The organism is Roseiarcus fermentans (assembly GCF_003315135.1).
Taxonomy (GTDB): Bacteria; Pseudomonadota; Alphaproteobacteria; order Rhizobiales; family Beijerinckiaceae; genus Roseiarcus; species Roseiarcus fermentans.
Map to the genome: position 1 here is coordinate 114154 of NZ_QNRK01000014.1, position 44796 is coordinate 158949.

The 44796-nt window shown below is 69.4% G+C and carries 52 protein-coding genes and 1 pseudogene (1 of these 53 only partly in view); 32 read left to right on the forward strand and 21 right to left on the reverse strand.

What is annotated here, in order from left to right; all coding sequences use genetic code 11:
- Together DFR50_RS14060 and DFR50_RS14065 are read left to right on the forward strand one after the other, a co-directional pair.
- On the forward strand, positions 1–507 hold the 3' portion of the coding sequence (locus tag DFR50_RS14060) for a UbiD family decarboxylase (RefSeq protein ID WP_113889905.1). Its footprint begins 1002 nt before the window's first position; only the last 507 of its 1509 coding nucleotides appear in the window; the start codon falls outside the window, past its left edge; its stop codon occupies positions 505–507.
- 176 nt (positions 508–683) lie between these two features.
- Positions 684–1217, forward strand: coding sequence for an isochorismatase family protein (locus DFR50_RS14065; RefSeq protein ID WP_113889906.1), 534 nt, complete (start codon positions 684–686; stop codon positions 1215–1217).
- On the opposite strand, the gene DFR50_RS14070 is transcribed toward DFR50_RS14065, so the two are convergent.
- The 4 genes from DFR50_RS14070 to DFR50_RS14085 all read right to left on the reverse strand — a co-directional run bounded on the left by DFR50_RS14070 (position 1210) and on the right by DFR50_RS14085 (position 4812).
- On the reverse strand, positions 1210–2244 hold the full coding sequence (locus DFR50_RS14070) for a collagen-binding domain-containing protein (RefSeq protein WP_113889907.1): 1035 nt from the start codon (positions 2242–2244) through the stop codon (positions 1210–1212). The two genes, DFR50_RS14065 and DFR50_RS14070, sit on opposite strands and share 8 nt — an antisense overlap.
- A 179-nt stretch (positions 2245–2423) precedes the next feature.
- Positions 2424–2747, reverse strand: coding sequence for a hypothetical protein (locus DFR50_RS14075; RefSeq protein ID WP_245427762.1), 324 nt, complete (start codon positions 2745–2747; stop codon positions 2424–2426).
- A gap of 104 nt (positions 2748–2851) precedes the next feature.
- Positions 2852–4174 carry an alpha-amylase family protein gene (locus DFR50_RS14080; RefSeq protein ID WP_113889908.1) on the reverse strand — a complete coding sequence of 441 codons (1323 nt, stop codon included), beginning with the start codon at positions 4172–4174 and terminating at the stop codon, positions 2852–2854.
- The gene (locus tag DFR50_RS14085) at positions 4171–4812 is read right to left on the reverse strand and encodes a TetR/AcrR family transcriptional regulator (protein ID WP_113889909.1); all 642 of its coding nucleotides are present in this window, start codon (positions 4810–4812) and stop codon (positions 4171–4173) included. The genes DFR50_RS14080 and DFR50_RS14085 overlap by 4 nt, the downstream gene beginning before the upstream one ends.
- Positions 4813–5003: 191 nt before the next feature.
- Between DFR50_RS14085 and DFR50_RS14090 the strand changes: the two genes are divergently transcribed.
- A complete protein-coding gene (locus DFR50_RS14090) occupies positions 5004–5735 on the forward strand; it encodes an SAM hydrolase/SAM-dependent halogenase family protein (RefSeq protein WP_113889910.1) in 732 nt (243 codons plus the stop codon).
- Here the strand turns inward: DFR50_RS14090 and DFR50_RS14095 are convergent.
- Entirely contained in the window at positions 5732–6247 is a 516-nt protein-coding gene (locus DFR50_RS14095; RefSeq protein WP_245427764.1) for a GNAT family N-acetyltransferase, read from the reverse strand. The genes DFR50_RS14090 and DFR50_RS14095 overlap by 4 nt on opposite strands.
- Positions 6248–6389: 142 nt before the next feature.
- Between DFR50_RS14095 and DFR50_RS14100 the strand changes: the two genes are divergently transcribed.
- From DFR50_RS14100 to ybaK, 3 genes are all read left to right on the forward strand, one after another.
- On the forward strand, positions 6390–7646 hold the full coding sequence (locus DFR50_RS14100) for an aminopeptidase (protein WP_342634565.1): 1257 nt from the start codon (positions 6390–6392) through the stop codon (positions 7644–7646).
- 63 nt (positions 7647–7709) lie between these two features.
- Complete coding sequence (locus DFR50_RS14105; protein WP_113889913.1) at positions 7710–8009, forward strand: putative quinol monooxygenase; 300 nt, start codon at positions 7710–7712, stop codon at positions 8007–8009.
- Between the two features lie 10 nt (positions 8010–8019).
- Entirely contained in the window at positions 8020–8493 is a 474-nt protein-coding gene (gene ybaK / locus DFR50_RS14110; RefSeq protein ID WP_113889914.1) for a Cys-tRNA(Pro) deacylase, read from the forward strand.
- Between the two features lie 57 nt (positions 8494–8550).
- Here the strand turns inward: ybaK and DFR50_RS14115 are convergent, their stop codons facing one another.
- Positions 8551–9549, reverse strand: a complete 999-nt coding sequence (locus DFR50_RS14115; RefSeq protein ID WP_113889915.1) for a TY-Chap domain-containing protein — start codon at positions 9547–9549, stop codon at positions 8551–8553.
- Between the two features lie 293 nt (positions 9550–9842).
- Positions 9843–10406 (reverse strand): methylated-DNA--[protein]-cysteine S-methyltransferase, encoded by a 564-nt coding sequence (locus DFR50_RS14120; protein WP_113889916.1) that lies wholly within the window; start codon positions 10404–10406, stop codon positions 9843–9845.
- Positions 10407–10758: 352 nt separating this feature from the next.
- Here DFR50_RS14120 and DFR50_RS14125 point away from each other — a divergent pair, with 352 nt between their 5' ends.
- A complete protein-coding gene (locus DFR50_RS14125) occupies positions 10759–10953 on the forward strand; it encodes a hypothetical protein (RefSeq protein ID WP_113889917.1) in 195 nt (64 codons plus the stop codon).
- Positions 10954–11058: 105 nt separating this feature from the next.
- Here the strand turns inward: DFR50_RS14125 and DFR50_RS14130 are convergent, their stop codons facing one another.
- Together DFR50_RS14130 and DFR50_RS14135 are read right to left on the reverse strand one after the other, a co-directional pair.
- Entirely contained in the window at positions 11059–11862 is an 804-nt protein-coding gene (locus DFR50_RS14130; RefSeq protein ID WP_113889918.1) for a DUF72 domain-containing protein, read from the reverse strand.
- A gap of 27 nt (positions 11863–11889) precedes the next feature.
- Positions 11890–12360: a YbaK/EbsC family protein gene (locus DFR50_RS14135; RefSeq protein ID WP_113889919.1), complete on the reverse strand. Its 471-nt coding sequence runs from the start codon at positions 12358–12360 to the stop codon at positions 11890–11892.
- A gap of 247 nt (positions 12361–12607) precedes the next feature.
- Between DFR50_RS14135 and DFR50_RS14140 the strand changes: the two are divergent.
- The 3 genes and pseudogenes from DFR50_RS14140 to DFR50_RS14150 form a co-directional block, all read left to right on the forward strand.
- Positions 12608–12868 (forward strand): annotated as a pseudogene (locus tag DFR50_RS14140) (patatin-like phospholipase family protein); the annotation flags it as partial.
- Between the two features lie 325 nt (positions 12869–13193).
- On the forward strand, positions 13194–14141 hold the full coding sequence (gene ppk2, locus DFR50_RS14145; protein ID WP_113889920.1) for a polyphosphate kinase 2: 948 nt from the start codon (positions 13194–13196) through the stop codon (positions 14139–14141).
- Positions 14142–14297: 156 nt separating this feature from the next.
- The gene (locus tag DFR50_RS14150) at positions 14298–14984 is read left to right on the forward strand and encodes a spermidine synthase family protein (protein WP_113889957.1); all 687 of its coding nucleotides are present in this window, start codon (positions 14298–14300) and stop codon (positions 14982–14984) included.
- A gap of 19 nt (positions 14985–15003) precedes the next feature.
- On the opposite strand, the gene DFR50_RS31395 is transcribed toward DFR50_RS14150, so the two are convergent.
- From DFR50_RS31395 to DFR50_RS14170, 5 genes are all read right to left on the reverse strand, one after another.
- The gene (locus tag DFR50_RS31395) at positions 15004–15441 is read right to left on the reverse strand and encodes a hypothetical protein (protein WP_147262768.1); all 438 of its coding nucleotides are present in this window, start codon (positions 15439–15441) and stop codon (positions 15004–15006) included.
- Positions 15442–15762: 321 nt separating this feature from the next.
- Complete coding sequence (locus DFR50_RS31400) at positions 15763–15972, reverse strand: hypothetical protein (protein WP_147262769.1); 210 nt, start codon at positions 15970–15972, stop codon at positions 15763–15765.
- A gap of 17 nt (positions 15973–15989) precedes the next feature.
- The gene (locus tag DFR50_RS14160; RefSeq protein ID WP_113889922.1) at positions 15990–16490 is read right to left on the reverse strand and encodes a GNAT family N-acetyltransferase; all 501 of its coding nucleotides are present in this window, start codon (positions 16488–16490) and stop codon (positions 15990–15992) included.
- A 12-nt stretch (positions 16491–16502) separates the two neighbouring features.
- Positions 16503–16841, reverse strand: a complete 339-nt coding sequence (locus tag DFR50_RS14165; protein ID WP_113889923.1) for a type II toxin-antitoxin system TacA family antitoxin — start codon at positions 16839–16841, stop codon at positions 16503–16505.
- Positions 16842–17295: 454 nt separating this feature from the next.
- Positions 17296–17541 carry a hypothetical protein gene (locus DFR50_RS14170; RefSeq protein WP_113889924.1) on the reverse strand — a complete coding sequence of 82 codons (246 nt, stop codon included), beginning with the start codon at positions 17539–17541 and terminating at the stop codon, positions 17296–17298.
- Positions 17542–17716: 175 nt separating this feature from the next.
- Between DFR50_RS14170 and DFR50_RS14175 the strand changes: the two genes are divergently transcribed.
- Together DFR50_RS14175 and DFR50_RS14180 are read left to right on the forward strand one after the other, a co-directional pair.
- Entirely contained in the window at positions 17717–18256 is a 540-nt protein-coding gene (locus tag DFR50_RS14175) for a GNAT family N-acetyltransferase (protein WP_113889925.1), read from the forward strand.
- A gap of 33 nt (positions 18257–18289) precedes the next feature.
- Entirely contained in the window at positions 18290–20113 is a 1824-nt protein-coding gene (locus tag DFR50_RS14180) for a hypothetical protein (protein ID WP_113889926.1), read from the forward strand.
- An 851-nt stretch (positions 20114–20964) separates the two neighbouring features.
- Here DFR50_RS14180 and DFR50_RS14185 read toward each other — a convergent pair.
- Complete coding sequence (locus DFR50_RS14185) at positions 20965–21675, reverse strand: SDR family NAD(P)-dependent oxidoreductase (RefSeq protein ID WP_113889927.1); 711 nt, start codon at positions 21673–21675, stop codon at positions 20965–20967.
- 167 nt (positions 21676–21842) lie between these two features.
- On the opposite strand from DFR50_RS14185, the gene DFR50_RS14190 reads away from it, so the two are divergent.
- The 5 genes from DFR50_RS14190 (at position 21843) to thiM (ending at position 26337) form a co-directional block, all read left to right on the forward strand.
- On the forward strand, positions 21843–23558 hold the full coding sequence (locus DFR50_RS14190) for a long-chain-fatty-acid--CoA ligase (RefSeq protein WP_113889928.1): 1716 nt from the start codon (positions 21843–21845) through the stop codon (positions 23556–23558).
- A 7-nt stretch (positions 23559–23565) separates the two neighbouring features.
- On the forward strand, positions 23566–23883 hold the full coding sequence (locus DFR50_RS14195; RefSeq protein WP_245427765.1) for a BrnT family toxin: 318 nt from the start codon (positions 23566–23568) through the stop codon (positions 23881–23883).
- Positions 23867–24202: a helix-turn-helix domain-containing protein gene (locus DFR50_RS14200; protein ID WP_113889930.1), complete on the forward strand. Its 336-nt coding sequence runs from the start codon at positions 23867–23869 to the stop codon at positions 24200–24202. The genes DFR50_RS14195 and DFR50_RS14200 overlap by 17 nt, the downstream gene beginning before the upstream one ends.
- A gap of 473 nt (positions 24203–24675) precedes the next feature.
- Positions 24676–25380 (forward strand): class I SAM-dependent methyltransferase, encoded by a 705-nt coding sequence (locus tag DFR50_RS14210; RefSeq protein WP_113889931.1) that lies wholly within the window; start codon positions 24676–24678, stop codon positions 25378–25380.
- Between the two features lie 111 nt (positions 25381–25491).
- Positions 25492–26337: a hydroxyethylthiazole kinase gene (gene thiM / locus DFR50_RS14215; protein ID WP_113889932.1), complete on the forward strand. Its 846-nt coding sequence runs from the start codon at positions 25492–25494 to the stop codon at positions 26335–26337.
- Position 26338: 1 nt separating this feature from the next.
- Here thiM and DFR50_RS14220 read toward each other — a convergent pair whose 3' ends face one another.
- The gene (locus DFR50_RS14220) at positions 26339–27157 is read right to left on the reverse strand and encodes an MBL fold metallo-hydrolase (protein ID WP_113889933.1); all 819 of its coding nucleotides are present in this window, start codon (positions 27155–27157) and stop codon (positions 26339–26341) included.
- Between the two features lie 182 nt (positions 27158–27339).
- Between DFR50_RS14220 and DFR50_RS14225 the strand changes: the two genes are divergently transcribed.
- The 4 genes from DFR50_RS14225 to DFR50_RS14245 all read left to right on the forward strand — a co-directional run bounded on the left by DFR50_RS14225 (position 27340) and on the right by DFR50_RS14245 (position 30305).
- A complete protein-coding gene (locus DFR50_RS14225; protein ID WP_210208895.1) occupies positions 27340–27978 on the forward strand; it encodes a 3'-5' exonuclease in 639 nt (212 codons plus the stop codon).
- A gap of 328 nt (positions 27979–28306) precedes the next feature.
- Positions 28307–28996, forward strand: a complete 690-nt coding sequence (locus DFR50_RS14230; RefSeq protein WP_245427767.1) for a carbonic anhydrase — start codon at positions 28307–28309, stop codon at positions 28994–28996.
- 339 nt (positions 28997–29335) lie between these two features.
- Entirely contained in the window at positions 29336–29707 is a 372-nt protein-coding gene (locus DFR50_RS14240) for a DUF2019 domain-containing protein (protein ID WP_113889936.1), read from the forward strand.
- A gap of 226 nt (positions 29708–29933) precedes the next feature.
- Positions 29934–30305: a DUF2019 domain-containing protein gene (locus DFR50_RS14245; RefSeq protein WP_170153214.1), complete on the forward strand. Its 372-nt coding sequence runs from the start codon at positions 29934–29936 to the stop codon at positions 30303–30305.
- 279 nt (positions 30306–30584) lie between these two features.
- Here the strand turns inward: DFR50_RS14245 and DFR50_RS14250 are convergent, their stop codons facing one another.
- Genes DFR50_RS14250 through DFR50_RS14265 form a run of 4 tightly spaced genes read right to left on the reverse strand, consistent with a single transcriptional unit; the run spans position 30585 to position 34130 of the window.
- Positions 30585–31475: an SDR family oxidoreductase gene (locus DFR50_RS14250; protein WP_113889938.1), complete on the reverse strand. Its 891-nt coding sequence runs from the start codon at positions 31473–31475 to the stop codon at positions 30585–30587.
- A gap of 40 nt (positions 31476–31515) precedes the next feature.
- The gene (locus DFR50_RS14255; protein ID WP_113889939.1) at positions 31516–32409 is read right to left on the reverse strand and encodes an SDR family oxidoreductase; all 894 of its coding nucleotides are present in this window, start codon (positions 32407–32409) and stop codon (positions 31516–31518) included.
- Between the two features lie 50 nt (positions 32410–32459).
- Entirely contained in the window at positions 32460–33350 is an 891-nt protein-coding gene (locus DFR50_RS14260; RefSeq protein WP_113889940.1) for an SDR family oxidoreductase, read from the reverse strand.
- Between the two features lie 36 nt (positions 33351–33386).
- Positions 33387–34130 (reverse strand): SDR family oxidoreductase, encoded by a 744-nt coding sequence (locus DFR50_RS14265; protein ID WP_113889941.1) that lies wholly within the window; start codon positions 34128–34130, stop codon positions 33387–33389.
- Between the two features lie 130 nt (positions 34131–34260).
- Between DFR50_RS14265 and DFR50_RS14270 the strand changes: the two genes are divergently transcribed.
- Together DFR50_RS14270 and DFR50_RS14275 are read left to right on the forward strand one after the other, a co-directional pair.
- Complete coding sequence (locus tag DFR50_RS14270; RefSeq protein WP_113889958.1) at positions 34261–35112, forward strand: helix-turn-helix transcriptional regulator; 852 nt, start codon at positions 34261–34263, stop codon at positions 35110–35112.
- A 124-nt stretch (positions 35113–35236) separates the two neighbouring features.
- Entirely contained in the window at positions 35237–35485 is a 249-nt protein-coding gene (locus tag DFR50_RS14275) for a hypothetical protein (RefSeq protein WP_113889942.1), read from the forward strand.
- 79 nt (positions 35486–35564) lie between these two features.
- Here DFR50_RS14275 and DFR50_RS14280 read toward each other — a convergent pair whose 3' ends face one another.
- On the reverse strand, positions 35565–35792 hold the full coding sequence (locus DFR50_RS14280; protein WP_113889943.1) for a hypothetical protein: 228 nt from the start codon (positions 35790–35792) through the stop codon (positions 35565–35567).
- A 109-nt stretch (positions 35793–35901) separates the two neighbouring features.
- Here DFR50_RS14280 and DFR50_RS14285 point away from each other — a divergent pair, with 109 nt between their 5' ends.
- The 9 genes from DFR50_RS14285 (at position 35902) to DFR50_RS14325 (ending at position 44616) form a co-directional block, all read left to right on the forward strand.
- Positions 35902–36192 carry a nucleotidyltransferase family protein gene (locus tag DFR50_RS14285; protein WP_113889944.1) on the forward strand — a complete coding sequence of 97 codons (291 nt, stop codon included), beginning with the start codon at positions 35902–35904 and terminating at the stop codon, positions 36190–36192.
- Complete coding sequence (locus DFR50_RS14290; protein WP_113889945.1) at positions 36189–36545, forward strand: HepT-like ribonuclease domain-containing protein; 357 nt, start codon at positions 36189–36191, stop codon at positions 36543–36545. The genes DFR50_RS14285 and DFR50_RS14290 overlap by 4 nt, the downstream gene beginning before the upstream one ends.
- 96 nt (positions 36546–36641) lie before the next feature.
- Positions 36642–37592, forward strand: a complete 951-nt coding sequence (locus tag DFR50_RS14295) for a hypothetical protein (protein ID WP_210208896.1) — start codon at positions 36642–36644, stop codon at positions 37590–37592.
- The gene (locus DFR50_RS14300) at positions 37516–39108 is read left to right on the forward strand and encodes a Y-family DNA polymerase (RefSeq protein WP_245427770.1); all 1593 of its coding nucleotides are present in this window, start codon (positions 37516–37518) and stop codon (positions 39106–39108) included. Before DFR50_RS14295 ends, DFR50_RS14300 begins: the two co-directional genes overlap by 77 nt.
- 84 nt (positions 39109–39192) lie before the next feature.
- Positions 39193–39546, forward strand: coding sequence for an endonuclease domain-containing protein (locus DFR50_RS14305; RefSeq protein WP_210208897.1), 354 nt, complete (start codon positions 39193–39195; stop codon positions 39544–39546).
- Between the two features lie 159 nt (positions 39547–39705).
- Positions 39706–39885 (forward strand): DUF3309 family protein, encoded by a 180-nt coding sequence (locus tag DFR50_RS14310; RefSeq protein WP_113889947.1) that lies wholly within the window; start codon positions 39706–39708, stop codon positions 39883–39885.
- Between the two features lie 149 nt (positions 39886–40034).
- The gene (locus tag DFR50_RS14315) at positions 40035–43652 is read left to right on the forward strand and encodes an error-prone DNA polymerase (RefSeq protein ID WP_113889948.1); all 3618 of its coding nucleotides are present in this window, start codon (positions 40035–40037) and stop codon (positions 43650–43652) included.
- A 116-nt stretch (positions 43653–43768) separates the two neighbouring features.
- A complete protein-coding gene (locus DFR50_RS14320) occupies positions 43769–44062 on the forward strand; it encodes a hypothetical protein (protein ID WP_147262770.1) in 294 nt (97 codons plus the stop codon).
- On the forward strand, positions 44062–44616 hold the full coding sequence (locus DFR50_RS14325; protein ID WP_113889950.1) for a hypothetical protein: 555 nt from the start codon (positions 44062–44064) through the stop codon (positions 44614–44616). The genes DFR50_RS14320 and DFR50_RS14325 overlap by 1 nt, the downstream gene beginning before the upstream one ends.
- The last annotated feature ends 180 nt before the right edge of the window (positions 44617–44796 follow it).

Consider the following 44796-nt stretch of genomic DNA (forward strand, 5'->3'; position numbering starts at 1 on the left):
TCGGTGATCGGCGCGGTCCTCAACGATCTCGCGCTGCCGACCATGCGCCGGCAGATGCCGGAGATCGTCGATTGCTGGCTGCCGCCCGAGGCCTGCTCCTACCGCATGGCGATCATCTCGATCCGGAAATCCTATCCGGGGCAGGCGCGCCGGGTGATGATGGGCCTCTGGGGCATGCTGCCGCAGTTCAACTACACCAAGACGATCATCGTCGTCGACGACGACATCGACGTGCGCAGCTGGACCGACGTCGCGTGGGCGCTCGCGACCCGCATGGACGCTTCCCGCGACACCGTCGTCGTCTCGAACACGCCGATCGACTACCTCGATTTCGCGTCCCCCGACTCCGGGCTCGGCGGCAAGCTCGGCCTCGACGCGACGAAGAAGATCGGGACCGAGACCACGCGCGAATGGGGCCGCACGCTCGCCATGTCGCCGGAGGTCGGAAAGCGCGTCGACGCGATGTGGCCGAAGCTCTTGCGCACGATCGGCGGCGGGCCGGGGTGACGCCGCGGACCCTCACCCTGCCGCGTCGCGGCTGTCCCTCTCCACCTTCCCCCTCGAGGGGGAAGGTGGCGCAAAGCGCCGGATGAGGGTGCGCCGCCGCGACGATTGAAGGCGCGCACGCGGCGGCCGGGGTGGTAAACTGCGGCGCGATCCTCGGAAGGGAAGGGAAGGCGCCGATGGCGATCATCACCGCTCAGGACACGACGCTTCTGATCGTCGATTTCCAGGTCCGGCTCATGCCGGCGATCGACGAAGGGGCCGCCGCGATCGCCAACGCCCGGCGCCTCGTCGACGCGGCGACCCTGTTCCGCGTGTCGACCCTGTTCACCGAGCAGAACCCGAAAGGTCTGGGGCCGACCGTGCCGGAGCTCGCGCCCGACGAATCGCGCGTCTTTCGCAAGACGACGTTCGACGCGGGACGGACGCCGGGTTTCGAGCACAGGCTCGGCGAAGACAACGCCGTGGTGATCGCCGGATGCGAGGCGCACGTCTGCGTGCTCCAGACCGCGCTCGGACTGGCCGAGAAGGGCCGGCGCGTGTTCGTCGTCCGCGACGCGGTCGGCTCGCGCCGGCCGGAGAGCAAGGAGGCGGGCCTTCTGCGGATGGCGCGCAACGGCGTCGAGATCGTCACCACCGAGATGGTGGTGTTCGAATGGCTCGGCGACGCCGCCAACCCGCGCTTCAAGGACGCGGTCGCCTTGATCAAGTGAGGCGGAGGGTCCCCGGCAAGGCGTTCGGGCGGACGCGGTCCGGGTCACGGGGCCGGCGCCGACCGACGAAGACCGCGCCGGCGAGGCCCGCGATCAGCATCGCCCAGGTGGAAGGCTCCGGAACGCCTGTCGGGGGGAGGACTCCGGCGAACGGCCAGTCGTGCAGTTCGCCGCTTCCGTTGAAGCTGTAGGCGTAGAGGAAACCGTCGATGGAGACCGAGTTCGACACTGCGGCTCGACCGGCGAGAAATGCGCCGGACCAGTCTCTGTCCATGGACAGCGATCCAGCGTCCTCGAAGTTCCAGATGACGTGTTGGGCGACGGTCTTCTGCGACGAGACGGACCCTCCGTAGGTGAAATTCGCCTGGGGGGTGAAGCCGAAGCCGGACGACCCCGTGACGTTGATGACGACGGTGCTTGCCGACCCGACGTCGACACCGATCGTCGCGGCGGTCTGGAGGGTCGAGGCCGAGACGCTGAACACGGCGATTCCGTCGTTGTAAACGTGATTGGCGTCGAAATAGTACTGGTTCGTGTCGGTCGGGTTGACGTTGTTCGCAGCAAGACCAGACAGGGTGGACTCCAGCGCGTTCAGCGGGACCGTGAAATCGGACATGACGAAAGCCGGCTCGTTCTGCTTCGCCGACCCGCCCCCGTTGAAAATGAAGCTTGCCGCGTTCGTGCCGGTGGTGTTGAGGCTGCCGCCATTGTTGATCTTGCATCCGTTGCACCCGGCGGTCGTATCGACGGCGTTGACGGCCTGGAAATCCGAACCGGGCGGCGCGTCGCCGCCGTAGCCTTGCGTATAGAACTGGGCGCCGCCGGTGATCGTGCCGGCGACCGAGCGGCCCTGGACGTCGTGCCCGCTGGTGAACGTCGTGGTGAAGACGTCGTTGAACTGCTCGAGAATGTCCTGAGCCGTCAGCGTTTCTGCGGAGGCCGGAACGGCGGCGGCGCTCGCCGCCGAGGCGAGCGCCAAGGTCGGCGCAACCCGCAGGAAGCGCGCGAAACGCCGGTTGGCTTTCATCAAAATCCCCTGGTTATTGTTCGGCTTCCGATAAACGAGGGGATGGTGGCAAAATTAACCAAACGGCAGTCAACGGCTGCGCCAAAAAAAGACGCGTCGAGCGGGCGCGCCCTGCGGCGGCGTGGGGTCGCCGCGCGCCAGTCGTCCTGTGCGGACCGCGTCCGGCCGACTGCCGGGGCTTATTTGGCTGAAAACAGTGTCATCAGCACCTTGCCCTTGTCGCCGATCAGGCACACGAGGGTGCGCGGCTTTTCCTTGGCGCCCTGCTCCACGTAGGCGTCGCCGACCACGACGGTGCGGACCGGGACGCCCTCGATGGCGGTGTCGGCGTCGATGATCTTGGCGCTGTCGAGGTCGATCGTGACGTCCTTCACGTTGGGAATCTTCTGTTTGAGCGCCAGCAGCCCGCTCGCCTTGCAGGCGTCGGCTTCCGGCGACACGGACGCGGCAGGGGCGGGACCGGCGGCGAGCGCCGCCGCGAGAGCGAGGAGGGGGAGCTTCAAGGGCGCGATCTCCATGGTTCCGGGGTCGGGAGCGCGATCCATGCGCCCCGCCGCACAAACGATGGATTTCGCCCGCTGTTCCCGAGGAACGCGGTCGCGCGCCGCTACAGCGGCTCGGCCGGCGACAGGATCGCCCACGCCCCTTCGCCCAGGGCCACCCGCGCCTCGCCCGCGCCCGTCTTCAGGCGCGCGTCGCGTCCCGCGAGGACCGAGCGCATGCCCGGCGCCGGCAGGTCTGTCCCTTCCCCGAGATTGAGGGCGATCATGAGCCGGTTCTCGCCCTCGAACGCCTCGTAGACGAAGCGCTGGTAGGCGAGGTGGACGACGCGGGTCTTCGCCCGGTGCAGCCACGGGTGACGGCGGCGGAGCCCGATCAGCTCCTGGTGGCGGCGGAAGACGGGCAGGCCGAGCGCGGAGAGCGCCTCCGGCCGGTCCGGGAAAGCGGGGCGGACGGCGTCGTCGCCGCCGAGCCGGTCCTCCTTGACGCCTCGAAACGCCTGTTCGTCGCCGGCGTAGATCGAAGGCGTTCCGCCGCACGTCATCAGGATGGCGAGCGCGCATTCGATGCCGCGCGGGTCGCTGAGCCGGCTCGCGAGCCGGGTCACGTCGTGGTTGCCGACGAAGGTCTGGGGGACGAATGCGTCGAGCAGGCCGTTGTGGCGGTCGAGCGCCCAGGCGAGCTCGTGGACGTTGCGGTCGTTGAGCGCGCTCCAGATCGCCTTCCACAATTCGTATTGCGTCACCGAATCGACGCCGCTCGCCGTCACGAAGCCGGCATAGTCGCCGTGGATGACCTCGGCGAACAGGTAGGCGTCGGGATGCCTTGCCCGCACCCGCGGCAGGACGCGCGCCCAGAAGCGCGCCGGAACGGCGTAGGCTGCGTCCAGCCGCCAGCCGCCGATGCCGCGATCGAGCCAGTGAATCATGACCGCGGCGACCAGGTCTTCGACCTCGGGCCTGTCGTGATCGAGGACGACCAGCTCGGAATGGCCCTCGAAGGTCGCGGCTTCCGGCTCCCCGGAGGCCCACGAGAGGCGGAACAGCGCGGCGCCCGGGGCCGACGGTCCTCGCGCCAGCGCCTCCTGAAAGGCCGGATGGCGGCGCGAAACGTGGTTGAACACGCCGTCGAGCGCGACCTTCAGGCCGCGGCTCCCGGCGGCCCGGATCAGCGCGTCGAAATCGGCCTCGTCGCCGAGGCGCGGATCGATGCGGAAATGATCGATCGTATCGTAGCCGTGGCTCGCGGACGCGAAGATCGGTCCGAGCAGCAGCGCCGAAGCGCCGAGTTCGACGGCGTAGTCGAGCCAGTCGATCAGCCGCGGCAGCCGATGCGCCAGCGGCGCCGGGCGCTCGGGCCTGATGTCCGCGCCGACAAATCCGAGCGGATAGACCTGCCAGACAATCGCGTGCTCGACCCAGCTCGTCATGATCCTGCCTCTTCTATACCGATTGGTAAGGTCATCTGGCGCTTGCCTTGCGCTGGCCGCGCCAGGACGCCGTAGAGAAAGCCGTCGGCGGTCTGGCGCGCGTGCTTGGGCGTGAGCGCGGCGACATTGTTCAGCGCGAGACCGATGTGGTTGTTGATCAGGCCGAGGAAGGCTGCGGCCAGCGCGCGCTCCCGCCCGGCCAGCGCCGGGTCGCACTCGGCGGCGTCGCGGAAGACCCTTTCGACCGCGGCGAAATGGCGCTCGTGGAAGCCGCGCGCGATCTCGTAGGCCTCGCTGCGGATCGGCGCGAACCAGAGCGTGAGGTAAAGCCGGTAGAAGCTGCGCTCTCCGTCGGCGTAGGCGAAGGTGGCCTCGGCGATCGCCGCCAGGGCCGCGCCGAGGTCCCGGCGCAGCGCGCCCGCGTCGGCGAGCGCATCCGCGAGGGCGGCGAGGCGCGTCTCCATCAGCGTCCGGAGCAGGCCGCGCTTGGCGCCGAAATGATGGTACAGCGTCGGCTTGGTGACGCCAGCCGCGACGCAGATCTGCTGCACGCCGACGCCGTCGTAGCCGTAGGCGGTGAACAGGTCGAGCGCGCGGTCGAGAAGCGCCGCGCGCGTGTCGTCCGGGGGGGCGGGCATGTCTATGGGTTATACCGATCGGTATATTCGGTCAAGCCGTCTCCGTCCCGAGAGGCTTCCCGCCGGCGACAGGGCGATCGCTTCAACGTCCGCCCCGCGCCCCCGTCGCCGGAGAAGGCGCTTCAAGCGTTTGCCCTGGCGCAGCTCCCGGCGCCCTTGACCCGGCGCCGTCGCACGGCGACTCTCGGCGCATGATCGCGCTCTTCACCGATTTCGGGCTCGAGGGCCCGTACACAGGCCAGATGAAGGCCGTGCTGTGCCGCATGGCGCCGGGCGTTCCGGTCGTCGACCTCGTCGCCGACGCGCCTGCCGGAGACCCGAAGCGGTCGGCCTATCTGCTCGCCGCCTGCGCGGCGTGGTTTCCCATCGGCACGGTCTTCCTGTGCGTGGTCGATCCCGGCGTCGGCGGCGCGCGGCCGGCGGTGATCGTCGAGGCGGACGGACGGGCGTTCGTCGGACCGGGCGCCGGCCTGTTCGAACTCGTGCAGCGCAGGGCGCAGGCGGCCCGATGTCTCGAGATCGGGTGGCGGCCGGTCGCGCTGTCGGCGAGCTTCCACGGCCGCGACCTGTTCGCGCCGGTCGCCGCCATGATCGCGCGCGGCGACGCGCCGCCGGGACGGCCGATCGACGATCGTCTCGTTGGCCGCCCCGACTGGCCCGACGACCTCGCCGAGGTCGTCTACATCGACCATTACGGCAACGCCATGACCGGGATGCGAGCCGCCGGGCTCGCCGGGGACGCGAAACTGGTCGTGGGCGGGCGCGCGCTGGACCGGGCGCGCACCTTCGGCGACCGGCCCGCGGGCGAGGCCTTCTGGTACGAGAACTCCAGCGGCCTCGCCGAGATCGCCGTCAACCTCGGCCGCGCCGACCGCGCTCTGGGGCTGACGATCGGCGCGCCGGTCCGGATCGCGGCGTCCTAATCCCGCGCCTCGCCGAGCGCCCGCTCGTGGTAGCGGACGGCCTTGCCGTTCGTCAGCCGCGCCGAACCGACCACGACAAAACCCATGGCGGCGTGGAAGGCGTCGGAGGCGGGGTTGGGCGGGTCGGCGTTGACCTCGGCGACGATCCTTTCGTGGCCGGCGGCGCGCGCGCGGCGGAACAGGGCCTGATAGAGCGTACGGGCCAATCCGCGGCCGCGCGCGTGCGGCGCCACCGCCACGCGATCGACGTAGACGAAGCGCTCGAAACGCGCCCGGAACCAGAGGAAGTTCGGGCTGTCGTAGCCGGCGTCCTGGTCGAGCGCGATCAGGAAGGCGTCGCAATCGCCCGCGCGAAGGGTCAGGAACGCGCTCGCCATCAGGCCGGTCAGCGCGTCCGCCGACAGCCGGCTCAGCGCTTCCGCGTGGGCGTTGTTGAGGGCGAGCAACGCCGAGCTCGCGCGCGACGCGTCGCGCCTGTCGACCTCGCGCACGTCCGTGTCGTCCCCGTTCACTGGAAACCCCCTTGGGTCGCGCGTTCCCATGGGCGCCGGACGCCGGGTTCGTCAACCCGGCGTCCGGGACGAGGGGTTTCGCTCCGCCGGACCGGCCCTATATCCGGGGACCCGCGCTGCCGCGCCCCGCCCGGAGATTGATTTGACCACGGACCTGCCTGAACGCTTCCCGATCGACGCGGACAAGCTCGACCGGTTGGCCGAGATCGCCGTCAAGGTGGGCCTGCGCCTCGAGCCGGGACAGGACCTGTTCCTGACCGCTCCGATCGCGGCGCTGCCGCTCGCGCGAAAGATCGCCGAGGCGGCGTACAAGGCCGGGGCGGGACTGGTGACGCCGATCTTCTCCGACGAGGCGATGACGCTGGCGCGGTTCCGCTATGGCTCGGACGCGAGTTTCGACCGCGCGCCGGGCTGGCTGTACGAGGGCGTGGGCAAGGCGTTCGCCGCCAACGCCGCGCGCCTCGCCATCGTCGGCGAGGATCCGATGCTGCTGGCGGAGGCCGATCCGGCAAAGACCTCGCGCGCCAATCGGGCGAACGCGATCGCCTACAAGCCGGCGCTGGAGAAGATCGCCGGATTCGACATCAACTGGACCATCGTCGCCTTTCCCACGCTGTCGTGGGCGCGGCGGGTCTTTCCGGGGGAACCGGACGACGTCGCGGTGGGAAAGCTCGCGGACGCGATCTTCTCCGCCTCACGGGTCGACGGCGACGACGCCGTCTCGGCTTGGCGCGCGCACAATCTCGCGCTTGCGCAGAAGACGCAGTGGCTGAACGCGCGGCGCTTTCACGCGCTGCACTATTCGGGACCCGGGACCGACCTCACCATCGGACTGGCCGACGGGCACGCGTGGCATGGCGGCGCAGCGGCGGCGAAGAACGGCGTCACGTTCAACCCGAACATTCCGACCGAGGAGGTTTTCACCACGCCGCACGCCCTGCGCGCCGAAGGCCGGGTGGCGAGCACCAAGCCGCTCTCCCACCAGGGCACGTTGATCGAGGGCATCGAAGTCCGATTCGAGGCGGGCCGCATCGTCGAGGCGCGCGCGACCCGCGGCGCGGACGTGCTGAGGACGACGCTCGACACCGACGAGGGCGCGCGCCGGCTCGGCGAGGTCGCGCTGGTGCCGCATTCGTCGCCGATTTCGAGCAGCGGCCTCATGTTCTACAACACGCTGTTCGACGAGAACGCCGCGAGCCACGTGGCGATCGGGCAGTGCTATTCGACCTGCTTCGTCGGCGGCGACCGGCTCGGGCCCGACGAGATCGCCGCCCGGGGCGGCAACGCCAGCCTGATCCACATCGACTGGATGATCGGCTCCGGGTCGATCGACATCGACGGCCTCGACGCAGGCGGCGCGCGCACGCCGGTGATGCGCGGCGGCGAATGGGCCGTATAGGGCTTCGTCGCCGCCGCCGGAATGAGGCTTTTCCTGGCCGCGGCGTCCCCCTATAGTGCCGGCATGCTGCTCATTGTCGGAACGATCCGCGTCCCTCCCGAAACCATCGCCGCGACGCGCGCGGCCGCCCGGCGCATGATCGAGGCGACGCGGGCGGAAGACGGCTGCGCCCACTACGCCTTCGCCGAGGACGTGCTCGACCCGGGCCTGATCCAGATCTACGAGCTGTGGCGCGACCAGGCGGCGCTCGACGCGCATTTCGCTTCGGCGCACATGGCCGAGTGGCGGGCGGTCCTGGGCGAAATCGGCGTTCTCGACCGCAAGCTGCGCATCCACGAGGTCGGCGAGGGGCGTCCGCTCTGAGGTCAGAACCTTGTCCAAATCGACGCGCGCGACCACGGCGCTGGAGCAGGCCGGAGTAACTTTCACCGTCCACGCCTACGCCTACGACCCGGACGCCGACAAGATCGGCATCCAGGCGGCCGAAGCGCTCGGCGTCCAGCCGGACCGGGTGCTGAAAACGCTGATGACGCTCGTGGACGGCAAGCCCGTCTGCGTCATCGTCCCCTCCGACCGGGAAGTGTCGATGAAGAAGCTCGCCGCGGCCTTCCAGGCGAAGTCTGCGCAGATGATGAAGCCCGCCGACGCCGAGCGGGCGACCGGCTACAAGGTCGGCGGCATCAGCCCGTTCGGCCAGATGAAGCCGGCGCGGACCGCCATCGAGGAGCAGGCGCTGGCGCACCCGCTGGTGTTCGTCAACGGCGGCCAGCGCGGCCTGCAGGTGCGGCTGAACCCGCGCGAGGCGGCTGACATGCTGAAAGCCGTCGTTGCGCCGCTGGTCGCGTGACGCGCCGCGAGCGTGTTCCGAGACCCGCGGACTCACGGGGCGATCGGGGCCGGGCCGCTAGCCTTTCGGCGAGCGTTCCGTCGTCACCTTGAGCTTCTGGGCGCCTGTGTACCCGTAAACGTCGTGCAGGATCGTCAGCATGTCCCGGGCGATCGTCGCGTCGTCGGCGGAGTCGAGCGGGTACGACTTCCAGTAGTTGGGCGCGCGCCCCGGGTCGGCGAAACCGGCTGCGTGCAGGCGCGCCACGCGATCCGCCGTCAGCATGGCGGACAGCGCCGGCCAACTGTCGGCGGACTGGGCCTCGCAATAGATCGAGGGCGGCTTGGTCTCCGGCGCGCACTGGACGTAGCCGATGTCGGCGTCGAAGATGACGTAGATCTCGCGATCGAGATTGACCCTGAGCCTCTGAATTTCCCCCGTCACCCTGGCGCCGTAGATGTCGATGAGATCCTGCACGGAGCCGGTGGGCGGATGCAGCGTCGTGTCGGCCGGCGGCGCATAGGCGCAGGCGCGGATCGCCTGCGCGGGAAAAGCCGGCGGGTCGGCGATTGCCCCGGCGAGGTTCTGGGTTTGGCCATTGCGCGGTGGGCACGGCCGGCGGGCGATCCAGTCGCTTCGCACGTCGAGATGGGCAACGTCGGCGTCGTAGCCTTCGGCCAGAGCCTGAACGATCGCCGCGGCGACGTCGGCGTTCGGCGCGCCTGCCGGAAAGACCCGGAGGTAGTTTCCGAAGCTCGGGTCGAGACGCCAGCCGAGCGCGGCGAGGCGATCGATCTTCGTGGGGGTCAGGACATGGGCGAGCGAAGGCTGCAGCAGCGCCCCGCCCGCCTCGCAGCGTGTCGTCGCATCGTCGAGGCGGCGACACTGGATGTACTTGTTGCCGTCGAAGGCGGTGACGAGACCATCCTGATCGGGGCGCTGCAGGGTCGCCACATTGGCGAGCGCCGCCTGAACGCGCGCTGCGGTCGACGGCGAATCTTCCGCTCTGCACACCGTCGCGCCGAGCAGGAACGCGATCGCAAACGCGCCCGTCCGGGTCGCGCGGGCCCGAGTCATCACAATTTGCCCCGCCCCATGAATATGATCCAAGCAAACAACAGGACGGATACGATGTCAATTCCACATCGGTCGCAAGCGAGAGGGAAGCTCGTCGGTCCACGGACGCGGCCATGACCGAGTCGAAACCCGGCGAGGACGGCCGCGCGCCGAGCCGGGCGCGATCGACGTTCCCCGGCTCGGTCGGATCAGGGCCGCGCGGCCAACGGTCGACGAACGCGCGGAGCGGATCGAGCGGGGCTCGTGGCGCGGAAATCATTGCGGGTCCGTGGCGCGCGCCCGCGTCCCGCGCCTCAGAAGGCGAACGCGCGCTGTGTCGGTTCGGGCGGCCCGAGGTCGATTCGCTCCAGGCGCAGCATGCGCGCCTTGGTTTCCGCCCCGCCCGGCGCCGAAAACCCGCCGAGCCTGCCGCCCGCCGCCAGCACCCGGTGGCAGGGAATGAGGAGCGGCGTCGGGTTGGTCGCCATCGCCCGCCCGACGTCGCGCGCGGCCTCGCGCGGGCCGCCGACCTCGGCCGCCAGCGCGCCGTAGGTGGTCGTGCAACCCCAGCCGACCCGGCGAAGGGCCTGATAGACCTGAGCGAAGAACGGCTCCCGGTCGCCGAGGTCGAGGGGGACGTCGACAAAGTCCGTCGCCTCGCCGGCGAAGTAGCGCCGTGTCCGTTCCACCGCCTCGGCGATTGCAGGCGGCGGCGCGCCCGCGCCGAGGGCGGGCGATCGCCGCTTCAGGCCTCGCTCCGCCGCGATCGCCGTGGGCGCCGGAAGCGCGAACCGGGTCACGCCGACCTCGCTCCAGGCGATGGCGCACCAGCCGAACGGCGTCTCGAAAACCGCGGACAGTTCGTCTGTTCGATCCATGGCCTGCAGTCCTCGTCGCGCGCCTCGAAGCGAGCATGCGCCAGTCGGCCGGAACGGCAACCCGTTTCCTGCGACGTGCCGATTGTCGCGTCAAGAGAAACAATGCGGCGCTGTCGGCTGGGCTTGTTTCGCAGGATGAGCGGTCTAAATGAGAAGGCGGAGATTGGGCGGGGGTCAACGGCGCTTCACAATCGGATGTTAGGACGTCAGGCGACGCCCGGAACGCGGCGTTTTCAACATCCCGTGACGCCAAAGGTTGAAGTTCGCCCTCGAAAACCTATCTTTACGTCCCGGGGGGCGCCGGCAAAGTGCGCGGCCGCCTCGACAAAAAGCCAAAAAAACGGAGACCACCATGCGCCATACGCAAAATCTGCGCGGGGAGCGGTCGGTTTCGCCGCTCTTCGTGAATGACCTCTGCGCCCAGATGATTCCGCTGAACCGCTACGGGCCGACCGGCCTCGGCGCGGGGATCGCGTCGGCCTTGCGCGCCCTGACGGGCGTCGCGCGCCCGACCATCTGCGCCGCCGCCGGCTGCGACCGCCGCTGAGCGCGACCGCGGGCCTGTCGGCCCGCCGGTTTGCGCCTCGGGGCGGCGCGAGCCATCCTTCCCATGCGTTCCGACGAGTGGGGATGAGCCGGGCGCGAGCGCCCGTCAGGCGAGCCTCTCGATCAGCGCCGTCGCCGCCAGGGGATTGCGCGCCTTGAAGCCCGAAATGACATAAAGGAAGACTTCGCGCCCGGGCGCCTCCGCAGGAGGGCGAAGGGTTGCGAGGTCGTCGGGTGTCTCTCCGCCAGCCCAGGTCCGGGCGCGCGTCGCCCAGGCGTCCAGCGCCTGATCCGAATAGCCTCGCGGCGCGTCCTCGGTCGTTCCCATGATCCGCGCGTAAACGAACGGCGCCGTCGGGTCGGCGATCAGCGGGAAGTCGCTGTCGCCGGCGATCACCACGGCGACGCCGTGCGCCCGCGCCAGATCGACGAATTCGGGCGTCCGAAAGCTGTCGTTGCGGACCTCGACCGCATGGCGGATCGCGACGCCGTCATGGGACCTGGGCAAGAGCGCGAGGAAGGCCGCGAAATCGACGGGATCGAAGGTCTTGGTCCTGGCGAACTGCCAGTTGATCGGCCCGAGCTTGGCCCCGAGCTCGGTCGGGCCGGTCTCGAAGAACCGCTCCACCGACGGGCCGGCCTCGGCGAGGACGCGCCGGTTGGTGACGTAGCGTGATCCCTTGACCGAGAACACGAAGCCGTCCGGCGCGGCGTCGCGCCAGCCCCGAAAGATCTCCGGCTTCTTGCCGCCGTAATAGGTGCTGTCGATCTCGATCGAGGTGAGCGCGCGGCTGGCGTGCTCGAGCTGGCGGGCGCGCGGCAGGCCCTTCGGGTAGAAGGTCTCGCCCCAGGCGTCGTAATTCCAACCGCCAACGCCGATGCGGATGCGCCCCGGCTCGCTCTTGCGCATGAGGAGGCCTCTCCCATATGGCCGCTATCAGCGCGCGATCGCGGCGATTGTTCCCCCGGTCAGGGCGACGAGTTCGGCCGGCGTCAGGCGGAAGACGGCGTTCGGCGTGCCCGCCGCGGCCCAGATCGTCTCGAAACCCATCAGGGTCTCGTCGATCAGCACGACCGGCTTCGTCGCGTGCGCCACCGGCGGCACGCCGCCGATGGCGAAGCCGGTCGCCTCGCGCACGAAGTCGGCGTCGGCGCGCGCGATCGGCTCGCCGAGAATGACGGCCGCCTTCTTCTCGTCGACCCGGTTGGCGCCCGAGGCGATCACCAGCACGCTGCGGCCGCTTGCGCTTCTGAACACCAGCGACTTGGCGATCTCGGCTGCCGTGCAGCCGATCGCCCGCGCGGCCTCCTCGGCGGTGCGCGTGCCGGCGTCGAACTCGAGCGCCGCGAACCGCGGCCCGAGCGCGGCCTGGACCCTTAACGCCGAGGGGGCGGAGGCGGGTTTCATGAGTTCCGGAAGGGGTTGACGCCCCATTCGCCGACTTGCATGACTGCCTCGGTGGTTATTCTGCCTAGCCGGAATTTTATCCCGGCGTCTACTCTCGTCAACCCGTTCAGGTCGAACGGCGACGCTGTCGTTTCCTGCGACCGCCGCGTCGGCGATCGTCGCGCCGCTTGCGCCCGGGCCGCATTTTTCCTCCTGTCACACAATCCCGCTAAGCTGCCGGTTTACGATCGGGGCGGACGAGGGGGCCATGGACCAGGCGTCGCCGGGCGCGAAGACGCGCGTCCGCGTCCGCTTCCACGACATATCGACGATCGCGCAGCGATATGACCGCGTCGCGCTCGTACTCCAGGGCGGCGGGGCGCTCGGGGCCTATCAGGCGGGCGTCTTCGAGGCGCTGAGCGAGGCCAACTGCCCGCTGAACTGGATTTCCGGCGTGTCGATCGGCGCGCTGAACGCCGCGCTGATCACCGGCAATCCGCCCGAAAGGCGCCTGCCGGCGCTCGAAGCGTTCTGGACGACCGTCTCGGCGCGCAAGATCTGGCCGCGGACGCCGGAGGGCGACTTCTATCGCGACCTGCACAACCAGGCGAGCGCGGCCATGACCACCCTGCTCGGCCAGGCAGTCGGGATACGACGACACCGTGCGCACGCTGCGCCACCCCGAGTGGCTCCGGCGCTCCTCGATCCATCACGGCGTCGCGGTGCACGATCTCCATCGCGAGGACCCGGACTAGCGGCGCTCGGGCTCTGTCGCACCCTCGTCACATGTGTCATTGAATGCTTTCGCCGAATTGCCGCAAAGAGCCGGTTCGGCGGCGACGAGGGACAGCACGATGAGCGGGACCAACGACAACGGCCGCGACACGATCCGCGAACGGATGAACGAGGAAATCCAGGACAACCTCGACGAGGACTTCGAGCTCGAACTCGAGGACAGCGATCTTGCCGACCTGCTCCAGGAAGGCAAGGAGCATCCCGGCGCCTTCCCGCGAAAGCTCTATTTCACCGAGTTGCTGCGCCTCCAGCGCGAGCTGATCAAGTTCCAGGACTACGTCCAGGCCAACAAGCTCAAGGTCGTCGTCCTGTTCGAGGGTCGCGACGCGGCCGGCAAGGGCGGCGTGATCAAGCGCATCACCCAGCGCCTCAATCCGCGCGTCGTGCGCACGGTCGCCCTGCCGGCGCCGGGCGAGCGCGAGCGCTCGCAATGGTATTTCCAGCGCTACGTGCCCCATCTGCCGGCCGGCGGCGAGATCGTGCTGTTCGACCGCTCCTGGTACAACCGCGCCGGCGTCGAGCGGGTGATGGGCTTCTGCACCGACGAGCAGTACGAGGACTTCTTCCGCTCCGTGCCGGAGTTCGAGAAGCTTCTGGTGCGGTCGGGCATCGTGCTGGTCAAGTACTGGTTCTCGATCACCGACGAGGAGCAGAACCTGCGCTTCCAGATGCGCATCAACGACCCGCTCAAACAGTGGAAGCTGTCGCCGATGGACCTCGAATCCCGCCGCCGCTGGGAGGACTACACCAAGGCGAAGGAGATCATGTTCGAGCGCACCCACATCCCGGAGGCGCCGTGGCACGTGATCGAGGCGATCGAGAAGAAGCGCGCCCGGCTCAACTGCATCGCGCACCTGCTCACCACCATACCTTACCAGGAAGTGCCGCACGAGAAGCCGGTCCTGCCGCCCCGCGTCCATCACCCGGACTATCACCGCGAGCAGATTCCGCCGGAAATGTACGTGCCGGACATCTACGCCGACATCGTCCCGCCGCCGGAGCGGTGACGCGGCGCGCCGGAACGCGCACCCTCACGGTCGTCACGTCGGGCGTGGGCGCTGCGGTCTGAGCGCCCATCACGGCTTCGCGAGACCCTTGTCCGGGCAATGTCCGGCGGCGCGCGAACGTGCTACGGCCTCGTCGAGACCCGCCCGGACCCCCCGATGATCCCCTGGATTGAACTCGACCGCACGCCTCTGCCGCACGGCGGCGACCTCCGGCTGATGCGCAGGGGACGCGAGTTCGTCATCAAGGTCGGCGTCGCGGAACTGATGACCTCGCGGCTCAGCGCCTCGGAGGAGGCGCTGGCGACGCTGGCGGCGGAGCGGCTCGGCCGCCGCGAGAGGCCGAGAATTCTGATCGGCGGCCTCGGCATGGGCTTCACCCTGCGCGCGGCGATCCCGGCCTTCGGCGCCGGGGCGCAGATCATCGTCGCCGAACTCGTTCCCGCCGTCGTGCGCTGGGCGAGGGGGCCGATGGCGGACATGTTCGGCGATTCGCTCGACGCGCCGGGCGTGGCGATCGTCGAGGCCGACGTCGCCGCGCTGATCCGCGCCGGCAAATCGCGCTACGACGCGATCCTGCTCGACGTCGACAACGGCCCGGAAGGCATGACGCAGGCGGCGAACGACGGCCTCTATGCGGCGCAGGGGCTGGCGGCGGCGCGCGCGGCGCTGACGCCCGGCGGCGTGCTCGCCGTCTGGTCGCAAGGCCCGGACGCCCCGTTCATGAAGCGGTTCGAGAAGGCCGGCTTTTCGGTCGAGGAGAAGCGGGTGCGCGCGGGGGGCGCGCGCGGCGGCTCGCGCCACGTGATCTGGCTCGGGGCGCCGAAGGCGGCCGCGGCGCGATGAGGGCTTGGGCTAAGAGAATTTACTTGGGGTTGGCCGCGAAAAAGGTAATCGCTGGTTCCCAGCTCTCGGAGAGGTCCGGCGGACCCACGGATTCCAGATCGAGCCGAATGAACGATCCAAGGATGGACTGGAAGGTCTCAGTGTCGCGCGCCCAATGGATGACGTCGTCGAAATCCTTGGCGAGCTTGTGCGTTAGATCAAAGGATGAACGGCGGTTGATCCCGACAGGGCTGTGCACCTGCACGATCGCGATTTTGTCGCCGCCCACCCAGTTCAAGATGTCCTCAGGAAGGTCGTGTGCATAGTTGCGGCGGCCATTCCAGACGGCGGTTCGGATCACTTTCCCTGCCGGTGTTACAAGACGGAAGATCCAAGGGGTATCCTCCTGCGCCACGCCCGGTGCGGCGTAAAACACCGGCGGCGACTGGCCGCCGAAGGATCGCCGCTTTCTGCTCACGTATCCGCTGGTGTTGCGCCTCGGTTAGACGGCGGAATTGCTTGCCATTCTCATCAAAAATCCGAATATATTTCGAGTAGAATTTCTCAGCGGTCCCGGCGTCATAAATATCGGAGTCGAGAAAGGCGAACAGTAAAGCGCTTCCAGTGAAGCTACGAAGATGTCGCAGGACAATGTCCCATGCGATATCATGATGAACAACAAGTACGACGTGGAGCGAGCTGCTCGATGTTTCCATCATAATTCGTTCGATTACCGCAATTCCGATCGCGCTGAATCCAGTTTCATCGCCGAGGCACGAATCGAACCGACTTGAAACATTCAATCCCCAACTACCGCACGAAACGCTTCCAGGATTCTAATTTCTTGGGCTTCGGGTATCGTCATATCGCCAGTCAATTCACGGATGCGTGCGCCATTAATTGCCGCAACCGGCTCCAGCATATGCAGGTCGATCGTACCGCCGAACTCGTCTGAGTGTGGCCAAGCCGAATTTCCTCGTAGGGGCCTTTTTCTCTTGGCTTCACCCACCACACTTCTCCACAGTTCTAGCTGAAGGCGGCCACCACAGTTTCGATGGGAAGCAACAGGGTACGGCTGTCGGCCGGATATTCGACGAACTCGGCGCATCGCATGTAGAAGCGCTTTGCGGCTTCGTCTTTTGCGTGAATGAGAACCGCGCCGATCCCGATACTCTGCGAGGCGATCGCGATGCGGCGCAACGCGTCGGCCAGCATATCGGCGCCGAGACCTTTGCCGGCATGGTCGCGGCTGACCGCAAGCCGCCCGATCACCGAGACCGGGATTGTGTCCGGCGCGTTGCGGCGAATTTTTCCCGGGGCCGCGGCCCGCTCCACCGCCCCGGCGGCGATGCTGACAAAGGCGACGACTCTCGCGCCCTCGCACACCACGTAGGTGCGCGAGAAGCGGCTTTCGTTGTTCAGCGCCCGATGCCGCAGCCAGTCGTTCAATGCAGGCTCACCGCAGTCGAACGTCGAACAGTCGTGTTCGGCGGCGAGGGCGACGGGGTCCGACAAGCTCTGCGGCATCGCGTTGGCCGGTCATTTCCGCCAAGCCGGAACCCGGCGCAGCAGCGACTTCAGCTTTGGTCCCGGCGCCGGAGGATTGTCGAGGGCTCCGACAAAGGCGTCGTAGCGATCGGGGTCGAGCGCGAACAACCGCTGGTCGAGCAGCACGTCGATGGCCTGCCGGCGAGCGCTCTCGATCATGAACTCGGTGCGCGTCTTGCCGAGGATCGCCGCCGCGTCGTCGATGAGGTTACGCGTATGCGCCTCTATGCGCAGGTTGATGCTGCCCTTGGTGTCGCCGCCCGGCGAACGCTCGCGTGCGACAATCTGCGCGTCGGCGCGCTCGGCGGATGGGGAACGAGGTCGGGGCATGGCGGCGATCCTCGACCGATGTATCCTCAATGTCAATACAGACGCTTTCAGCGCCCCGGGACCGACGCGCTAGCTCCGCCTCTCCGCAAAGGCGCGCGCCAGGACTCGAGCCAACCCGCCGACGCGCCAGTGGCGGAGCCAGCGTGATTGCGTTGTTTGCGCACCTCATGCAGGGCGAAACGTCGATGAGAACGGCCGCCATGTGCAAACTCCGGACAGGCTTGATTAGAACATAACGGGAACATACGACAGCGTCAAGAAGTTATTGCGGACAAGAGCGGCGCTTGCCCAATCCCGGCGGACATGGGCCCGCCCGCCTGGATCGCCACGTCGCTTCGCTCCTCGCGATGACGCGCGGGCGACCTCCGCGACTCGCGCGGGACGGGCGCGACGACGATGGCGTTTTCAGGGACCCGCCTCGCTCGAGACGGCCGCGGCCCGAGACAGCCGCCCGCTACCCGCGCAACGTCTCGTGCGCGGCGGCGGCGCGCAGGAAGGAGAACAGGCCGGCGAGCGCGCACAGCACCAGGACGACCTGCAGGATGTGGGTGATCGTCTCGCCGAAGGCGAACAGGCCGCCGATCGCCCAGCCCGCCGCGGCGCCGGCGCCGATCAGCTCGGTTCCGACGAGAATGGCGACGCTGACGAGCGTCGAGACGTTCAGCCAGTTGATCGGCTTTGCTGGCGCGGCGGCGGCCAAACCCTCGTCTCCTCGATTGGTGCGTCGCGGCCGTAACCCAAGTCGGGACAGGGCGCAAGGGTCGCGGGTTCGCTTGGCCGCGGTTTCGCGTCATCCGGGGCGCCCGAGCGCGCCGCGCTCGGGTCGGCGCCGGAGGCGCTGGACGGCGGACGCCGGGACGTGGTTGTCTCGGCCGATGTTCACGCCGCCTTCCCTCGCCGCGCTCGACGCGGCCTCGTTCCCCGCGAGCCTCGACCGCCTCGCCGAGATCCTGCACGCCTGCGTGCACGAAGGCGCGAGCGTCGGCTTCGTCCTGCCGTTTTCGCGCGAGGAGGCGCGCGCCTGGTGGCTGGACAAGGTCGCGCCGCCGCTCGCCGCGGGCAGCCGCGTGGCGCTGGTCGCGACGCTGGGCGGCGAGATCGTGGGGACCGCGCAGCTCGACCTCGACGGCATGCCGAGCAAGCGCCACCATGCCGAGGCGTCCAAGGTCCTGGTCGATCCGCGCTTTCGCCGGAAGGGCGTGGCGCGCGCCCTGATGGCCGAGATCGAGCGGCGGGCCGCCGACAGCGGCCGCTGGCTCGTCACTTTGGACACGGCCGGCGACGCCGCCGAGGCTTTGTACCGTTCGCTCGGCTACGTGTTCGCCGGCGCGATCCCGTTCTATGCCCGCGACGCCTTCGACGCCGACCGCTACGACGCGACGCGGATCTTGTACAAGGACCTGCGGCGCGGCTAGCCGATCGGGAGCGCGGGCGAAAGTGGGGGCGGCATGAGCGAGGCGAACGGCCTGAGGATTCCCGAGCGCATCCTTCTCGTGCTGCTCACGCTCTACGCGCTCGGGATGATCGCGCCCGACTTCGCCCGGCTCGTCCGGCCGCTGGGCTCGTTCGGGCTGACGACCAACGCCGACGGTCTGATCTACGACGTCCGGTCGCCTTTCGAGACCGAGGCGGATTCGCCGGCCTACCGCGCGGGTCTGCGCGTCGGCGAGCGGCTCGACCTCTGGGCGATGCGTTGCGTTCCCGTGGACACGGAGCGCTGCGCCAGCAACCTCGCCCTGTGGGGCGGCGTCGTCTATGCCGTGCCCGGCCGACGGGCGACGCTGACGATCGCCGCCGAGGCCGGCCGGCCGGCCCGCGAGGTCGACCTGACGGCCGTGCCGGGGCCGCGCTCGATCGCCGCCGACATCGCCTTCGCGCTCGCCCAGGTCGCCGCCGTGCTCGTCGTGCTCGGGGCGGCCTGGCTCGTCTGGATCCGGCCCGGGCCGATGACCTGGGGCTTCTTCGTCTACGTGCTGTACTTCAACCCGGGCCTGTCGTTCCAGACGACCGCCTGGCTGCAACAGTGGCCGCCGGCGCTCATGGCGCAAGCGGTCGTCAGCAATGTCCTTCAGGCCGCGGCCTATGCGGGGCTGCTGCTGTTCGCCCTGCGCGCCCCGGTCGATCGCGCCGAGGGTCGCTGGCGCCGCGTTCAGCGCGCCCTGCCGGCGTTCTTCGGTGTCGCCCTCGCGATCGAACTCGCGAGTCTGGCCAGCCTGTTCGGCTTCCGCTCCGAGTACGCCACGCGTTTGTCGCTGCTGCTCGGCTTCGCCGTCAGCGCGGCGGCGATTGCGATCCTCCTCGCCCGTCGCGCCGACCTCAGCCCGCGCGACTATCAGCGCATTCGCTGGGTCATCTGGGGCTGTCTGATCGGCCTGCCGGCGACCCTGATCGGCGAAATCTGGCGGGAGACGTCCCTGCCCGACAGCCTGTTCGGGGCGGGCGCGGCGACCGACGAGCTCGCGAGCCTGCTCTACCTGGTCAACGGCGTCCTCTGCCTGTTCGTGGTCGAGGCGGTGCGGCGGCCGACGGTGGTCAGCGTGTGGATTCCGCTGCGGCGCGCCACCATCCTCGGGCTGCTCCTGAGCCTGCCGGTGTTTCTGATCCACGAATCGTTCGGCACGGTCCACGAGTGGGCCGAACTGCCGGAGTGGGCCTGGTTGCTGCTGGCGACCGTGCTGGTGTTCGCGCTCTCGCGCCTGCACGAGTGGATGACCGAGTGGGCCGAGCGGATTCTCGATTCCGACTTCCGTCGGGCCGAGCGCCGCCTCGAGGAGGTCGGGCGCGAGATCGCGCGCGCGGAAAGCCTCGACGAGATCGAGCGGCTCCTGGTCGAGGAGCCGGCGAAGACCCTCAAGCTCGCCTCGGCGGCGGTGTTTCGCCGGGAGGAAGACGGCGAGGGCGGCCGGATGAGGCGGCAAAGAAGCGTCGGCTGGGGCGCGTCGGACGCCGAGTTCCTCGCCGAGGGCGAGCCGCCGCTTCCCGCGCCGCCGCCGTCCGGGCCATTTTCGATGGCGGGCAGACGCGCCGGCCTGCCCGACGATCTGGCGCGACCGATTTTCGGCGTGCCGATCGCCAACGCGCGGCGCCGCTTCGCCGTCGTTCTCTACAGCGGCCACGAGGCGGGCACGGACCTTCACGAGTCCGAGCGCGACCTTCTCGGCGCGCTCGCGCGCGACGCCGAGACCGCCTACGGACAGGTCGAGCGTGAACTTCTGCAACAGCGGATCGAGCGTCTCGAAGGGCAGTTGCGCGAGGCGGCGGGGCGGGCGTGAGGTTCGGGTCCGGAGCGCCCGGCGGCGACGGGGAGGGCGCGACGGCGGCGTTGGACTGGCGGGGGCGGCGGGCCGGCCGGTCCGGACTTCGGGGGACAGGAGGCCGGCGCCGTCGCGGCTCCCGAATCGAGCGGTTTCAGCCGGTTGCGGAGACTTTGGGCGCCGGGGCGGATCTCCTGACGCGGGACGCGGCCAGCGGCCGCGTCGACAGTAACCGCCAAGCCTTGGCGCAGCTCGGGAATGACGGGCGGTCGTCGACGCCGAGGCGGAGGCGATGAGGCTTCCCGCCGTCCTCGCGAGGAGCCCGAAGGGCGACGCGGCGATCCAGGGGCCGCCTGCGCCGACGTTGAAGCGCGGCGACGCCGGGCATACGGCAGACCTTGGCCGCGCCCCCCTCGATCGCCACGTCGCTTCGCTCCTCGCGATGACCGCGGCTTGGCAGTTGCCCAAATTGAACGAAGCGTCGAATGCAGCTTGCCAACAGGGGCCGTCCAAATCTGACGGGTTGGCGGTTGGTTCCACGCGCGCCGCCCGAGGACGGGGCGCCGCATCCGGCGCGCCCCGTGACGACAGTCGGGTGAGCGAGCGGCGGAGTTCGGACATGGGGCGGCCTCGATGGGGTCGAGGGAACAAACATAGAACATATTTGACAACCCGGCAAGGGCGTGTCGAACGCGGGGCGAATGCGGCGGCTCGGGTCGCCCCTCATGGCGGCCTCGTGCGGGGCCGATCGGGGAGGGCGGCAAGGCGCCCGATCGATGCATTCGCCGGCGTCCCCTCATCCCGCGCTTCGCGCCACCTTCCCCCCGAGGGGGAAGGGGATTGCGCTGAGGGCGAAGGGGCTCCGGCCCTCACCATTTCTCGGACCAGGGCCGCGCGTCGACCTCGAAGCTCCAGGCGGAACGGTCCTGGTTCACCAGCGCGGCGGCGATGTCGGCGACCGCCGCGGGGGCGATGAAGGCGTCCGCCGGGCGGTCGGCGTACCGGGCCTGCGCGGCCGGCGAGCGGACGATGCCATCGACGACGATCAGCGCGACGTGGATTCCCGCCGGCCCCAGATGCCGCGCCATCGATTCCGCCAGCCCCTTCTGCGCCATCTTGGCCGGCGCGAAGGCGGCGGTTCCGGCGACGCCGCGGCGCGAGGCGGTGGCGCCGACGACGATGATCGCGCCCTTGCCCCCGGCGCGCATGGCGGGGATGACCTCCCTGGCGCTGAGAAAGAGACCGAGCGCGTTGACGCGCCACGACCGCTCGAAATCCTCTGCCGACACCTCCTCGATCGTGCCCCACGCGCCCGAGCCGGCGTTGAACACGAGGACGTCGACCTCCCCGAGCTCGGCGCGCGCCTGCGCGAACGCCGCCGAGACCGAGGCCGCGTCCGCGGCGTCGCAGGGATAGGCTTTCGCCGAGGGCAATTCGGCGGCGAGCGCGGCGGTGAGATCGGGCCGTCGCGCCATCAGCGCGACGGCGTAGCCGTCGGCGGAAAACCGCCTCGCCAGCGCCTCGCCGTTGCCCGGTCCGATCCCGACGATTGCACAGACTGGCTGTTTGCCGTCCGTCATGGCTTTTTCCTCCAGGTCCGCCCCCCGATCCTGCGCCCCGGCGCGCGGGCGCGCAACCTGTCGGCGGCGCCTTGACGGCCGGCCGGCGACCACGCCTACTGGCGGATCTGCGCGCCCGGGGAGATCCGGACGACGAATCACATTGGGCAGGAAACGGGAGGGATCCGATGAACGCTCCGCCATGGGTGAAGTCCTATCCGCCCGGCGTACGCTTTGACGCGCCGCTCGAGGTCTCGTCGGTGCAGGAGGTTCTGGAGGCCGCCGCCGTCCGCAACGGCGACCGGCCGGCGCTGCAGTTCATGGACAGGCGCATAACCTATGCGGAGCTGAACCAACTCGCCGACCGCGCCGCCGCCGGCTTCCAGAAGCTCGGGGTCGGTCCCGGCGTCCATGTCGGCATGCTGCTGCCGAACACGCCGCATTACGTGATCGCCTTCTTCGGCGTCCTGAAGGCGGGCGGCACGGTGGTCAACTATTCGCCGCTCGACGCCGTCCCCGCGCTGCAGTTCAAGGTCGGCGACAGCGAGACCGACATCCTCGTCACCGTCGACCTCGCCGCGACCTATCCGCAGGCCGAGACGCTGCTCGGGACGACCCGCCTGAAAACGCTGGTGATCGGGGATTTCGCCGAATTCGCGGCGGCGCCGGGCGCAGTGAGGGGCGTGATGTCCGCCCAGGGCATGCTGGCGGAGGTTCGCCCGGACGCCCGTCATGTGGCGTTCCGCGACCTCCTCGACACGGACGGGGGCTATCAAAAGCACGCCATCGCCGATCTCGCCGACGCGGTGGCGGTGCTCGCCTATACCGGGGGCACGACCGGAACGCCGAAAGGCGCCATGCTGACCCACGCCAACCTGACGGTCGCCTGCTCGCTCTACCACGAGGTGATGACCCGCGACGAGCGGAGCGGACTGCGGGAGGGGGAGGAGCGGTTCCTGTGCGTCCTGCCGCTGTTCCACATCTATTCGCTCACCGTCGTCATGCTGCTCGGCTTCCGGATGGGCGCCGAACTCGTCGTGCATCCGCGCTTCGATCCGGCGGCGGCGGCGCGCGACATCGGCCTGAAAAGGATCACCGTCTATCTCGGCGTGCCGACGATGCACACGGCGATCCTCGCCCTGCCGGACGTCGCCAAAATGGATTTTTCCTCACTGCGCCTTTGCGCCTCCGGCGGCGCGCCGCTGCCGGTCGCGCTGAAGGAGCGCTGGGACGCAATCGTGGGCTGCCCGATCACGGAAGGCTGGGGGATGACGGAAACGTCGCCGATCGGCACGTTCACCCCGCGCGACGCGCCGCCGCGGTCGGGCTCCTGCGGCATTCCCTATCCCGCCACGCTCATGAAGCTCGTGGACGTGACCGATCCCGCCCGGGAAGTCCCGCTCGGCGAGCGCGGAGAAATCTGCGTCAAGGGCCCGAACGTGATGAAGGGCTACTGGAAGAAGCCGGAGGCGACCGCCGCCGCCATGACCCCGGACGGCTTCTTCCGCACCGGCGACGTCGCCACGATGGACGCGGACGGTTACGTCTATATCGTCGACCGGACCAAGGACATGCTGCTGGTCGGCGGCTTCAACGTCTATCCGCGCACCATCGAGGAGGCGATCTACCAGCACCCGTCGGTCGAGGAGGTCAGCGTGATCGGCGTGCCGGACGCCTACAAGGGCGAAATCCCCAAGGCGTTCGTCAAGCTGAAGGCGGGCGCGCCGCCGCTGACCCTCGACGACCTCAAGGCCTTTCTCCGGGACAGGCTCGGCAAGCACGAGATGATCGGCGCGCTCGCCATCCGCGACGCGCTGCCCAAGACCGCGGTCGGAAAGATCTCGAAGAAGGATCTGCGCGACGCCGAGCGGGGGTCGGGCGGGAGCGGGACGGACTCCGCGTAAGCGCTTGATGCTTTACAAAACTACGGCTAAGCCGTATCTTATGAGAGACAGCAGATTTCAGTGGGATGACGCCAAGGCCGCCTCGAATATCGCCGACCACGGCGTGTCCTTCGAGGCGGCCTGCGAGGCGTTCGTAGACCCATTCGCCCTCGATTGGCTCGACGAGAGCGAGGATTATGGCGAAGACCGTTACGCCATGATCGGCATGGCCGATGGGCGTTTGCTTTACGTCGCCTACACGATTCGAGGCGACGCGATCCGCATCATTTCGGCCAGAGGAGCAGGGCCCCATGAACGACGACAATACCATGAAGACAACAACTGAGCCGACGAAACACGATTGGAGCCGCTTCGACGCCATGACCGAGGCCGAGCGCCATGCCGCCGCGCTCGCCGACCCCGACGCGCAGCCTCTGACGCCGGAGCGGTTGGCGCGCATGAAGCGCACCCCACAGGTCAGGATCATTCGCCGTGCGCTTGGTCTCTCGCAGGAGGATTTCGCGGCGCGCTTTCAGATCCCGCTCGGCACCTTGCGGGACTGGGAACAGGGACGCAAAGACCCCGACGCCGCTGCCCGCGCCTACCTTGTCGTGATCGGGCGCAATCCCGTCGCCGTGAGCGAAGCCCTTCACCCCGCGCGATGACCGACCGATATCGACATGAAAAATCATGACCCGCATGGAGATTGGCGAACGCCGACCGCTCTCAAGGCGGACATCGACAAAGGGCTTGCCGACGTCGCCGCTGGCCGCGTCAAGGACTTCGACGCCGCCAGCGTCATGGAACGAGGGAGGAAGCTGTTAGCCGCCCGCTCCTCCTCCGTCTAACCGACGCGGCGGAAGCCGACCTTGCCGAAATCTGGGCTTACGTCGCCTCCGAAGCGCCGGAGGCGACCGCCATCACAATCCAAGTGGCTGCGCACCGCCTCCCCGCCGTCTTCGGCGGACGCCCGCTCCCTGCCGGCGGACAGCGGGGGCGAATCCAAATCGGCGAGAGGGGACGCCTCTTTCCGCGAGAGCGTCCGGAAGGCGCCCCTCGGGGCGCGCGTCCGGGCCGGTCCTTGCTCCCGTTCGACGCCGACGCTACATCCCCGGGGCGCAACGGCGGAGCGGGCGGCATGAGCGAGCGGACGGACCTCGGCGAGCGGAGCGACGCCGCGGCGCTGACGGCGGCGACGGCGATCGCCGGACTTGCGCTCATCGACGTCGGCTGCGGGGCGGGCGCGAACGCACGCGCGCTCGCCGAGGCGGGGGCGACCGTGCTCGGGGTCGAGCCGGACCCGATCCAGGCGGCGAAGAACCGTGACGCCGCCCCGACCGCCGGCGTGACCTTCGTCGAGGCGCGCGCCGAGGGTCTCCCCGTCGCCTCCGCCTCGATCGACGGGGTGGTGTTCTTCCGTTCGCTGCATCACGTGCCGGTCGAGGCGATGGACGCGGCGCTGGCGGAGGCCGCGCGGGCGCTGAAGCCGACAGGCTTCCTGTGCGTGATCGAGCCGGGGATGACCGGCAACCACTTCCCGGTCATGCGGCCGTTCCACGACGAGACGCGGGTCCGGACCGCCGCGCAGGCGGCGCTCGACCGGATGGGGTCGCGCCTCTTTCGCGAACGCCGTTCGTTCGCCTTCCTGCAACGGCCGCGCTACCCCGGGTTCGATGCGCTCGTCGCCCGCGCGCTCGGCCAGACGTTCAACGCCATCGTCCGCGAGCGGGTCGAGACCGACGAGGTTCGCGGGCTGTTCGAGGCCGGGCGGACCGAGGCCGGCGACTACGTCTTCGTGCAGCCGATGCTGCTCGACCTGTTTTGCCGGCCTGTCGCCGCCTGACGGGGCCGCCATGTTCGCGGCCCTTTTGACCTACACAAACATCCATCACACAATAGGGGGGCGTCTCTCGACCATACGCCCTTGTCTCCGACGGAGAATACGAGCCACACCATGACCCTTTCCTCGTCCGCCGTCGCGCCCGATCTCGACGCCGTCATCGCCGCCCATGCGGCGCTCCGATCGCGCAAGCCGCTCGTCCAGGCGCTGACCAACGCCGTCTCGACCAACTTCGTCGCCAACGCGCTGCTCGCCGCAGGGGCCGCGCCCGCGATGGTCGACAACCCCGAGGAGGCGGCGCTGTTCGCAGGCATCGCCGACGCGGTGCTGATCAATCTCGGCACGCCGACCGCGGCGCAGGTCGAATCGATGCGGCTCGCCGCCGCCGCGGCGCAAAAGGCGGGAAAACCCTGGGTGCTCGACCCGATCGCCGCCGGCGCCCTGCCATGGCGCGGCGCGGTCGCCGCCGAGCTGCTGCAGTTCAAGCCGGCGATCGTGCGCGGCAACGCCTCCGAGATCATCGGCCTCGCCGGACTCGGGGGCGGCGGCCGCGGCGTCGATTCGTCGGCCGATCCGGCGGCGGCGGTTCCGGCCGCGGTCGACCTCCTCGCCCACGCCGCCGCGGTCTCGGCCTCGGGGCCGGTCGATCACGTGGTCGGCCGGGTCGACGGCCGGCCGACGCTGGTCAAGGTCGGCGGCGGCAGCGTCTGGCTCACCCGGGTCACGGCGACGGGCTGCGCCCTCGGCGCGCTGGCTGCGGCCTACGCTTCGGTCGCGCCGGACGCGCTGACCGGCCTCGTGGCGGCGCATGTTCATTTCGCGGCGGCGGCCGAGATCGCGGCGGAGAACGCGCGCGGTCCGGGCAGCTTCGCCGCCGCGTTCCTCGACGCGCTCGACGCGGTCGACGAGGGCGCGCTGCGGCGCCTGGCGAAGATCGAGCCGGCCGTCGCGGCCGGCTGATCTACCCGCGGCAGGCCAAAAGTTCGGCCGGGTCGTGCGACGAGATGAGCCTCACCTCGTCGCCGTGGCGCTCGGCCAGTTCGCGCAGCCGCTGCTGGTTGGCGACTCGGGCCGGCTTGTCGACATTGACCAGCGACTCGAACGCCCGGATCCCGATCGGGGCCGCGCCGCCGCCGGCCGCGACCTCGGCGTGATGGAAATAGGCGTCGCCGCAGTGCAGCAGCCATCCCGACGCCGTGCGCACCGCCACGCCGCAATGGCCGCGCGAGTGGCCGGGCAGGGGGACGAGCAGCACGTCGTCCTGCGTCCCGGGCATCGCCCGCACGGCCTTGAAGCCGAACCAGTCGTCGCCGCCGGCCTCGACCGGCGCCCAATTCGCGACAGAATCGAGCTGGGCGGGACGATAGCGCAGGCGCTCGCGCCACATCGGCGCCCTGGCCGCGCGCAGTTCGTCGGCATAGACGTGGACGGTCGCGGCCGGAAAATCGGCGAAGCCCCCGGCGTGGTCGAGGTCGAGGTGGGTCGGCACGATGTGGCGCACGTCGTCGATGCGGAAGCCGAGGTCGGCGACCTGGCGCAGCGCGGTCTCGGCCACCTCGAGCCGCGGCCTGACCAGCGTCGTGAACAGGCCCCCGAGCCGCTTCGGATCGGCGACGTCCTCGACGCCGAGCCCGCTGTCGACCAGAATGAACCCGTCCTCGCCCTCGATCAGCAGGCAGTGGCAGCACATCGGCGCAACCGCCCAAGGTCCCCCCGCGCCCCCGAACAGCCGGCCGCCGCGCGGACACAGGGACCCGCAGTTGAGATGGTGAATCTTCATTCAGCGTTCTTTAGCATAAGCGGCCGCCCGGGCCAGCGCCCGGGACCCTGACCTTTCGTCAGCCGTGAGGCGCGCGCCCGGCCGCCGGTCGCGACCGACGAAAACCCGACCGGCGGAGTGGACGGCGAAGACCGGGCGGAATCCGCTACACTGGTTCGGCGCGAATCAGGGGCGGCGGGCGGATGGGCATGGAGGGCGGCTTCGGGTCGCGACGCGGGAAGACGCGGGCGGCCCCTTCTTGTCCGGCCGGAGATTTCGTCGCGATCGACTTCGAGACGGCCAACGCCGGCGCCGACAGCGCCTGCGCGGTCGGCCTCGTCAAGGTCTCGGGCGGGCGGATCGTCGACACCGCGGTCCACCTCATCCGTCCGCCGACGCGGCAGTTCCAATTCACCTTCATTCACGGCCTCGCCTGGCGGGACGTGGCCGAGTGCGACGATTTCGGCGCCCTGTGGCCGACGATCTCCGGCTTCCTCGCCGGCGCCACCTTCCTCGCCGCCCACAACGCGCCGTTCGACCGCAGGGTTCTGAACGCCTGCTGCGCGACCTACGGGCTCACCGCGCCGACGCTGCCGTTCCATTGCACGGTGCGGCTGGCGCGGCAGACCTGGTCGATCCGCCCGACGAAACTCTCCGACGTGTGCCGCGCGCTGGGCATCGCCCTCGATCACCACGAAGCGCTGTCGGACGCGCGCGCCTGCGCCGCGATCGTGCTGGCGGCGCGGACGACATCGATCGCGGCGACGCGACCGGAAGAGCCCTCGGCGCCGCCGGACGCCGCGTCGATCGGGCTGCGGCCGGCTGGCGGGATGCCGGCCTGACCCTTCGAAAGAATGCGAGCCGTCGATGTCGGCCGAGGAAGCCGGGCGCCTTCGGCGCCGAGTTCAGGAGCGCGCGGTCGGAGCGTTCCGGGGGCGAATCCGCGCGCGAAGCTGCGTGTCCAGGCCGGCGAACCGGCCGAAATGGGGGCCGGCGTCCGCCCGGGTCGGGCTCACCGCCGGAACCCCGAGGCGACGTCCGAATCCGCCGGGGCCGCGTTGAGCGGTCCTCTTGCATACGGCGTTTGGATTCCGTCGCATGACCCTGTTAGCGTGCCCTATTCACCGGAATCGGAAGGGCGGTCGAATGTGCGAAGTTTGCAAGCGACAAATGCTGGGAAGGCGTGGCTTTCTCATGGGGGCCGGGGCGCTGGCGGGCGCCGTGCTCGCAGCGGCGGCGCCGGCCGCCCTTGCGGCGGAGGGGGCGCCGACCTCGCTGTCGTCGGACGACGCGCTGGCCCAGCTCAAGGCGGGCAACGCGCGCTATGTCAGTCACCCCGACATCTGCGCGCTGGACATTGCCCAGCAGCGGGAGAGCGTCGCGGCGCATCAGGCGCCCTGGGCGACGATCATCGCTTGCGCAGACAGCCGGGTTCCGCCTGAACTGATCTTCGGCGGCCACGGCGTCGGCGAGTTGTTCGTCGCCCGCAACGCCGGCAATCTGGTCGACACCGCGACGCTGGGCACGGTCGAATACGGCGCGGCCGTCCTCGGCTCGCCGCTGATCGTGGTGCTGGCGCATACCGCGTGCGGCGCGGTCAAGGCCGCCTGCGACGTCGTGGCCAAGAACGCGACCTATCCCGGCGCGATCGGAACCATGATCGAGCCGATCCTGCCGGCCGCGCTCGCCGCGCGCGGCGCCGACGACTATGTCAACGCCACCGCCAAGCTGAGCGCCCAACGAACGGCCGCCCGACTCCCCGCGTCCAGCACGCTGATCTCGGGACTGGTCAACGACGGCAAGCTCAAGATCGTCGCCGCGATCTACGATTTGAAAAGCGGCGTTGTGACCTATCTTTAGCTGAAATCCCAGCAAGTCGGGGAAGGGGCTTCGCGCTCACCCGCCGAAAGAGTGCGGTTGGTCCAGGTCTGCGATCAGGCCGGGCTGGGTTGGACTCCAGCCCAGCCATTCCCGGGTCAACGCGCTCGATGATGGGATGCAAGCGAGGCGGCGCGGGTCAATTCGTCCGACAACCAAGTGCTTATTCCCAGCTCTCAAGAATTGGGAATTGAATGCTTGGTATGCGACAAAGGACCACGAGTTTGGAGGCCTATCTTCTAGAGACTATCTCATAGGTAAAACGTGAGAAGAACGCCAGCGCGTGGGATTGATGGAGCCTCGCCAGATTGGTGTGCTGGAATGAAAAATTTCGCGAAATATACAGTTCCGGAGTTGCTTGATCAGTTTCGGAACGCGTGTCTAGCGCAGTATGACACGTATCTGACTGATGATGTGAGCAAACGGAACAAGTTGTTCGATTTTTTACTCGCCGTGACGCGCGAACTCAAGAGCCGCGGCGTCGAGGAGCGACGGGCGCTGCTGACTTTGTTCGCCGACAAGAACCCTCAGGTCCGGTTTCAAGCCGCGAGTTTCGTCTATGCCGTTGCGCCGGTCGAGGCGAAGGCTTGCCTGGAGGCGATCGCCGCCGCCGGTTTGCCTGATCAATCCTTGTCCGCTGGGATGACCTTGAGTGGGCTGGAAGAAGACCCAAACTGCCTGGACTGGATTTAGCGGTGAGTCGTAGTCATGCAAGCGGGAAACCTGGGAAGGCGCGACTTTCTCATGGGACGAAGCCCTGCAAGACGCGGCGCTCGGTCCGTAGTGAATTGAATGCTTGGTATGCGACAGAGGACTACGAGTTCGGAGGCCTCTCTCCTAGAGACTATCTCCTGGGTAAAACATGGGAAGAACGCCAGCGCGCGGGATTGATGGGGCTTCACCAGATTGGTGTACTGGAATGAAGAATTTTGCGAAATATCCAGTTCCGGAGTTGCTTGATCAGTTTCGGAACGCGTGCCTCGCGCAGTATGACACGTATCTGACTGATGATGTGAGCAAGCGTAACAAGTTGTTTGATTTTTTACTCGCCGTGACGCGCGAGCTCAAGCGCCGCGGCGTCGAGGAGCGACGGGCGCTGCTGGCTTTGTTCGCCGACAAAAACCCTCAGGTCCGACTGCAAGCGGCAAAAAGCGTCTATTCTGTCGCACCAATAGAGGCGAAGGCTTGCCTTGAGGCGATCGCCGCCGCCGGTTTGCCTGATCAATCCTTGTCCGCTGGGATGACCTTGAGCAGGTTGGAAGAGGTCCCAAGCTGCCTGGACTGGATTTAGCGGTGGGTTTGCGATCGTCATGCAGCCGGGTAACGCTGGGAAGACGCAGCTTTCTCATGGGGGCCGGGGCGCTGGCGGGCGCCGCGCTCGCTCGGCGACGCCGGGCCGCCCTGGCGGCGGAGGGCGCGCCGACGTCGCTTTCGTCGGTCGACGCGCTGGCCCATCTTCAGCTCAAATCCGATCCGCCCAGGCAGAATAGCGCAGGGCGGATCGAGCGGGGCGAGAGACGGAGACCGTCGGCACGCACCCCGCCCAGCAACGCTGGGGACGGCTCCGCGCTCACCCGCCGAAATAATGCTGGTCCAGGTCTTCGATCAGGCCGGGCCCGGTCGGGCTCCACTCCAACCATTCCCGGGTCAACGCGCTCGATGACGGCGTATCGACGCCGGCGAACATCGCGAACCAGCCGAAATGCTCGGCCGCCTTCTCGGGCGGGACGCTGACGACCGGCAGGCCGAGGCGCTTGCCGATGACGGCGGCGATCTCCTTGAAGGGGACGCCCTCCTCGGCGATCGCGTGGTAGCGTTTGCCGGAAACGCCCTTCTCCAGCGCCAGCCGAAAGACGCGCGCCGCGTCGAGCCGGTGCGTCGCGGGCCACCGGTTGAGCCCCTCGCCGACATAAGCCGCGACGCCTTTCTCACGGGCGATGCCGATGAGAATCGGGACGAAGCCGTGATCGCCCGCGCCGTGCACGGTCGGGGGCAGGCGAACCGCCATGCCCTTCACGCCGAGCGTTTCGGTCGCCAGCGCCGCCTCCTCCGAAACGCGGGGAAGAGCGTGGGCGTCGGGAGTCCGCACCGTCTCCTCCGTCGAGACGCGGCCCGGCGCGAGAAGCGCCACCCCGGAGGCGGCGACCAGCGGCCGTCCGCAGCCGGCGAGCGTGTCGCCCATCGCCTCGATGGCGCGTTTGTCGACGGCGCAGCTCTCCGCCATATTCGCGAAGTCGTGGATGAAGGCGCAGTGGATCACGCCGTCGGTTTCGGCCGCGCCGCGCTGGAGGCTGTCGAGGTCCTCGAGCGCGCCGCGATGGACGTCGGCGCCGGCGGCGGCGATGGTTTCGGCGTTGGCGTCGGAGCGGGCGAGGCCGAGAACGGAATGGCCCGCCGCGATCAGGTCCGCGACCACGGCCGAGCCGACCCAGCCGCTGGCGCCGGTGACGAATACACGCATGAAGGCATCCTTCCTTGTTGGATCGGGAGATGGACTGAAGTCAGCCGCCAAAATAGCCGGGCTGGTCGATATCGGCGAGGAGTCCGGGCTCGCTCGGCGCCCAGTCGAGGCGCGCGCGGGTGCGCGCGCCCGAAGTCGGAACGTCCCAGGCGGCGAATCCGCCGAACCAGCCGAAATGGTCTTGCGCCTCCTCGGGTGGGACGCTCGCGACCGGAACGTCGAGGCGGCGCCCGATCGCGGCCGCGATGTCGCGGAAAGGGACGCCTTCGTCGCCGATGGCGTGGAACGGCCCGCCTTCGGCGCCGCGTTCGATCGCCAAACGAAAGACGCGCGCCGCATCGAGGCGATGGACCGCCGGCCAGCGGTTCGATCCGTCGCCGATATAGGCCGACACGCCCTTGTCGCGCGCGAGCGCGTAGAGCATCGGAACAAAACCCTTCTCGCCGATCCCGTGAACCGAGGGCGGCAGACGGACGGTCGCGGCGCGCAAGCCACGCGCGGCGAGCGCGACGGCGGTCTGTTCGGAGGCGCGGGGATAGGCGTCGGAAACCGGAATGGCGGGATCGTCCTCGGTCGCGATCGCGCCGGCGGCCGCGATGGCGACGCCGGAGGTGACGAGCAGCGGCCGCTTCGAGCCCGCGAGCGCGGCGCCGAGGGTTTCGATCGCCTGCCGGTCGACTTCACAGTTCCGCTTGAAATCGGAGAAGTCGTGAATGAAGCCGAGGTGGATCACGGCGTCGGCCGCGGCCGCGCCGCGCTTGAGGCTGTCGAGGTCTTCGAGGGAGCCGCGCTGGACGTCCGCGCCCGCCGCGGCCACCCTGTCCGCCGCGGCCTCGGAGCGCGCGAGGCCGAGGACGGAATGGCCGGCGCCGATCAGGTCGGCGACCACGGCCGAGCCGATGAAGCCGCTCGCGCCGGTGACAAAGATTCGCATGGATCTCTCCGCTTGTGTTGAGTTGCGCTTGTGTCGAGGCGCGACAGCGTTCAGCCGCCAAAATAGCCAGGCTGGTCGACGTCGGCGATGAGGCCCGATTCTTGCGGCTCCCAGCGGAGGCGCGCGCGCGTTCGCGCGCTCGAGGCGGGCGTGTCCAGGCTGGCGAACGGAGCGAACCAGCCGAAATGGGCGCCGGCCTCCGCTCGGGTCAGGCTCACGACCGGAACGCCGAGGCGACGTCCGATCACGGCGGCGATCTCCCGGGACGGGACGCCCTCGTCGGCAACGGCGTGGTAGGGTCCGTCGGCGGCGCCGCGCTCGATCGCCAGGCGATAGACACGCGCCGCGTCGCGCCGGTGGACGGCGGGGGAGCGGTTGAGCCCGTCCTCGACATAGGCCGAGACTCCCTTGGCGCGCGCGGTTTCGATCATGTACGGCAGGAAGCCGTGGTCGCCCGGCCCGTGGACCAGCGGAAGGCGCACCGTCGCCGTGCGCAGACCGCGCGCCGCGAGCGCGGCGGCCGTCGCCTCCGAGGCGCGCGGGTAGGCGTCGGACGCCGGAACGGGCGGGTCGTCTTCGGTCGCGGTTCGGCCCGCCGCCTGAAGGACGAGCCCCGACGTGACGATCATCGGCCGGTCGGAACCGGCGAGCGCTGCGCCCAGCGCTTCAATGGCCCGCCGGTCGGTCGCGGCGTTTTCCTGAAATCTGGCGAAGTCATGAACGAAGGCGCAGTGGATCACGCCGTCCGACGCGGCCGCGCCGCGCTCGAGGGCGTCGAGATCATCGAGCGCGCCGCGATGGACCTCGGCGCCTGCCGCAGCGACCGCGGCGGCCGCGCCGTCCGAACGCGCGAGGCCGACGACCGAGTGGCCCGCGCCGAGGAGGTCGGCGACGACGGCCGAGCCGACGAAACCGCTCGCGCCCGTGACGAAAATCCGCATGGGTCTATCCTTCGCGTTGGGATCGGCGTCAGCGCCTCAGAGCTGGGACGCTCCGCCGTCCACCGGCAGCTCCGCGCCCGTGGTGTACGTCGCTTCGAAGGCGAGAAAGGCGACCGCCTGCGCCACCTCCTCGGATCGGCCCATTCGCTTCATCGGGTTGCTCTCCTGAAATTCGCGCCTGGCCGCCTCCGCCGCTTCCGCCGGGATGGACTTGCCGAGGATCGGCGTATCGATCGGACCGGGACTGACGGCGTTGACCCGGACGCCGCTCGGCGCCAGCTCCGCGGCGAGCGAACGCACGAGCGAGCGCAGCGCGGCCTTGCTCGCCGAATAGGCGCTCACCATCGGAATGCCCTTGACGTTGGCGATGGAGGTGGTGACGACGATCGCGCCGCCTCGGGCGACAAGCGGCGCGAGCCGCTGCGCGGCGAAGTAGGCGCCGCGGACGTTGGTCGCGAAGAGCTGGTCGTACGCGCTTTCGGTGACGCTCTCGAACGGGGCGAAGCCGGCGACGCCGGCATTGAGAAAGACGAGGTCGAGCGCGCCGAATTCGACCTTCGCCCGCTCGGCGAGGGCGTCGACGTCGGCGAGCGAGGCCGCGTCGCTCGCCAGGACGATGGCCCTGTCGCCGAGTTCCGCCCTGGCCGAGTCGAGGAGCGCCTGCGTCCGTCCGGTGACCAGGACCCGGGCGCCGCCGTCGAGCAGGAGCTTCGCCGTCGCGAGGCCGATGCCGCTCGTGCCGCCGGTGATCACGGCTCGCTTTCCGTCGTAGGTTCCCATCGTCTTTACCCTCGAGCAGGCGCGGCAAAGTCGCGCACGGCAGCGCCGCGACAGTTGGACTTCGCGCACTCTTGGCTGCTATGATATCCGGGTAAATACGTGAGCTTATACCGGTATAATGACCAACAGGATGACCGCCTCCGCCGTCGAGGCCCATTCGCTCGGCGCCTATCTGAGAGATCGCCGGGAAAAGCTCGATCCCGCTGCGCTCGGCTTTGAGCTGACGCGCCGGCGCACGCCCGGCCTCAGGCGCGAGGAGGTGGCGCAGCGCGCCCATGTCAGCGCGACCTGGTACACGTGGCTCGAGCAGGGCCGGGGCGGGGCGCCTTCGGCGGACGTGCTCGATCGCCTCGCGCGGGCGCTGATGCTGACCGAGGTCGAGCGCGAGCACCTGTTCCTGATCGCGCTCGGCCGGCCTCCCGAGGTTCGCTACCGGGAAGCCGAGGGCGTCACGCCGCGGCTGCAGCGCGCGCTCGACGCCCTGCCGCTCAGCCCCGCGCTCATCAAGACCTCGACGTGGGACATCGTCGCCTGGAACCGCGCCGCCGAAGCGGTGCTCACCGACTACGGCGCCCTCGCGCCTCATCAGCGCAACGTCTTGCGCATGATGTTCTGCGAGCCGCAGGCGCGCGAGCGGCAGCTCGACTGGGAGAGCGTGGCCCGCTTCGTCGTCTCGACATTCCGCGCCGACACCGTGCGGGCGGGCGCCGGCGACGCCGTCAAGGCGCTGGTCGACGAGCTCAGCCGCGCCAGCCCGGAGTTCGAGCGGCTGTGGCGCGACAACGACGTGCGCAGCCACGGCCACGGGGTGAAGACGCTCAGGGACGCGGACGGCGGCTGGCTGTCGATGGAATTCTCCGCCTTCGCCGTCGACGGCCGCCCCGACCTCGCCATGGTGATCTACAACCCCGCGACGCCCGCCGACGCCGAGCGGATCCGGGCGCTGATCGCGGCGCGGGAGGGTAGGGCGGGGGCGCCGTAGGGCGGGCTCGCTGAGCCCGCCGGGCGCGGTCAGCGACCGCGCCCTACAAGCGAAAGATCCCGTGTGCGCTCGCGGACGACCGGGATTGCGTGCTATGCCGGGCGGGAAGCATGGAGACGCACGGATGTCGGAGAGACGAGAACTGTACCGGAGCCCGAACGGCGATTCCTGGTTTCTCGGCCGCGAGCCGGCGGACGGGCACGCCTTCGTCATCCATCAGCCCAACAGCCCGTCGGGCGGCAAATTTTCTCACGTTGAACTTGGTGAATTTTTGCGTAAAGGGATGGGGCCGGAGCAGCAGGCGCTGCTGCGGCTGATCGGAACCCTGGTCGAGGTCCCCCCCTTCGCCGCCGCCAACGACGACCAGACGTGAGGGGCGGCGCGCCTCGCGCCGTAGGGCGGGCTCGCTGAGCCCGCCAGCCGCGGGCCTTGGTTCGGACGTGGACCGCGCCCTACCGGCCGCGCCGGGCCCAGATCGCCCGCACCTCGTCGTCGGTCGCGAACGCGCCCCGCTCGGCTTCCGTGAAGGACGCGTCGAATGAGGCGTTTTCCTCGGCGTCGAGCGTTATCGGAGCCGGATCATCGCCTGCCAACTCGAGGAGAATGCGCGCGAGCGCGTCCTGGGTCGCCGGGGAAAGTGTGAGGACTGTTCGCACGGCGTGGTCGAGAAGTTCAGTCATGCGTGATATAATAGCGTGTTTGGCGTGGCGTAGAAAGATGGTGCGCTTCGTGCGACCGCACCGACGATGCTTCGTCCAGATCGCTCTTGACCTATAGGAGTCCCGCGCGTTGAAGCCGTCCGTCGCCCTCAGCCTGCATCGGGACGCGATCCGCGCGGCGGCGGCGCGGTTCCGGTCGGCCAATCCTCGTGTGTTCGGCTCGGCGCTCGCCGGCGTCGACGAGGAGGGGAGCGACCTCGACCTTCTTGTCGATGCGCTTCCGGGCGCGACGCTGTTCGACCTCGGCGCGCTTCAGGTCGAGCTGGAGGAACTCCTCGGCGTGCCGGTGGACCTGCTGACCCCCGGCGACCTCCCGCCGAAGCTGCGGGCGAAGGTGCTGGCGGAAGCGCGGGCGGTATGAACGACGATCGGCTAGCGGATTTCCTCGATCATATGTCCGCCGCCGCAAACGATGCATGCAGTTTTGTCGAAGGCATGAGCAAGAGAGAGTTTCTGGCCGACAAGCGAACGCAACAGGCGGTCGTTATGAGTCTCGTCATCATCGGTGAGGCGGCTGCCAAGATCATGGATAAATATGGAGACTTCGCCGCAGTACAGCCCACAATTCCGTGGCGCGGCATGAGGGGGATGCGGAACCGCATTGCACACGGCTATTTTGACGTCGATCTGGGAGTCGTTTGGGATACGGTTCAGACGGCGCTCCCGAAATTATCGACGCAATTGAGACAGCTTCGCAATCACCCCCTCGCTTGACTCTCCCTCCGCGTCGGCTCAAAACAAGAACATAATGAGCACAAAGATGGATGTGGATGCCGAATGTCGCCGGGCGGCAGGGCGGAGGCGGCGCGTTTGCGCCGCGCGATCGCCGAGATCGAAGCCAAGGCGGGCCTGTCTCCCGCTTATCCGACGCGCGTCACGCTGCGCGTGCCGCTCGCGCGCGCGTTCGATCCGGCGCTCGGCGGCGGCCTCGCCGCGGACGGCCTGCACGAGATCGCTCCCGCCGAACCCCGGGACGGGCCGGCGGCGATGGGGTTCGCGCTCGCGCTCGCGGCCCGTTTCCTCGACCGCCGCTCGGCGCCGGCGCTGCTGATCGGCGAGAGCTTCGCGAGCCTCGAACAGGGCGCGCTCTACGGTCCGGGCCTGCTCGCGCACGGGCTCCCCTCGGGGCGGCTCGTGTTCGTCTCCGCCCCCGACGCGACCGCCGCCTTCTGGGCGACGGAGGAGGCGCTGAAATCGGGCGCGCCCGCAGCGGTCGTGGCCGAGGTCTGGACCCTCAGGAGCTACGGGCTTCTGGCCTCGCGCCGCCTGCTGCTCGCCGCGCAAAAAGGCGGGACGCCGGCGTTCGTCGTGCTCGCCGGGGCCTCGGGCCAGGCTGACGCCCTCTCGACCGCGGCCACGACCCGCTTCGAGATCGCCGCCGCGCCGAGCGCCCGACGCAGGGCCGCGGCCGGGCGCGATCTGCCCGGGCCGTTCGCCTGCACGGCGCGGCTGGTGAAGGCGCGCTCTCGCGGCGCGCTCGCCGATCGGGCCGCCGCGCTCCCCGAAGGCGCGGTCGACAGCGCGTCGGAAGACGGGCGTTCTTTCGAACGCCCTTTAACCCGTCGTGAGACGGGCGTCCTGTCGGACGCTCTGTGGGACCGCGCCGCCGCGGTCATCGACCGCGGCTCCAGGCACGACCCCACGCGCACGGTGCGGCTCGAATGGCGGACCGAGGAGAGAACCTTTGACGAACCGGCGATTTCTCGCGCTCTGGACGCCGCGGCTGATGACCGATCGCGCGCGGCGCCTCGGCGCCGTTGACCCGGGCGCGCCGCTCGCGGCGGTGACGAGGGTCGACAACGCCGAGCGCCTCGTCGGCCTCGACGCCGCGGCGGCGCGGCTGGGCCTGACGGTCGGCCTCTCGCTCGCCGACGCTCGCGCCCGCCATCCCGCTCTCGTCGTCGTCGAGGCGAACCCCGCGGAAGAGGCGCGGCTCCTCGAACGCATCTGCGACTGGTGCTCGCGCTACACGCCGCTCGCCGCGCTCGATCGCCCCGACGGGCTGATGCTCGACATTTCCGGGGTCGCGCATCTCTTCGGCGGCGAAGCGGGGCTGATCGAGGACGCGCGCGGGCGCCTCGCCGCGCAGGGGCTGACGGTTCTGGCCGGCGTCGGGAGCAATCCGCGCGCCGCCTGGGCGCTCGCCCGCTTCTCGGCGCAGAAGGTCGCGCCGGACGACCTGACCGAGAAGGCGTTCGCCAAACTCTTCCACGACCTGCCGCTCGCCGCCCTCGGCCTCGATCCCAAGACTGTGGCCGACATGGCGCGGGCGGGCTTGCGCCGCATCGGCGACGTGGCGATGAGGCCGCGCGCGCCGATCACGGCGCGGTTCGGGCCGCTCCCCGTCGCGCGGCTCGACGAACTGCGCGGCCTCGCCCGGTCTTCGATCGCGCCGCGCTTTCCGCCGCCGGATTTTTTGGCCGAGCGGCGGTTCGCCTCGCCGATCGCGACCCTCGCGGCGATCGAACTGTCGCTACGCAAGCTCGCCGACGACCTCGTGGTGCTGCTCGAGCGCCAGGCGAAGGGCGCGCGGCGGGTCGAACTGTCCCTCTACCGGGTCGACGGCGCCGTGCGCCGCGTTGCGGTCGGCGCCTCCCGGCCGGTCAACGAAGCGCGCGCGATCGTGCGGCTGTTTGCCGAAAGGCTCGCGAGCCCCGAGGAGGACGCGATCGACGCCGGCTTCGGCGTCGATCTGATGCGCCTCGCCTGTCTCGTCGCCGAACCGCTCGCCCCGTCGCAAAGCGAGATCGAGCGCGCGCACGAGGCCGAGCGCGCCCGGGCGCTGAGCCAGCTCATCGACCGCCTGAGCGCCCGTCTGGGCGCGCGCGCGGTGACGCGGCGCGAGCCGGTCGAGGCGCACCTGCCCGAACGCGCGGAAGCCGCGACGCCGGCGATCGCCGGGGAGGGGCGCGGGGGCGGGATTCTTCTCCCGCTCGCGGGAGGAGGGGACCGGCGTAGCGGATCGGATGAGGGCGAGTCCGCCGCCCCGTCGCGCCCCTTGCGCCTGTTCGTCCGGCCCGAGCCGATCGAGGCGATGGCGGAAGTTCCCGACGGGCCGCCGCTGCGCTTCCGCTGGCGTCGCGTGCTGCACGACGTCGCCGCCATCGAGGGCCCCGAGCGCATCGCGCCGCCGTGGTGGCGCCGGGACGGCGGCCCGACGCGCGACTATTTCCGCGCCGAGGATTCGCAAGGCCGCCGCTTCTGGCTCTACCGCGAAGGGCTGCTCGGCCGCGAGACGCAGCGGGCGAAATGGTTCATGCACGGGGTGTTCGGGTGAATCCCTTCGCCCGGCTGTCGACGGGCCATGGGGGAAGGCCACGGGAAGCATGGCCCGATGAGGGCGAGACGAAGGGAGACAGTCATGCGCAACCAAGTCCCCATTTCCGCCAGGCGGCGCGCCCGCACGATGCGCGCCGACCCGACCGAAGCCGAGCGGTTGCTCGGGCGCGCCTTGCGCGACCGTCGCATGCAGGCGCTCGAATTTCGCCGGCGGGCGCCGGTCGGTCCCTACATCGTCGATTTTCTCTGCATCGCGCGCCGGCTGATCGTGGAAGCGGACGGATCGCAGCGCGCCGAAAGTCGGTATCACGCCGCTCGCCAGGCCTGGCTGGCAGAGCAAGGCTATGCGGTCTTGCGCTTCAGCGACCGCGACGTCCTGATGGCGCGCGAAAGCGTGCTGGCGACGATCGCGGCGCGCTGCGGACTGCCGTGGTGAAGCGCTTGCCTCATCCGGCGCTTCGCGCCGCCTTCTCCCGCATGCGGGAGACGGGATCGCCGCGGCTCGATCGGGCGAGGGAACGGGAGACGCGTGAACCGCGTTCTCCCATCGGCGACGCGCGGTTCGCGCGGGCGCACAAGGAGACTTAAGCCCGTGATGACCATTCTCATCATCCTGCTCATCGTGATCCTCCTCGGCGGCGGAGGCGGCTACTACGGCTACCGGGGCTACGGCGGTCCGGGGCTCGGCGGGGCGCTCGGTCTCGTGATCGTCGTCCTGGTCGTCCTGTGGCTTCTGGGCGTCTTCGCCGGCGGCGTCGCCCATACGCCGATGTAACGGCTTTCGTGTCGGCGCCGGGCGGAAACGGGTCCGCCGGCGCGGCTTGACTCTGCGCGCGCATCCGTTCAAAACAAGAACAAAGATTGAACAGGCGCAGTCCGGACGGCGTCTTCGGCTGGGCCTTCCTAGCGTGCAGGCAGGAGCCCATGATCCGCCTCGAGCCCCGTTTCGCCGAGCTGGCGGCGACGACGAATTTCTCCTTCCTCCGCGGGGCCTCGCATCCGGAGGAGATGGTGGCGCGGGCGGCCGAGCTGGGACTCGCCGCGATCGGCGTCGCCGACCGCAACACGCTCGCGGGCGTGGTGCGCGCGCACGTGTTCGCGCGCGAGAACAAGGCGGCGATGGAGGGCATGCGGGTCGTCCCCGGCGCGCGGCTCGCCTTCGACGACGGAACGCCGGACCTCATCGCCTATCCGGCGGACCGCGCCGCTTACGGCCGCCTCTGCCGCATCCTCACCGCCGGCAACCTGCGGGCGCCCAAGGGCGAGTGCCATTTGCGGATTGAGGATCTGCTGGCGCACGGGCAGGGGCTGCAGGTCGTCGCGATGCCGTCGACCCATTCCCTTCCCCGCTTGGGGCAAGGGAATGCGAGGGGGGGCGCGCGGACGTCTCAGGAGAGGCGGGGGACCCTCCCAAATCCCCGAGAGCAGCGCCCCCCTGCCCATCCCACAAGGGGGGAAAGGGGCGGCGGCCCGGCGCGAAGCGAGAGCCAAGCCTTGACCCTGCTCCGCGACGCCTTCGGCCGGCGCCTCTGGATCGGCGCGAGTCTGACCTACGGCGAGGACATGCGCGGCGCGCTCGCGCAGCGCGTCGCGCTCGCCAAGAAGCTCGGGCTGCCGCTGCTCGCGACCAATGACCCGCTCATGCACGCGCCCGAGCGGCGCGCGCTCGCCGACGTCGTCGCCTGCATCCGCGAGGGCGTCACGCTCGAAGCGGCCGGCCGCCTGACGCAGGCCAACGCCGAGCGGCATCTCAAGAGCCCGCGCGAGATGGCGCGCCTGTTCGCCGAGGCGCCCGAGGCGGTCGGGGAGACGATCCGCTTCCTCGAAACCCTCGCCTTCAGCCTCGACGAACTCGCGCATCGCTATCCGGAAGAATTGCGCGAGGGGTTTCCCACGCCCCAGGCGGCGCTCGAGGCGTTTGCGCTTCACGGCGCCGATGCGCGCTATCCCGACGGCGTCCCCGACCGCGTGCGCGAGGCGCTGGCCCACGAACTCGCGCTGATCGCCGCGCTCAACTACGCGCCCTACTTTCTCACCGTGCACGACATCGTGCGCTTCGCCCGCTCGCGCGGAATCCTGTGTCAGGGCCGCGGCTCGGCGGCCAATTCCGCCGTGTGCTTCTGCCTCGGGATTACCGAGGTCGACCCGGCGCGCTTCGATCTGCTGTTCGAGCGCTTCGTCTCGCCCGAACGCAACGAGCCGCCCGACATCGACGTCGATTTCGAGCACGAGCGGCGCGAGGAGGTGATCCAGTACATCTACCAGCGCTACGGGCGCGAGCGCGCCGGTCTCGCCTCCGCCGTCACCACCTATCGCACCCGCTCGGCGATCCGCGAGACGGCCAAGGCGTTCGGCCTGTCGGAGGACGTGATCGCCGCGCTGAACGGCACGGCCTGGGGCCACGGGACGACCCCGATCGGCGAGGACCGGGTGCGGTCGGCCGGCCTCGACCCGAGCGATCCGTCGCTCGCGCTGGCGCTGACGATGGCGGGCGAACTCGCCGGCTTTCCGCGTCATCTCACCCAGCACAGCGGCGGTTTCGTCATCACCAGCGACCGGCTCGACGAGGTCGCGCCGATCATGAACGCGGCGATGGAGGACCGCACCACCATCGAATGGGACAAGGACGACCTCGACGCCCTCGGCCTGCTCAAGATCGACGTGCTGGCGCTCGGCATGCTGACCGCGCTGTCGAAGGGCATCGGCCTGCTCGAGCGTCATTACGGCGCGCGCCTGACGCTCGCGAGCATCCCGTCCGAGGAGGCGTGCGTCTACGCCATGATCCAGCGCGCCGACACGATCGGGGTGTTCCAGATCGAGAGTCGGGCGCAGATGTCGATGCTGCCGCGGCTGAAGCCGGAATCCTTCTACGATCTCGTGATCGAGGTCGCGATCGTGCGCCCCGGCCCGATCCAGGGCGACATGGTGCACCCCTACCTGCGTCGCCGGCAGGGACTCGAGGACGTCGTCTATCCGTCGAAGGAGCTCGAGGCCGTGCTTCAGAAGACGCTCGGCGTGCCGCTGTTCCAGGAGCAGGCGATGAAGATCGCCATCGTCGCCGCCGGCTTCACCCCCGCCGAGGCCGACAAGCTCCGCCGCGCCATGGCGACCTTCCGCCGCGTCGGCACGATCCAGACCTTTCAGGACAAGATGATCGAGGGCATGGCGGCCAAGGGCTACGACCGCGACTTCGCCGAGCGCTGCTTCCGCCAGATCGAGGGCTTCGGCGAATACGGGTTTCCCGAGAGCCACGCGGCGAGCTTCGCGCTGCTCGTCTACGCCTCGTGCTGGATGAAGTGCCGCTATCCGGACGTGTTCGCGGCCGCGATGCTGAATTCCCAGCCGCTCGGCTTCTACGCTCCGGCGCAACTGGTGCGCGACGCGCGCGAGCACGGCGTCGAGGTCGGCGAGGTCGACGTCAATTTGTCGGACTGGGACTGCACGCTGGAGGGGCGCCCTTCCCCCCTTGCGGGGGAAGGCGCCCCGAAGGGCCGGATGAGGGGTCTGCGCCGTGAGGCGCGCGACAAGGCGACTGACGTCGCCGGCCCCCTCACCCCCGACCCCTCTCCCGCAAGGGGAGAGGGGAGACAAATCCACCCCCGCCACGCCGTCATGGCGGACCACATCCGCGCGACCCGCGCGGTGCGGCTCGGCCTGAGGCAGATCCTCGGCGTCAGGGAGGAGGAGATGCGAACGCTCGTCGAGCGGCGCGGCGACGGATACGACTCGGTGCGCGACCTGTGGCTGCGCAGCGGCCTGAAGCTCGCCACCCTGGAAAAGCTCGCCGACGCCGACGCCTTCCGCTCCATCGGCCTCGACCGGCGCGAGGCTTTGTGGGCGGTGCGCGGGCTCGACCGGGTGGGCGACCAGGACGCGCTGCCGCTGTTCGCAGCCTCGCGGCCCGAGCGCGACGCCGAGCCCGACGCGAACCTGCCGCCGATGCCGCTCGGGGCCCATGTGGTCGAGGACTACCGCCGCCTGTCGCTGTCCCTGAAGGCGCACCCGGTTTCGTTTCTGCGCGGGCGGCTGTCCGCCCGCGGGATCGTGCGCTCCGACGCCCTCGCCGCGATCCGCAGCGGCGAGCGCGTCGCCGTCGCCGGCCTGGTGCTGGTGCGCCAGCGGCCCGGCACCGCCAAGGGCGTCATCTTCATGACGATCGAGGACGAGGCCGGCCTCGCCAACGTCATCGTCTGGCCGAAGGCGTTCGAGCGCCTGCGCGCCATCGTGCTCGGCGCCCGCTTCGTCGCCGTGAGCGGAAAGCTGCAGAACGAGCAGGGCGTGATCCACGTCGTCGCCGACCGGATGGAGGATTGCACGCCGATGCTCGGGCTCCTGTCGGAAGCCGGAGGGACGATCGAGACCCGCGCCCGCGCCGACGAGGTCAGGCGGCCGCAGATGACGATCGCGCAGAAGCGCCAGGGCAACCGCTTCGCCGGCCCGCCGCGGCTCGACGACCCGTGCGCGCCGCCGAGCCTGCCGCTCGAAACGGGCGAGATCCGCGAGGTCCGCAAGGCGATGCCGGGAGGGCGGAACTTTCAGTGAGAGAGGCAGGACCCGTTCCGCGGGCGGTCATGGCAATCTCGTCGTTCATAGGGTCGGTCTCCTCGCTCGGCGCCCGACGGTCACTACGACGGTCACTACAAGGAAACGGGTCGTTCATGCTACAAGCGCCGCAAGGCGCGGGACGTGCAATGCAAACCGATCTGAAGACCCTCAAGCAGCTGGTGATCGAGACCGCCAGGAAATCGCCGGTCGGCCCCAAGGTGGAAGATGTCGAAGTCGAGCCCAACCGCGACAGAGAAGGAGACGAATTTCTCCGCGTGATCATTCGGCTGAAAACCGTCGACAAGGACGACGATCCGGCGCTGGCGCAGCTCATCGAAGCGATCGAAACCGCGGTCGGCGAGCACGACGAACGCTATCCAAGCGTTCGATTTCCGGACGCCGCCTGATGGCGACATACGACGCGGAGCTTTTCGACGTCGCATCCCGACTGCTGCGGCGCCCCAAAGAGCGCGGCAGGCTGTCACGCGCCCGCATCCGCCGCAGCGTGTCGACCGCCTACTACGCGCTCTTTCATTTCCTGCTTGATGAAATCGGGCGATTGCTGATTGGAACGCGCAGCGGCCTGTTGGAACGTCGCCGCATCCTGGTTCGGACGATTACCCACAAGGGCGTCAAGTCCACGCTCGAAAAGGTGCGCGGGAACGCGGTCGACAGATCCGTCGAAGATTTCCTCAGACCCCTCGGCGGCGCGGCGGGAGCGGTTCAGCCGCCAGCTTTCGCCAAGGGCTTCGCGAACGCGTTCATCGACGCACAGGACAAGCGGCACGAGGCCGACTACGATCTGAATGAGGTCCTCAGTGAGGCCGACGCCAGACTTCTCGTACAACGCGCAAAGCGTTGCATCGAAGCGTGGCGTGCGGCGACCGGCGATGTCGACCGCGACTTCAAACACGCCCTGTGCGTGCTTATGCTGCTCAAGGGACAATTGCGAACAGAGTGATACCATTTCCGGGTGATCAGCTCGCGTTGGCGATGGGTGGCCACCAGTGGAAGCCGGCTCTCCCCTTGAGGGTTTGTCGGTCGTCGGCGAGTTGGGCGCATCGTTGCGAGACGATGGCCTCGAGCGTTTCGAGGTCGGGGATGTGCTTGTTGACGACGGGCTCGTCCACGACCTGCCAAA

Coding starts and splice junctions, on each gene's coding strand:
- DFR50_RS14065 (WP_113889906.1), top strand. CDS start 684: ATGGCGATCATCACCGCTCAGGACACGACGCTTCTGATCGTCGATTTC.
- DFR50_RS14070 (WP_113889907.1), bottom strand. CDS start 2,244: ATGAAAGCCAACCGGCGTTTCGCGCGCTTCCTGCGGGTTGCGCCGACC.
- DFR50_RS14080 (WP_113889908.1), bottom strand. CDS start 4,174: ATGACGAGCTGGGTCGAGCACGCGATTGTCTGGCAGGTCTATCCGCTC.
- DFR50_RS14085 (WP_113889909.1), bottom strand. CDS start 4,812: ATGCCCGCCCCCCCGGACGACACGCGCGCGGCGCTTCTCGACCGCGCG.
- DFR50_RS14090 (WP_113889910.1), top strand. CDS start 5,004: ATGATCGCGCTCTTCACCGATTTCGGGCTCGAGGGCCCGTACACAGGC.
- DFR50_RS14105 (WP_113889913.1), top strand. CDS start 7,710: ATGCTGCTCATTGTCGGAACGATCCGCGTCCCTCCCGAAACCATCGCC.
- DFR50_RS14115 (WP_113889915.1), bottom strand. CDS start 9,549: ATGACTCGGGCCCGCGCGACCCGGACGGGCGCGTTTGCGATCGCGTTC.
- DFR50_RS14120 (WP_113889916.1), bottom strand. CDS start 10,406: ATGGATCGAACAGACGAACTGTCCGCGGTTTTCGAGACGCCGTTCGGC.
- DFR50_RS14125 (WP_113889917.1), top strand. CDS start 10,759: ATGCGCCATACGCAAAATCTGCGCGGGGAGCGGTCGGTTTCGCCGCTC.
- DFR50_RS14130 (WP_113889918.1), bottom strand. CDS start 11,862: ATGCGCAAGAGCGAGCCGGGGCGCATCCGCATCGGCGTTGGCGGTTGG.
- DFR50_RS14135 (WP_113889919.1), bottom strand. CDS start 12,360: ATGAAACCCGCCTCCGCCCCCTCGGCGTTAAGGGTCCAGGCCGCGCTC.
- ppk2 (WP_113889920.1), top strand. CDS start 13,194: ATGAGCGGGACCAACGACAACGGCCGCGACACGATCCGCGAACGGATG.
- DFR50_RS14150 (WP_113889957.1), top strand. CDS start 14,298: ATGATCCCCTGGATTGAACTCGACCGCACGCCTCTGCCGCACGGCGGC.
- DFR50_RS14160 (WP_113889922.1), bottom strand. CDS start 16,490: ATGCCGCAGAGCTTGTCGGACCCCGTCGCCCTCGCCGCCGAACACGAC.
- DFR50_RS14165 (WP_113889923.1), bottom strand. CDS start 16,841: ATGCCCCGACCTCGTTCCCCATCCGCCGAGCGCGCCGACGCGCAGATT.
- DFR50_RS14175 (WP_113889925.1), top strand. CDS start 17,717: ATGTTCACGCCGCCTTCCCTCGCCGCGCTCGACGCGGCCTCGTTCCCC.
- DFR50_RS14180 (WP_113889926.1), top strand. CDS start 18,290: ATGAGCGAGGCGAACGGCCTGAGGATTCCCGAGCGCATCCTTCTCGTG.
- DFR50_RS14185 (WP_113889927.1), bottom strand. CDS start 21,675: ATGACGGACGGCAAACAGCCAGTCTGTGCAATCGTCGGGATCGGACCG.
- DFR50_RS14190 (WP_113889928.1), top strand. CDS start 21,843: ATGAACGCTCCGCCATGGGTGAAGTCCTATCCGCCCGGCGTACGCTTT.
- DFR50_RS14195 (WP_245427765.1), top strand. CDS start 23,566: ATGCTTTACAAAACTACGGCTAAGCCGTATCTTATGAGAGACAGCAGA.
- DFR50_RS14200 (WP_113889930.1), top strand. CDS start 23,867: ATGAAGACAACAACTGAGCCGACGAAACACGATTGGAGCCGCTTCGAC.
- DFR50_RS14210 (WP_113889931.1), top strand. CDS start 24,676: ATGAGCGAGCGGACGGACCTCGGCGAGCGGAGCGACGCCGCGGCGCTG.
- thiM (WP_113889932.1), top strand. CDS start 25,492: ATGACCCTTTCCTCGTCCGCCGTCGCGCCCGATCTCGACGCCGTCATC.
- DFR50_RS14220 (WP_113889933.1), bottom strand. CDS start 27,157: ATGAAGATTCACCATCTCAACTGCGGGTCCCTGTGTCCGCGCGGCGGC.
- DFR50_RS14225 (WP_210208895.1), top strand. CDS start 27,340: ATGGGCATGGAGGGCGGCTTCGGGTCGCGACGCGGGAAGACGCGGGCG.
- DFR50_RS14230 (WP_245427767.1), top strand. CDS start 28,307: ATGCTGGGAAGGCGTGGCTTTCTCATGGGGGCCGGGGCGCTGGCGGGC.
- DFR50_RS14240 (WP_113889936.1), top strand. CDS start 29,336: ATGAAAAATTTCGCGAAATATACAGTTCCGGAGTTGCTTGATCAGTTT.
- DFR50_RS14245 (WP_170153214.1), top strand. CDS start 29,934: ATGAAGAATTTTGCGAAATATCCAGTTCCGGAGTTGCTTGATCAGTTT.
- DFR50_RS14250 (WP_113889938.1), bottom strand. CDS start 31,475: ATGCGTGTATTCGTCACCGGCGCCAGCGGCTGGGTCGGCTCGGCCGTG.
- DFR50_RS14255 (WP_113889939.1), bottom strand. CDS start 32,409: ATGCGAATCTTTGTCACCGGCGCGAGCGGCTTCATCGGCTCGGCCGTG.
- DFR50_RS14260 (WP_113889940.1), bottom strand. CDS start 33,350: ATGCGGATTTTCGTCACGGGCGCGAGCGGTTTCGTCGGCTCGGCCGTC.
- DFR50_RS14265 (WP_113889941.1), bottom strand. CDS start 34,130: ATGGGAACCTACGACGGAAAGCGAGCCGTGATCACCGGCGGCACGAGC.
- DFR50_RS14270 (WP_113889958.1), top strand. CDS start 34,261: ATGACCGCCTCCGCCGTCGAGGCCCATTCGCTCGGCGCCTATCTGAGA.
- DFR50_RS14275 (WP_113889942.1), top strand. CDS start 35,237: ATGTCGGAGAGACGAGAACTGTACCGGAGCCCGAACGGCGATTCCTGG.
- DFR50_RS14280 (WP_113889943.1), bottom strand. CDS start 35,792: ATGACTGAACTTCTCGACCACGCCGTGCGAACAGTCCTCACACTTTCC.
- DFR50_RS14290 (WP_113889945.1), top strand. CDS start 36,189: ATGAACGACGATCGGCTAGCGGATTTCCTCGATCATATGTCCGCCGCC.
- DFR50_RS14305 (WP_210208897.1), top strand. CDS start 39,193: ATGCGCAACCAAGTCCCCATTTCCGCCAGGCGGCGCGCCCGCACGATG.
- DFR50_RS14310 (WP_113889947.1), top strand. CDS start 39,706: ATGACCATTCTCATCATCCTGCTCATCGTGATCCTCCTCGGCGGCGGA.
- DFR50_RS14315 (WP_113889948.1), top strand. CDS start 40,035: ATGATCCGCCTCGAGCCCCGTTTCGCCGAGCTGGCGGCGACGACGAAT.
- DFR50_RS14320 (WP_147262770.1), top strand. CDS start 43,769: ATGCTACAAGCGCCGCAAGGCGCGGGACGTGCAATGCAAACCGATCTG.
- DFR50_RS14325 (WP_113889950.1), top strand. CDS start 44,062: ATGGCGACATACGACGCGGAGCTTTTCGACGTCGCATCCCGACTGCTG.